Raw genomic sequence first — 57671 nt, 5'->3', positions numbered from 1 at the left:
CACGATCTCATACTCCGACGGATCGACGAGCTTGACCCGGTACGAAGACTGCATCTGCTCCGGATCCACCGTGTCCAGCCATGCTGAATCAGCAAGATACTCACGCAGTGATTCGTAGGCTTCTTCTTTGGTCTCGAAATAAACTTCGTCGACATACTCGGCCATGTCCTCAGATTCGAGGAAAGCACGCAGATCGTCGACCTGTTCTTGGGTGACCTCTCCACCAGCACACTGCGGGGTGTTCTGCTCCGGGGCACACAAGAACGCCGAGACTTCTACCCTGTCATACCATGCGTTCTTTGCACTATCGATCTGGGTTTGTAACAGAACGGCGGCACCGACGAACACGAGCGAAACGAAAGTGACGAGAGTGACCGAGGCTGACAGGGCAAAATTGGACCTGAGCCCTTTGAAGACCTGAGAGAAAATAAACCGTAACCTCATGCGTGGCTACCTCCGTACACTCCCTGAGCCTGATCTCGCACGACGGCGCCGTCAACCAGTTCAATCACGCGCTTACGTAGCTGGTTCACGATCTCCTGATCGTGGGTTGCCATGACCACGGTGGTTCCCTGCCGGTTGATTCGATCAAGCAGACGCATAATTCCCAAGGCCGTCTTGTGGTCAAGGTTTCCTGTGGGCTCGTCGGCCAACAGCAACTCGGGCCGGTTCACCATCGCACGTGCGATCGCCACCCGCTGCTTTTCGCCACCCGACAGTTCGTGCATCTGCCGCTTTTCCTTGCCGTCCAAACCAACGAGTTCAAGCACCTGCGGGACTTCTTTGAGGATCGCATGCCGAGGCTTGCCAATGACTTGCATGGCAAGCGCAACGTTGTCGAACACGTTCTTATCGGACAGTAGCCGGAAGTCCTGGAACACCGTGCCGATCTGCCGGCGCAGGTAAGGCACACGGCGAGAAGACACACCGGACAGGTCTTTGCCCAGCACGTGAACTTTTCCTTCGGTGGGCCGCTCCTCGGCAAGGATCAGCGCCAACATTGTGGACTTGCCAGACCCGGAGGCACCAACAAGGAAGACGAACTCTCCCCGTTTGATTTCCAAGGTGACTCCATCAAGCGCGGGCTTAGCACCGCGCTGATAAACTTTCGAAACATCTTCAAACGTGATCATAAATTGCGCACAATCGTTGTAACCATGGTCTTAAATAGCATAGGCGCGGCCTTTTTCGCCTATGGATAGGCACGCCGGAGGTGGGCGCTAAATCACGAAGGCCAAGCTGGTCGGGCAAGCAGCCTGTTATTCTTCTTTGCCGGATTGCCGCCAGCGGATACCGGCGTCGATAAAGCCGTCCAGATCGCCGTCGAACACAGAATCAGTGTTGCCTACCTCGTGGCCGGTGCGCAGGTCTTTGACCATCTGGTAGGGATGCAGTACGTAGGACCGCATCTGATCACCCCAGGAGGCTTTGACGTCGCCGGCCAGCTCCTTTTTCTTCGCTTGTTCTTCTTCGTGGCGAAGCTGCAAGAGCTTGGACTGCAACACGCGCAGAGCAGCGGCACGGTTTTGGATCTGCGACTTTTCGTCCTGCATGGATACAACAATCCCGGTGGGCAAATGAGTCATCCGCACGGCCGAATCGGTGGTGTTCACTGACTGCCCGCCAGGGCCAGAAGACCTGAACACGTCGATTTTGAGTTCACTATCTGGAATTTCAATCGAATCCGTGGTTTCGATCAGCGGAATAACCTCGACGGCAGCAAACGATGTTTGGCGGCGCCCCTGGTTGTCGAACGGCGAAATCCGTACAAGGCGATGCGTGCCAGCTTCGACGGACAGCGTGCCATACGCGTAGGGTGCGGAGACTTCGAACGTCGTCGACTTGATACCGGCCTCCTCAGCATAGGAGGTATCCATCACCTTCGTCTTGTAGCCGTGGCGTTCAGCCCAGCGCAAGTACATGCGTTGCAACATTTGAGCAAAGTCCGCCGCATCCACGCCGCCAGCTCCCGAACGAATAGTGACGACGGCGTCGCGCTCGTCATACTCACCCGACAGCAGCGTCTTAATCTCCAGATCCGACAGGTCCGTTTTGATCTTGCCGATTTCTTTGGCGAGTTCGCCAAGCAGTTCTGCCCCGGTGTCCGGATCGCTAGCGGCCTCTTCTTGCGCGATCTCGTACAGGGTTTCGAGGTCGTCAACCCGCGCGCCCATCTTTTCGATTCGCTCCAGCTCGGACTGGGCGTGCGACAGGCGCGACGTGACGGCCTGAGCCGCATCCGGGTCATCCCACAGGTCAGGGGCGGCCGATTTTTCCGTCAGGTCGGCGATAAGTTCCCGTAACGCGGGCAGATCTGACACCGCCTCCACCTGATTGTAGGTGTGGCGGATATCAGCAAGTTCTTGGGTGTATTCCATCGTCACGCTGGCATTCTACGGCATGCGAGCCAACTCAGCCGACGAGGCCACGGTAAGTTCCACACATCCCACGCTTTCCAGCAGGTCTGGAACGAACGGGAGGCGGGCACGCCCGTGCATCGTTACGACGACGACGTCGCCGCTCACCTGGGCCGTATAGGTCACGTTCTGTTCGCCCACCGTCACCTGTCCGCTGGTTGGCGGTGCGGGGCGCAAGTTGAGCGAATCAGCCGCATAATACGATTGTTCGCCAATGTGCTGGGCTAATTCCAAGGCAAGCACGTCAGCGTGGTTGAGCATGTCACGCCGGACCGTGTGAACGTGAACAAGGGAGGCGATGACCAAGATCAGTGAAATGACTACCACCCACACGCCGAGTCCAAACACGATGAGGTTGCCCTGTTCGGCATCTTTACGCGTCATGGGCGCACCGCCCGATAGTGGTCAACCACCAATGTTTGACTGGCATCCAGCGTCAGTTTCCCAATGATGGGCACCTCAACACGCGCTGTTACGGCAATCGTGACGTACTCCCCCGGGGTCAAACACGGAGTTGCTGTACATGACGCGTCCACGTCGAGTCGTTCACTAAAACCCCGATCGTCCCACGCCGTAACTGCCGCGGCCCGTGCCTGCTGCCACGCCGCCTGCCCGGAGGCTTGACGCACATACGCCCGCACTCCTTGGCGTGCCGCGTCATCAAGCGCGAGCTGAGCCCGCGTCGTCGTCGCAAACCCAATGAGCAACACGAGAGCTGGAATGATAATCACGGCCAGCACGCCAACGAACTCGACAACCGCGTTGCCGTCTTCCGGGCGCGGCTTTCCACCTAAGCCCGCCTTAGTCCCCCGCCGCATGTTATTCGGCCGCTGCATGGGCATGCACCTCGATCGCAGTTGGCCCTAAAAACCCCGCACCCGGGATGGGCGTGCGGACGACGACGTGCACCGTGCCAGCGTTCATGCTCGCAGTAATATTCGCGCCATAGCTCGGGTTCAACGTGCTCGTCATCAAATCCCGGGTGCGCGCCACGGCCACCTGTTCAGACTTGCTGATCGCGCCCGCACGAGCACCCTCAAGGGCGGAGTCTGTGGCGATCGCATGCACATACCAGGCTAGGCTCGCCACGATGATCGTGTACACCGTCATCAAAAGCAGACCAACGGTGGCCACGAAGCCAACCGTGGCGTTCCCCTGCTCAGATGCTGAGGATTCGGTTGATCGCATTGTTGAACAGGTCGGTGAGCGCCGGGCCGGCAATCGCCCAGATCAACACCACGAGCGCGGCCGTCATGAGTGTAATCATCACCCAGCCTGGAACGTCACCGGCCTCGGCGTTGTCAGTACATGGCCAGAAGAACTTGCGGATTGCTGCCCGCACGTAGTTGGTCATTGTGTTCCTTCCATCTGTTAGCGGTTTTCTAGGTCAAACGAAGAGCCTGCAGAGCCGGAAATACTGTAAAAACCACGGTGATCGGCATGATGATGAACACCACTGGCATCATCATCGCGATCTCAGCCTTGCCGCCTGCTTCCAGCAAGTCGCGGCGGGCCGCATCGCGTGCGTCCCGTGCCTGCGCATGCAACGAGCTCGCAAGCCCGCTGCCCTGTTCGAGCGCGGCCACCACGGCCTCGGTAAAACGAGCAACATTACGGTTATCGCACCGTTCACCCATGTCGGTCAGAGCGCGAACAAGCGAGGCCCCCGCATGCACGTCTGCCATCGTTCTGCGCAGCTCGGTGACCATCTCACCATCACCCACGTGGGTCACTCGTTCGATTGCTACCCGGATCGGCTCCCCTGCTGCCACCGCGAGCGCCAACATTTCGACGACGTCGGGCAGCTGGGCCGTGTAAGCCTTCTTGCGTTGTTCGCACTGTTTGCTCAGGTACCAGTCCGCTCCAAGCACGCCTGCGGCGGCACAGAGCACGACGGCGCCGATCGCGGCGATGGTGGGAAGGCCGCGCGTGACGAGGGAAAAGCCGGCCAGCGCCCCGCACACGAATCCTAGGCCTGCCCATTGCAGCTGGCGGATCCGGAAATCGCCGGGGGTTATTGTGCCGAGCAGATTAGTGCGCCGTTCTACTGACGACGTCGTTGACCCGATAGTCTCCAGCACGTTATTGAAAACGCGGCGCAGTTTCGGAATGCTACGCGGCTGCCTGCGTGTGGCTACGTGAGCAAGCACCCGATTGTGCAGCTGGGCGGGCCGGTAAATGACAGCAATCGCTACAAGGAGGATGCCGCAGGTGATGACCGCTCCGACCATAAACGAGCTAACCATGGCTACCTCCTGCGAAAATACGAGTTTCTTCGGGTAGGCGCCCGAGGCGAAGCATGAGCCAATAAGCAACCACAGTTGCCACAAAGCCGACGATGAGTACTGCTGTGCCGGCTCGCGTAGCAAACGCGTCGATCGCACCGGGGCGCGTGGAAAACAGCAGGAGCATGATCCACGGTGCTACCGCGGCCAGCCGGGCTCCGTTGACAGTCCACGATTGGCGGGCCAGTAGTTCTCCGCGAGCCCGGTTTTCTTCACGGACCATGGCCGCCAGACTGGTGAGCGTGTTGGCAATATCGCGTCCGCCCAGGCCGTGTGCCAGGCGTAGCGCTTCCAAAATCCGGTCGGTCATCGGATCAGCAAGAGTGGTCTTCAGTTCGTCCAATGCCGGATCAAGCCTGCCATCTGCTCGTAAATGGTGCGCGAATTGGGTGAAGGCCGGGCGGGTGAGCTCAGGCCCGCGCACAGCCAACAGCGCGAGAGATTCTCCAATCGGTAAACCGGCTCGCACATTCGCCACAATGTCATCAATAACTTCGGGCCACACGTTTCGCAGCTCTTCACGGCGCCTGCGCTCGCGGGCTCCGCGCCACACTCCGGGGATGAGCCCGCAAAGCAGACCGATCGCCACCGTGATTGGGATCGACTGCGAGATCGTAGCCGCAAGTGCTGCTCCGCCCGCTGCCGCCATCAAAAACTGCCCGACCCGCCGGCCGTTCGGCAGCCTGACCTCCCGTGGGTTGCGGTAGGCCACGACGATCAGGAATATACCGAGCCCGATCACAGCACCCGTGAGGAAAGCCATCTGCCACCTCCCGCAAGTTCGTGGACGTCGTAGCCGCGCTCAGCAAAAAGCTCCGGCTTTGGTACCTCACCAGTTCCGCGTTCCAAACCCGAGCCACGATCAGCAAAAATCTCTGACGTTTCCACCACGTCACCTTCCACCCGCCCGGTCAGGCCAACGATTTCACGCACGCGGCGTTCCCCGCTGCGATCACGGTGAACATGGACAACGAGGTCGACCGTGGAAGCCACTGTAGGGATAACAAAATCGGACGTGACGTTTTCACCAGCCAGCAGTGGCAGCAGGCAAAGTTTGGCCACGGCGTCGCGCGCCGAGTTCGCGTGGATCGTGCACGCCCCGGGGATTCCCGAGTTGAGTGCGATAAGCATGTCGAACGCTTCGGCTTGCCGGACTTCACCAATGATCAGCCTGTCCGGGCGCATCCGCAAAGATTCGCGCACCAGCCGGCGTAGTGTGATTTCTCCGCGCTCTTCAATGTTGGCTGGCCGGGTTTGCATGGCGACGACGTCACGGTGCGCCAAATTCAGTTCGAACACTTCCTCGGCCGTAATGATGCGCTGGCCCGGCGGAACTGCCCCGAGCAGGGCGCGAAGCAGCGTGGTTTTCCCAGCCTGGGTAGCACCTGACACAATAATGTTTAGCCCGGATTCGACAGCGGCGTCTAAAAACCTTGTGGCCGAGTGGGTAAGCATCCCCAGTTCAGCCAGATCGGCCAGCCGCCGCGAGCGCACAATATATTTGCGAATGTTGACCGCCCAGTGTTCGCGCGTAATATCCGGAATGGCCACGTGGAGCCGTTCGCCCGTGTGTAACGCGGCATCCACAAACGGTTGAGACAGATCGAGCCGCCGGCCAGAGCTGCGCAGCATTCGTTCCACCAGATCTTTAACTTGGTCTGGTTTGAGCACGATAGATGACAGTTGAGAAAGCCCGCCTTTGGCGAAGAACACTCGGCCAGGTTCGTTGATCCAGATTTCTTCGATCTCCGGATCGTCGATGAGCACTTGGAGCGGGCCGAAACCACCGACGTCGTCGCGTAACCGCTGCCGGGACGCCTCCACGTCCACGATCTTGGGAACAACACCGGCAACGGTGAGATCTTCATATTCGGCGAGCGCCTGATCGATGAAGTTATCGAGGCTGCGGATATCACGTTGCGGGTCAATATTCGCACGCCGAATCAGTTCGCGCACGCGCGCATCTAACCACGACGACGCAGTGTCCATGCTTACACCTCCGCATCGAAACTACGCCAGAGCCGCCGGTGCCCACGTGCACTACCCACAGCTGTGGAAAACAAATGCACGCGGGCAAAAAATGTGATTGCACCAAAAACGCAGGGCTGGGTGGCGTGTAGTTTGGCGAAAATAGGTCAAATCCGGATACCGTGGGAGGGTGAGTACGATTCCCTTCAAACTAGCGGGCCTCGCGGTGGCCGCTGTCGATGGTCTTGAGGCTGTGGGCGTGCGCGGACCTTACACTCGTACTGCCGACTTTCAATACGGCGGCGTGGTTGATGCGGGCGGGCGCAACTGGGTGGTCAAACAGCCACTCAACACGATCGCAGCCACGATGATCGAAGCAGAGGCCGCGATTGCTCCCGCACTGCTCGATCAGTTACGGGCAGGCCGCCTCCCCTTTGACGTCATGCGGCCAGCCGGATTCGCCCAAGTTAAAAGCGGCCGTGCCGTGGTGTACGTGCGCCCGCTCGGCGAGCACAAAGACTTCGATGAGATGACAGCAGGCGACGCCCACGAACTCGGCCGCACACTCGCCACCATTCACAAACTGCCCACCGATACCGTGGAAAGTGCTGGCCTGCCCTCCTACGATCCACAAACGTCCCGGCGGCGCCTCCTGGCAGACCTCCACGATGCCGACGCCATGGGCGCTCTACCGGGCGTGTTGCGCCGTCGCTGGGAAAACGCGCTCGAGCAAGACCACATGTGGGAATTCACGCCGCGCGTGGTCCACGGAGACGTGGCTGACGACCAATTCATGTGGTCTCACGGAACAATCTCTAGCGTGCTCGGCTTCGGATCAGCCCACGTTGGCGATCCGGCACACGACTTCGCCCCGCTGGTGTCTACTTTGGACGAGGATCTATTCGCTGCCGTGCTTGAATCGTATGAGAACGCGCTCGGCGAAGAAACGGACGACTACTTCTTTAACCGGACGATCCTCATCTCAGAACTAGCTCTTCCCGCATGGATGCTGTTTGGTGCTCGCCGCGGCGACGACGACATCGTAGCCGACGCGCGTGCCATGATGGACGACTTAGCAGCCGATGTTGACGCCGATCCAGACTTAGCGCCCGGGCCAACCTGGTCGGTCAGCTCCGCGGCGGCGACGCCCTCGCACACGGCCGCCGACGCCGGGTTTACAAGCTTTACCGAAGACGGCACGATCGAGGACATTCCCGCCGAACCAGAATCTGCAGCGCAAGCCGCACCAGAAGACACGGCTGAACCGGAGGCTACCCGTCCAGGTGATCAGCAATAATCTGACCGATCTGCTCTTCGGTGAGATCGCCGGCATGTAGTTCACGCCGCGCCGCTGATTTTTCTCCCAAATAGTAGAAGCATGCGCCGACGTCGGACAGCTCGGTTCCCGTAGCCGCACACCACGCCAGCCGGTAAAGCCCAAGCTGGAGTTCACGAGAGGCGACTTCGGATGCGCCAGGCCGCCGCCCCGTCTTCCAATCGACGATCGTGACGGGCGGATAACCGGGGAGGCTCGACGTGTCGAGTACCGCGTCGATCACACAACGGATCGGCCGCCCGGCCACAAACACGTCGATTGCCTCTTCAATAGCAATCGGCGGACAGCTCGCATACACGGATTCTTCGAAACGTTCGAGCAGTGTGGCTTGCTGCTTACTGGACAGCGCGGGCGCCGAGTCGAGCGGCATCTGCCCGGGGTGGGCCACCGAGTCGACGTCGAGTGTGGTCGGCGCCTGAAAATGGTGGGCAATCTGCTCGTGGACGATCGTTCCCATGCGCGCAGCCCGCGAGGGCTCGTGCGGGATGGGCCTGCGCTGGTCGGCAATGAAACCTTGCGGGTCGCGTGCAAGATTGACGACGTCGGAGGCCGTCAAATATTCGCGAAGTACCCGCTGATCTGTGGTGGGCTGGTGGTCTGCAACGACGACGGCGGCCATCTGGTTCCACCGCTGCACAAGCTGTGCCAGTTCGTCGGAAGTCGGCTCACGAGAGGCCACGGCCTGCGTGTCAAGCCGGCGGTCGACGTCGTCTGGCCAATACACCACATCCTGCTCGGCGTCCGAGCCGTCTTCCCCACGTTCGATCACGTCACGCAGCTGAGCGCCAGTCAGCGGCTCATCGTTTCCTGTTGCCGCGCTCAGGTGTGCGCCCATGTCCGCTACGAAGGTGTTGGACTCGAGCCGGGCCGTGTCAACATCGCCACTACCCGGGTTAGCCTCGACCTGCCGTTCGAGCCGCTTGTAGGCAAGCGCTGCTTTCGCGGCCTCGTCCAGATCGTAGGATGCGATGATAAGCATGGATTTCGCTCGAGTCACGGCCACGTAGGCCAACCGGCGTTCCTCATTCGCATGATATTTGTGCAGAGTCTCCTCGAGGTAGTCAGTGAAGTCGTCGAAAACTTCCCGCACGTCTTCTGGTGAATAATCCGGGTAGGCAAGGAGCTTGCGTTGCATTTGAAAATCGGGCAGGTGTGCGGCGTCTTCCCGGAGCGCATGGGGTAGCGCGCTACTCGACTTGTGCCACGTGGTCGTTTTCGCCTGATAGTCGAATCCGCCCGCGTTCATGTTGGGGATAGCAACCACGTCCCATTCCAAGCCCTTGGCTCCGTGGACGGTAAGGATTTGGACGACGCCGGAACGCGGTTCGGGTTTGTCCACATCGAAAAGCAGGACGTCGGCACCCGATTCGCTTTCGCCCACGTTTTCGTGTTCCTCAATCGCATCGATCCACGCTACGAAATCACGCAGACTGCCCTCGGGAACATTCGCCGTAAACTGGGCGCCCAAGCGAATAAACGCCCCCAGCGCAGCCTCAACTCGCGCTCCTCCGGCTGTGCGCGCCTGCGCATAGGTGCGCAAACCAAGTTCGGAGATGGCAGTCTCAATCACCTGTGGGAGGTCGAGGTGGCGGCGTTCTTCCACGCTCACAATGTTTGCTGACAGGCGTACCATGCGGCTCAGCCCCTGCGAAGACATCCCCTCCGGCAACTCGCCCTGGCCACTGCGAACCTGCTCGCGCAGGTCGTGTAGCGCTTCAACGAGGTTGATTCCCACCCGCGGGCCATCCTGCCGGGCAAGCCTTTCTTCGGCCCCCGCACTTAGCTTGGCAGCGTAATCAGCAAGAGCGCGCAAGTCCTTACTGCCGATCGCATAAAAGTTCATGAGCGGCATGAGTAAATCGCTGCGATCCGGGTTAACGACGACGCCGAGCAGGCTGCGGACAAGGCGCAGCTCCGGCCTGTCGATGAGCGCTTCACCGCCCACCACTTCGTAGTCCAACCCGAACTGTTCAAGAGCATCAATCGCCGGATCCATGTATCTGCGTGCACGCACGAGGATGGCCGCCGTGGGTGGCTCATGTGCACCACTTTCCTTGGCACGTTCGAAGAAGCTGGCAATCTCGCGGGCCATATCCAGGTAGGAATCCTCCCGCAGATGGCGGTGTACGTGTACAGCTTCACCTGGCTTGTCGCCGAATGCGGACAGCTTCTTCACCGTCATGTCCGGATAGGTGAGTTTACCTTCCGTGAGAGCGTTAGCCGCGGCAAGGATCGTTGGGCTGTTACGGAACGCGGTGGACAGCGTCAGATTCTGATAGGTGCCATCGGCGTTCTTATCCACGTTGAATCGTGCCATGAAGTCTGCCAACGCGGCAGCGGAAGCTCCACGCCAGGCATAAATCGCCTGATTCGGATCACCCACGGCACACACCGAGTCCGCTCCCACAAACGCCGCCTGCAAGAACGCAGCCTGGCCAACTGACGTGTCCTGATATTCGTCAAGCAAAATAAGTTTGTACCGCTCGCGCAGTTCTTCACCAACTGCAGGAACCGCATCCAAAATTTTCTTTGCGCGCACCACCTGGTCAGAAAACTCGATCAGAGAGTGTTCTTGCTTGTAGGCAATGTAGCGTTCAACAATGTAAGACAGCGCGATCCGGAAATCCAGCTTGTCAACCGCCGCCTTGGCTGTCTCAAAAGCCTTGTTGATGAATTTCTTTTGCCCGCGCGGCGGGTTGAGCGATGTGGCCTGTTCCATCGCGTCCCGTTCCAGTTCGGCGAATATCCGAAAATCCTCCGGTGCCACCGAATTGCCGACCAGTTCGTCGGTTAACGCGAGCGCGCTGGTGACGATGTGGCTGATTGCGGCCGTCTGCAACGGCACAAGGTGCGGCAGGGAGTCGTCAACGCCAGCCACGATGGTGCTCATGATTTGGAAGCGTTCGGCGTCGGTGATCAGGCGGGCTCGCGGGTCTTCCCCGATGAGCATCGCATACGCCGAGGCGATTTCTGAAGCAAACGAGTTGTAGGTGGCGATCGTCGGTTTGGCAAGGCTGCGGTGCGTGTGAGCCGCACGAGCATCATCGGATGCGGCGCTCTCGCCTAATACCCCACCCTGCTCGTCTGCGCCCTCATCATTGGTCAGCAGACCCCGCGCTGCTGCCACGCGCAGTTGTTCCGTGACCCGCTGGTCGAGTTCGCCGGCGGCTTTGTTCGTGAAGGTTAGCCCCAACACCTGGTCTGGGCGCACGTTGCCATTAACGATATGCCAGACGATGCGTTGGGACATCGTCTGAGTCTTACCCGAGCCGGCTCCCGCGATCACGGCAATGGCTGGGGCCTCGCTACGGATCACCGCTTCCTGTTCCGCGGTGGGCGGATGATCCAGCATGGCCATAAACTGTTCGTAGCTGGTCATGAGAACACCCTTTCGTTACCGATTGCCGGGCAGATCTTACTGTAGGCGCACGTGCGGCAGTTCTGGTTCGGGATCGCGGCGAATCCGGGCCCGCGTTGAGCTTGGTCGGCTGCAATGATCATGTTTTCCACTTCGCCCATCGCCTCCTCGCTGAGCGCTGCTTGCGAGCGTTCTTCTGCGTTATCGCGTTTCGTGCCAACGAACACGAGTTTCGCGCCTTTCGCACCATCTAAGCCGGCAATAGCGCCCTTGTTGACGAGCCACTGGTAGACCTTGAGCTGAGCATGATCGGCTGCTTGGGCTTTGGTCACCGGGTTCTTCCCAGTTTTAAAATCGACGACGAGCGCCTGCCCGTCTCTCATCTCAAGCCGGTCAAGCCGCGCGTTCGTTGTTACCTGTTGCCCGGCGTCGTTGGTCAGCTGCTCGCTCGCGTACTGTTCTGCAACGACGACGCAGTCCGTGGCCTCCAGATAGTCGCCAAGTTTGCGGGCCATGCCTTCAGCGCGTTGCCGGGCTCGATGCCCATCCAAGCCCGTGCCCAGATCTAGGGCGGCGACCTTGTGGTGGAATGCTTTCATGACTGCGGTGCGCGGCCCGCTTGGGAACTCTTCGGCCAGCGAATGGATGAGCGTGCCCAAGTCGAGCAGGCGCGTGTCGTCTGTTGACCGGGCGCCCGCCGAATCCAAGAATGCTCGCAGCGGACATTCAAGCATGCCTTCCACCTTGGACGGCGACATGGTGGTGTTCCCCGTATAAACCGGCTCGCGTGAACTGGGCTCGAGCTGATCGGCCCACGTGGCAGGATCGGCGTCGGCAATACCGGCCGCTACAAGCGCGTCGAGCACCTGGCTAGCCGCAAGGGCGGCACGCTCGTGGCCGCTTGCCATGGCCTGGCGCAGTTCACCGATCAGTCCATTGGCATCAAAAGTAGCCGCGTTTGCGCTCGATAATTCGAGCTCCGGATCCAGCCACGTCATGAAACGCGAGGGCCGCACGGTATCCGACATTTGGCACGTCAGCCAGACTTCCCGTTCTGCCCGCGTGACCGCCTGCAGGAACATCCGTAGCTCATCATCGAGCACGTCGCTCACCGACTGATCTGGTTCCACGTCTCGTCCAGCCATCGCCGAACGCACAACGATATTGACTAACTTGGGAACTTTCGTCAGAGGGTTGCGCAGGCGCGTGTTCGGCCACGAGCCTTCATTAATCCCGACCACAGCCACGTAGTCCCACGTGCGCCCAATCGACGACGACGGCGTACACAGCGTGACCTCATCTCCGCCCGCTCCAAAGCGCGCGATCGTATCTTCTGCCACGTCTTGGCTTTCCAACACGCTGAGTAGCGCATGAATGGAAGCATTGGCAGGGTTGCGATCGGCTTGGCGTTGAGCGATCCGGAACAGTGAGATCACCGTGTCAAGATCCTCGTTGGCTCCATCCCCTGCAATCCCGCCGGCAAGCGCTTGAGCGCGCCACCTATCGGCTACCCCTGCGCCCTGCCAGGCTGTCCACATGACCTCCTCACCCAAAGCTCCGGCCTCGGCTTTCGCTTTAATCGCGGTCAACAGTTCATGTAACCGGGCGAATTCGGGCACGTTCATTGCCACCTCGCCGCCGGTGAGGATGTCTGCGAGCAGTTCGGCGTCCGTGCGCACCCCGCCAGCATCGATTTCCCAGCCGCGTAGCTCGCGTTGCAGTCTGCGAAGCTCGAGCGGGGTGATCCCAATCAACGGGCCGGTGAGTACATCTGCCACGCGCTGAGAATCCACGTGTGCAGGATCGGCAAGCGCGATGTTCACCAGCTCAATCAGCGCTGCCACAGCGCGTTGTTCCCGTAGCGGCTGGTCAGTGAAAATTGCCTGAACGGGCACGCCGTACCTGATGAGCGAGCGCCGGATGTCCGCATGCGCCCATGACGATCGGCTGATCAGTGCCATACGCGAATATGGCACGCCCTCCAGCAAGTGGAGCCTACGCATCTTGGTAGCAACATAAGCGATTTCTTCATCTTCGTTGGCAAACGCACGTAGATACACGCCAAACTCGGCGACGGCGGCACTCTGGGCAGCATCCCTGCGCTCGGCACCTTTATTGCGCCCGGTACCTTTATCTGCCCGCTCGCGGGTAGGTTTCCCAGGCTCGTCGGCAGCGAAAAGCCCGGCTCGGTGCTTTCCTGCCCCGCCCGTGCGAATCGCCCCGGTTATTTTCTTGACGAGTTCGCCCAGCTGCCCGCCGCCACGGTAGCGCGTGCTCAACTGGAGCGGTGCCGCACCGATACCGCCAGAGTTCTTATCCCTGCGTAAAAGTGCGGGCAGTTGCGCGATCCCGCCGCGAAAACCATGCACGGCAACATCCGGATCACCAAACGTGACGATCGAGGAGCCAGCTTCCTGGGTTGCGGCCAGCAACTCGCGTACGGCCAATGTGGCGTTGTGGACGTCGTCAACAATTACCCAATCCCAGTGGGGCCGCGCCATGTTTAACGCGCCTTCCGCGCTCACTTGTGCCCCCTCCCATCCGCGCAGATGCGAGGCCGCCAGTGCGATCAGCCGTGAGTGGTCGATCACGTCAGGGTTTTGGTGCCCCGAGCCGGCGAGCAAGGCAAGAGTCTTCTCATACCCATCCAAAAGCTGAGCCCCGGCTTCCCACACAGGTTCGCCGTGACGTGCGCCCATGGCAGCCAAATCATCGCCGCCTAGACCAAGTTCAGCTGCCCGCGTGAGCAGATCGCGAAACTCTGCACGATACGCAGGAAGCTGGACGACGGCGTCGTCATCACCCCACGTTGGTAACGTGCCGGGTACCTGCCCAGCGATGATCAGATCGAAGTATTCTTTGAGCGCCGCGTCCTGATCCGGACCGCTGAGCAATTCCGGCGGCCGCCTGCCCACGTATTGCGCGTATGCGGACACGATCGCGAAAGCAAAACCTGTAATCGACTGCACCTGCACGTTACCGGGCAGATACCCCAATAGCTGCGATAGCGAATTACGCAGATCAGCCGCCGCCCTTCGATCCGGCGACAGCAACGCCACTGAGTGTTCCGGATTCTCACTGATAATCCGCTCAACCGCGGCAAGTGCCAGCGCCGTTTTACCGCTGCCTGGAGCGCCCGTCACTGACGCAGCAACGGGCACCGCACCCCGGCCCGTGACCACATCCAGCACGGCCTGCTGCTGCGGGTTCCACTCAAAGGTTTGCATTCGCATAGCACTGAGCCTAAACCACCAGACCGACAAACTTTCGGCCGGCGATGAAATGGACACGGACCAGTCTTTTTACGCGCTATGATTGGCACAGTTCAATACCCGATAGAAGGAACCACCGAAGGCTATGGAAGTAAACATCGGAATCCGCAACGTCCAGCGCGAACTCACACTGGACGTGAACCTCAGCGCAGAAGAGATCTCCAACAAGGTCCAAGCCGCACTCGATTCCAACAGTGCGCTCACGCTGGAAGATTCGGAAGGCAAAGTTGTGATCGTCCCCTCCGGTGCGATCGGGTACGTTGAATACAACGAGGCGCAGACCCGCCGGGTTGGCTTCGGTTTCTAAAAGCCTCGCGCTACGCTTAGCGATAAACCCAACAATTGTAGTGGCTGACCGGTCGTCACGGTTTATAGACAAGAATTTTCACGATCGGCTGCCCGGGCGCTCTTCAACTCTGGCGCGCCCTTGACCGAAAGTGAATGAAGTGAATAACGACACGCAGTCCGGAATCGTCAATACCTCCGGAGCACACGTCCGTGAAGCCAATGAGCCCGCAGCAGACATTCAAGGCTCTGCCGCAGACTTACAGCTCGAAGGTAAGACCTTCGCCGATTACGGGGTGAGCGAGGAGATCGTTGCCGCCCTGGATGCCAAAGGCATCACCCACCCTTTCCCGATTCAGGCGCTCACCTTGCCAGTGGCACTGAAAGGTTCCGATATTATCGGCCAGGCCAAAACCGGCACGGGCAAGACGCTCGGTTTTGCTATCCCCATGGTGGAAAAGGTCTACGGGCCAGATGATGAGGGCTGGAAGTCGCTGGCTGCGCCTGGCAAGCCGCAGGGCCTTGTGGTCGTGCCAACCCGCGAACTTGCCAAACAGGTAGCCGGTGACATCCGGGATATCGCGGGAAGCCGCCGAGTGGTAGAAGTCTACGGCGGAAAAGCTTACGAGCCGCAGGTCAAACAGCTGACCAAGGGCGCCGAGATCGTGGTGGGCACTCCCGGGCGGATCATCGATCTGAACAAGCAGGGCACACTCGACCTGTCGCATGCACACACCGTGGTGCTTGACGAGGCGGACGAGATGCTCGACCTCGGTTTCCTCGACGACGTCGAACGCATCCTCGCCTCCACCCCTGCCAATCGGCACACGATGCTGTTTTCTGCCACGATGCCCGGCCCGGTGATCACGATGGCCCGGCGTTACATGTCGCAGCCCACCCATATTCGTGCCCAGGCACACGACGACGATTCGGCTACCGTCAAGCAGGTCAAGCAGGTGGTCTACCGTGCACACGCGCTCAACAAGTCGGAGGTGCTCGCCCGTATCTTGCAGGCGAAGGATCGCGGGCTGACCATCGTGTTTACCCGCACGAAGCGCACTGCCGCCCGGCTTGCCGACGAGCTCGAAGACCGCGGTTTTGCTACCGGTTCGCTCCACGGTGATCTGGGGCAGGCCGCCCGCGAACAAGCCATGCGCGCATTCCGTAACGGGAAGATTGACGTGCTGGTAGCGACCGACGTGGCAGCCCGCGGTATCGACGTCGACGACGTCACGCACGTGGTCAACTACCAGTGCCCCGAAGACGAGAAAACTTATCTGCATCGGATCGGCCGCACCGGCCGCGCCGGTAACAAGGGAACGGCGATCACGTTTGTGGACTGGGAGGATTTGCCCCGCTGGTCCGTCATCAATAACGCCTTGAACTTGGGGTTCCCCGATCCTGTCGAGACGTATCACACCTCCGACCACCTTTATACCGATCTTGATATCGACCCGGAGGTCACCGGCCGGCTGCCACGTTCCCAGCGCACGCGTGCCGGGCTCGACGCCGAAAAAATTGAGGACATCGGGGAAACCGGTAGGCGCTCCGATCGGCGTCGTGGCCGTGGTGGGCGCCGGGGTGGGCGCGGCGGCAACCGCAGGCGTGACGCTGATGGCAAGCCGCGCAGTCAAGAGCGCAGAAAGCGCACTCGCAAGCGGATTCGTAAGTAAACCGGGCGCCGGGCGAGGTAGATGACAAACTTCTAACCTTCCGGCAATCTCCCCTTTCATTTGGCTTTCTACGATCGGTGATAGCACAACTTGCTAGTCCGATTGAAAAGGAGCCATGATGACAACCCTGTCTTACGATCTTGCCCGCCGTATTGCGAACGTGCTCGAACGCGAGCACCGCCACCTGTCTGATGAACCGTCTGAAGGCCATAGTGTTCATGGCATCGAGAAGGTGGATCTGACGGCGAAGCGGATGCGCCGCGCGAAGAAGTCTTACAATGCGCGTTTCCTTAACCGTTTGGTGCGTTCGCGTGACTACGAGGGTTTCCACCTTATCCGTGGCAAGGACGTGGAGCCGCAGATGGGCGACTTCGTGTTGGCTCGCGTGGTCTCAATCGGACAGCACAAGCGCCTCGAGTCGCAAAACTCGCGCAGGCGTTCACTGTTTGCTGGCGATGAGATCATCGTCGCCTACGGGGATCGGTACGCGCCCGATCAGTTCCTGGCCGAAGTGCCGCGCAACTTGAACTATACGAATCTTGTTGCGGCCGGCGGAGTTGCGGCTCGCGTGATTGAAAAGCACACGGCGATCAATCCGGCCACGGTTATCGAACCGCTCGGTTTGATTTGTGACGACGAAGGTGTGCTCACCACACACCGTGTGAGCCCCGAAAAGGTGCGCCCGTGGCAGGAAGCTGCCACCCAGATGCAGGCCATGGACAACAAGCCGCAGGTGATCGTCGTCTTCGGATCGTCGATGAACTCTGGAAAGTCGACCACGGTCGGATGCCTGATTAACGGGCTGTCCGCAGCCGGGTTCACCGTGCATTCCGGTAAGGCTACGGGAACGGGTGCGGGTAACGACGCGGGTCTGTTTAACGACGCCGGAGCCGATCGGGTTGTCGATTTCACCGACTACGGATATCCCACCACTTACAAGCTAGATTTCGAGCAGGTCAAGTCGATCTTCTTCACGATGGTCGCCGACCTGGCAGCAGACAACCCGGATTACGTCATCATCGAGATTGCTGACGGCATCTATCAAGGGGAAACGAACGCGCTCATCAACGACGCCGATTTCCACGGCCTGGTCGATAGCGTGCTATTTGCGTGCGGTGAGGCGCTTTCGGCCGCCGCCGGCGTCAAGCTGCTGCAGGAAGCTAACATGCCGCTCGTTGCAGTTTCCGGTGTGCTCACGCGTGCTCCGCTGATCGTGCAGGAGGCCCGCGCAGTCATCGACGTCGATATTATTCCCACGTACGATCTGTGTTTGCCGGATGTCGTCCAGGACGTCGTTGGAGCTAAGTAATGCCAGACTTGTTCGTCGGCCGCCGGCGATTCCTCCTCGTAGGGCTCGCCGGTATCGGCCTGTTTCAATCAGTATTAACCGTGGTGGTGGCACTGCTGACGCCGAACGTTTTACGAAACCCAAGCCCCACCTTGGCGTTGGGGCTGATCGCCGCCGCTCTGCTCATTGGCCTTGCTCGTATCGGCGAGCGGGTGTTTGCTGAGGAGCTCGGGCAGGACTACGTGCGCGAAGTGCGCCGCCTACTGGTCACCTCCGCGCTCGTACCGGATAAGGCGATCAATCTCGGAACGACGATCGCGCGCACCACGAACGATTTGACCGCGGTGAAAAACTGGGTCTCGCTCGGAATTTCGCCGATTATCGTTGGCGTGCCGCTCATTGGCGGGGTGCTCGTGGCAATGCTGTTGCTCGAGCCAGCAATCGGAATCATTATCGCGCTCGTGTTGCTCGTGTTCGCCGCGATATTACGCGGGCTGGCCAAACCTTTCCTGTCGTCTGCGTCGAACTTGCGTAAAGTGCGCGGCCGGATGTCCGGCGTCGTCGCAGACACCGTGACTGCGGGCGCTACCATCCGCCAAACCGGCGGCGTAGAACGCGAAGTGCAGCGCATTGATAAGCATTCGGCCAAGGTACAAAAAGCAGCTCGTGGGCGTGCACTCGTGTCTGGCACAATGCGAGGCCTATCTGCATCCGTGACGACTGTGCTGTCCGTGCTCGTCGCTATCGTGGGCACCAATTTTGGTGCCACAGCCGCAGCGATCACCACGGCTATTTTCCTTGCCGGCATTCTTTCCGCGCCGATCACCGATCTGGGCCGCGTGCTCGAATACAGGCAGAGTTACAACGCGGCGCTACGCATTTTGGAACCGCTCATGGATACGGCCCGCACGTATTCTGACCGCTCGAAGCGCCTCGAAAAAGAAAACCTGCGGATCCGGCATCGCGCCAATCCTCCAGGGATGTCCCACAGTGCGGTTCACGCGGCAGATCTCTACGACGACGCCGGGCCGATCCCCAGTCTCATCGCAGCCCCCGGTTCACATATCGTGCTTGCCGGCCAGTCCGAAGAACGGGTCACGCACGTGCTCAACGAACTGACCGGGCTTGCCGAGTCAAGCGCATGGGTCACCATCGCTGGCGCCCACGTCGGGCTGATGACACCGCGGCAAAACAGACACCTGGTCGGGGTAGCAGATCGCGATGTTGCCCTACCACGCGGCACGATCACACGCCTTATCCGCTACCGTGTGCCAAACACTGATCTTGACCCGGTTGACCTGCTACGCGCGGTGAACCTTGACGGCGTCGTTCAAGCGCTACCACACGGAGTGAACACTACGCTGCGGCGCGGCGGTGATCCGCTCACCCAGTCGCAACGCGGCCTACTCAAAGTTGGGCAGGCGATGGCGGGCACTCCCCCGCTGCTCATTTTGAAAAACATTGATGACCAGCTTGACCCGGACGGACGTGCCGTGCTCAAGGAGATTATTCGCGACTACCCGGGAACTGTTGTGGTTCGTTCCTCTTCCCCGGAAACCATTCTCGATCACTACGACGTGTGGAACGTTGACGAGCTCGCTCCTCGCGAAGTGATTTCTACTGGCCGGGCGAGCGCGTCGACCCGGCGTTGGTCGGTCGCACACGACACCCATCCCGATGGCCCCTTTGGCCCACCCGTATCCATCTCGGTGCTTGACCGTACCGAAACTGAACTATTAGACGAGACCTTGCCCACTGGACGTGATGATGACGATGAGTAAAACAAAGCCGAAGAACTATTCCCGTATTAGGCTGATTGGCTACATTACAGGGATTATTGCCGTTGCGCTGATCTTATTGGTGGTGATGACGTCGTTCGTGCAGCGCCGTGCCATCCAAAACGAGATCCACCACGCTCTTGATCAAGAGGCCAGTGAAATCAACCAGTTTGCCGCAAGCGGGATTGACCCGGCCACCGGCGAAGCTTTCACTAGCCCGCAGCGATTCCTCGAGGTGTATCTGGAGCGCCAGGTGACCGAGCCCTCCGAACTGATCGTGGGCGGGGTGCCCGGGCAGGGCATCGTCAACCAGCAGGTGGGTGCCGAGGCTCAACCTTTTGAGACGCTCAGCCCCGACGTCCAAGAATTGCTCAAAGTTCCCGGATCGTCCGGCACAATCACTGATCCGCAGGCCGGCACACTTTCGTGGCTGGCAATCTCCGTAGACGCACACGGCGGGCAGGGCGTGTTCTCAGTCGTCGTCTTCCACAAGAGTGCAGAAGAACAGCTCTCCGAACAGATCCTGTGGATGGCGCTACTTGCGCTTGCCACGTTGATTGTGACGGCGCTCGTCACCTGGCAGCTGTCAGACTTCCTCGTCGCTCACGTGGGCAAGTTCGAACGGGAAGCCGACCGGGCAATCACGGCCACCGGCGTCGCACCGCTACCAACGTCGGGCGGGCAGGAATACTCCCGCCTGGCCACTGCCGCCAACCGGTTGCTGGAATCAGCTGAAGCCGACGTTGATCGCGAGCGCCAATTCGCCGAAGACCTGTCCTATGCGCTGCGCACCCCGCTTGCGCTCGTGGACGAAAACCTGTCCGAAGTGCGGTCCGATCCCACGCTGGCCGGTGAGAAGATGCCTGCGATCTCGGCGGAGATCAGCCGGCTGCGCGGCGCCGTTGATACGGTGAGCGAGCTGGGAACGCTTGCTCGTCAGCGTTACCTCATCACCGAGGGAGATGTGGATGTGGCGCGCTTCGTGCAAGCCTACGTGACGAACCGACTCGAAGAAGGCGATGTGATCGCCATGGATGATTCACCAACCGGTCTGCTGGCCGCCGTTGATGTGGGTGCGCTGCGCCGCGCCCTCGACGAGGTGGTCGACAACGCCTATCGTGCCTCCGAACCCGGTTCCCTGGTGAATCTCGCTGTGACTCCGGAGCGGGACAGCTCGGGCAGGTGGGCGCGGATTACCGTCAGTGATGAGGGGCGCGGAATTCCCGCGGGCGAAGAAGAGCACGTGCTGTTGCGTTTCGCGGTGGCCTCGAATGATCCCCAGCCGGGTCACGGCCTTGGGCTCGCATTAGCGCAAGGGCTCGTGGCCGGGCTCAAGGGCCGGATTGCGATTGCGAACAATGCTGGGCGTGGCGCGCGAGTGGATATTGACATCCCGCTGGCGGCCTCGGCTAACCGCTGACCCTAAAGCTTTTCGATCACTCCGATCACGCCAGCGATCATCAGCTGGGTAGCAATAGCGGCGAGCAGCATACCGGAGAGGCGGGTGAGCAACATGACGCCCGCCTCTCCGAGCACCCGCATGATTGCACCGGAAAAGTGCATGGCGATCCACGAAATGATGAGCACGAGGGTCATCGCGGCAATCACGGTGAGCGTGTCAATAATGCTCCCGTTAGCATCACGCATGAGCAGCATGAACGCGACGATCGCACCGGGCCCGGCAAGCAGCGGCATGCCGAGCGGAACCATGGCTACGTGAATGGAGCCTCCGGCGTCGCCCGGATCCTGTTCCTTACCCGTCAGCAATTGCAAGGCAACGAGCAGCAAAATTAAGCCACCGGAAAGTTGGAGTGCGGAGGCGGAGATTCCCATCCAGTTAAACAGGTGGAATCCGAAGAAGCCGAAAACCAGTAGCAGGATCAGCGCGATGAAATTCGCTTGGAAGGCGACCTTCTTGCGGTTCTGTTTGCTCATCGAGCGGGTGAGGGCCATGAAGACGGGCACGTTGCCCGGCGGGTCGATAATGACGAGCAGAGTGGTAAAAGCCGAAGCGAAAATCGCGCCGTCGATCGTCACGGTGTTAGAACCTCCAAGAATGCTCCGTGTGCAAGAGCCGTAAGAGTCTCCGGTGCGGTGGTATGTTCACCGAGCCGGTTGGGTTTTCCTCGCCCATGGTAATCGCTCGCGCCGAATGGGAAAAGTTCGAGACGGCGAGCTACAGCACATAATTCTTCGCGGCGCTCGTCAGGGTTGTCGCGGTGCCAGATTTCCACGCCGAACAGCCCGGCTTCTTTCATGGCGTCAAGTGCGCTCAGCGGCACGACCTTGCCGCGGGAACGCGCAAGCGGGTGGGCGACGACGGCGCGCCCGCCGGCGTCGTTGATCCAGCCGATTGCTTCGAGCGTGTCCGGGGCGTAGGTGGGCACGTAATACTTGTGCCGCGGATGCAGCAGGGCGTCAAAAGCTTGGTTTCGATCTGCGACGACGCCGCGGGCCACGAGAGCGTCGGCAATGTGCGGACGGCCGATCACGCCTTCTGAGCCAGCCGCAGCGACGACGTCGTCCCAACTAATTGGAACGTCACGGGCGAGCCTACGCACGATCTCGCGAGCCCGTTCTTCGCGAGCGCCGAGCATGTTCTCCCGGTGCTGAGTAAGCGTGAGGTTGTCGGGGTCGAAGAGGTAGGCGAGCATGTGGACTGAGATCGCGGTATCGCCGTCGTGGTAGCGGGTGGTCATTTCCATCCCGCGCACAAGGCTCACCCCAACACGTGACACCTGGGCGGCGGCTTCCTGCCAGCCAGCAATCGTGTCGTGGTCGGTGATTCCCACCGTGGTTAGCCCTACGCGGGCGGCCGCTTCCATAAGTTCGCGCGGCGTGTCGGTGCCGTCGGAACAGGTAGTGTGGGCGTGCAAATCAATGGCGCTGAAAGTCATAGTGTCACCGTAAAACAGGCGCTATCTACGGGCAAGCCCGTGGCCGGGCCCTGAGTCTCGATATGGGCAGGCATAACGTGGGATAATGAACCCATGAGTAAAGATCTTCCCAAGAACAACCGCCAAGCCGATCACCTCGAACAGACCCTTGAAGAAAAGGCGCACAACCGTACCCAGCGTCCGCAGGGCAAAGTGTTCCGCAAGTTCATCGGTGAAGATTGGGGCGAGCGCCCACCTGGTCCGCAGCGCCTTTCGGTGGCTGACTACACTCCGGCGCGCCACAAGAAGCTGTCCGAACTGTTCCCTGGGGAGCGCCTGGTGATTCCCGCCGGCGATCTGAAGGTCCGCTCTAATGACACCGACTACCGCTTCCGCGCCCATTCAGCGTTTTCGCACCTGAGTGGGCTTGGCGGGGAAGATGAGCCGGGAGCCGTGCTCGTGTTTAATCCGGTAGGCGATGGCCACGAGGTCACGTTGTATTTCCATCCGCGTGCCCCGCGTTCGTCCGAAGAGTTCTATGCCGATTCACGCCACGGTGAGTTCTGGGTGGGAGCGCGCCTATCTGCCGCGGAGATGGAGACGGCCACCGGTATTAAAGTCGCGCATATTGACACGATGAAGGACGCGCTCGCCAAGGATCTTGGGCACGTGCAGATCCGGGTGATACCCCAATCGGATGCCTCCGTGGAAGCCCTTGTTGCTGAGTTGCGTCAGCAAAACGGCATCACGGAAGGTGCCGCGAGCGCGGACGCGCGCCTTGCCGAGGCGACGTCGGAGATGCGGCTCACGAAAGACGAGTGGGAGATCGCTGAAATGCAAAAGGCGATCGACGTGACCGCGGCTGGTTTTGACGAGATGATCCGCGCAATCCCGCGGGCCAAGAAGCACTGGCGTGGTGAACGCGTCATTGAAGGCGTCTTCCAAGCCAAGGCCCGCGAAGAGGGCAATGGGCTGGGCTACGAAACCATTGCGGCTGCGGGTAACAACGCGAACACGCTGCACTGGATTACGAACGACGGCCAGCTTCGCGACGGCGAGCTCATCCTTATCGACGCCGGCGCCGAAGTTGATTCCCTGTATACGGCCGACATCACGCGCACGCTACCGATTTCTGGAAAGTTCACGCCCACTCAGCGCGAGGTGTACAACGCTGTGCTCGAAGCGTGCGAACGTTGCGTCGAGGTCGCCCAGTCGAAAGTCCAGTTCAAAGACATTCATGCGGCCGCGATGGAAGTGATCGCCCATCACTTGGAACGCTGGGGAATCCTGCCTGTATCCGCTGAGGAATCCCTCAAGCCAGAAAACCAGTATCATCGCAGGTGGATGCCGCACGGCACGTCCCACCACTTAGGTATCGATGTCCACGACTGCGCTCAGGCTAAACGCGAGCTCTACCAGGATTCCTATCTTGAGCCGGGCATGATCTTCACGATCGAGCCGGGTCTGTACTTCCGCGCGGATGACCTCAAAGTGCCCGAACGTTTCCGCGGCATCGGAGTACGTATTGAAGACGACATCCTCGTCACCGACGACGGCGCCATCCGCATGTCGGAGTCCATCCCGCGCACAGCCGACGCCGTCGAAGAGTGGATGGCCAACATTTGGGCCGCAGATCGTAACGCCGCAGATCGTAACTAGGAGAAACCATGGCAGTAACAACCGGAACCCGTGTGTTCGTCGGGCGGCTAGCCGGGGCGCCCGTTTTCGACCCGCTCGGTGATCGAGTGGGTAAAGTGCACGACGTCGTCGTCGTGTTTCGCCTGCGCGGGGATCCGTCTGCCGTGGGGCTCGTCGTCGACGTCACAGGAAAACGCCGCGTGTTCCTCCCGCTTACCCGCGTGACGGCGATATCGAACGGGCAGGTCATCACCACGGGTTTGCTTAACATTCGTCGTTTTGAACAGCGCCCGTCTGAGACCATGGTGCTCGGTGAGCTACTCGACCGCGAGGTCGCGTTCGTTGACGGTAGCGGTAAGGCGACGGTCGAGGACGTCGCCATTGAGCAGCTACACAACCGGCAGTGGATGCTCACCACGCTCTACGTGCGTATGGCCAAGGGTAGCCCGGAAGCCGGAAACACGAAGATCGTGGCAGGCAACGCCGTGACCGGCCTACGCACCCGAGTGGCTAACCAGGCAGCAACAGCGCTGCTGGCCCAGATCAACGAACTTAAAGCACCGGACATCGCAGACCTACTTTCTGACCTGCCCGACGACCGCGCGCTCGCTGTCGCCAGGCAAATGCGCGATAACCTGCTCGCCGACGTGCTGGAAGAAATGTCTGACGCGGACAGGGTGACGATCATGAGCGGCTTGGAAGTTGAGCGCGCAGCCGACCTGCTGGAGGAAATGGCTCCCGACGACGCGGCCGATCTGGTCAACGATCTGCCCACAGCCCAAGCCGAAATCCTGCTGGCTCGCATGGAACCTGACGAAGCTCAGGACGTGCGGCGCCTCATGTCCTACGGGGAGCGCACTGCCGGCGGTCTGATGACCACCGAGCCACTGATCCTCTCCCCCGATGCCCCCGTGGCCATGTTGCTCGCCGCTGCGCGGCGCGAGGACATCCCGCCCGCGATCGCGTCGATGTGTTTTATCGTGCGCCCGCCCACCGAAACGCCCACCGGGCAATACCTCGGTGTTGTGCATCTGCAGCGCGCGCTACGCGAACCGCCGTCGGAGATGGTCGGCTCGCTCATCGACCAGGTGGAGCCGCTCTCCCCTGACGACGGCATCGGAACGATCACGCGTCTACTTGCGACCTACAATCTCACCGCACTGCCGGTCGTCGATAACGGTCTACTTGTGGGCGCAGTTTCAGTGGATGACGTGCTCGACCACCTGATGCCGACCGACTGGCGATCCGCCGACGAAGACGCCGTCGATTCGCACATCGATGACCAGCATATTGATGACAAAGACGCCGCCGTCGCTGAGAGCGCCGCCGAGTCAAAGGAGGACGACGATGCCTGAATCATTCGACCAGCCACTCGACAAGCGCCGCCGGAAGATACGCCGCGCCAGCCTCGATTCGGAGGCAGCCGGCGTTATCGCTGAACGGATCGCACGGTTTACCGGAACGCCCAAGTTCATCATCTGGCTGACCCTGTTCGTGGCCGTGTGGATTGCGTGGAATTCGCTTGCTCCCACACATTTGCGTTTCGATTCGGCCGCTCTCGGGTTCACGGCGTTGACGCTCATGCTCTCGCTACAGGCTTCGTATGCCTCGCCGCTCATTCTGCTCGCTCAAAACCGGCAGGATGCCCGCGACCGGGTGAGCGCCGAACAGGATCGCCAGCAGGCCGAACGCAATCTTGCCGATACCGAGTTCCTCACGCGTGAGATCGCCTCGCTGCGTATGTCAATGCAAGAGCTTGCCACGCGTGATTTTGTGCGCTCCGAGCTGCGTGATCAGCTTGATGAACGTGGCGCTACGAGCGAAAATGATCGCGATCTGGGCGCCGAATTAGAACGGCGCGAACGCACGATTGCCGCACAACGTCAACAGATCGAGGATTTCCAGCAAAAGATCGCAAAGCTTGAGGAGCGCATCGCCACACTCGAGGAATAACAGCGGTATGGCTAGGATGAAAGCCATGAGTCTACCGAGCATTGAAGAGATCACCGAGGCCCTAGGCGACGTCATCGATCCTGAGATCAAGCGCCCAATTACAGAGCTGGGCATGCTGCGCTCAGTTGATATTGACGACGACGGCGTGGTCACGGTTGGGATTGACCTGACGACGGCGGGCTGCCCGCTTCGCGACACGATTACCCAAGACGCCCAGGAAGTCGTGGGCGCGCTGGATGGCGTGACGCGCGTGGACGTGCAGATGGGCGTGATGAACGAGGAGCAGAAGGCTGAACTGCGCAAGACTCTGCGTGGCGGCCAGGCCGAACGTGTGATTCCTTTTGCCCAGCCCGGTAATTTGACGCGCGTGTACGCGGTGACCTCCGGTAAGGGCGGGGTCGGTAAATCGTCAATGACAGTCAATCTTGCGGCCTCGCTCGCCCAGCAAGGACTGAGCGTAGGAATCGTGGACGCCGACATCTACGGCTTTTCGATTCCGCAAATGATGGGCGTGGACACCCCGCCACAGGCCGTGGATAACATGATCATTCCGCCGATTTCGCACGGTGTGAAGACGATTTCGATCGGCATGTTCATGCAGGAAAACGGCCCGGTCGTCTGGCGCGGCCCAATGTTGCACCGGGCGCTCGAACAGTTCTTCGCGGACGTGTTCTGGGGCGATCTCGACGTCCTCCTCATCGACCTGCCACCGGGCACTGGCGACGTCGCACTCTCGGTCGCACAGCTCATCCCCACATCCGAAATCGTGCTCGTAACTACCCCACAGGTGGCTGCCGCCGATGTGGCTGAACGAGCCGGCATGATGGCCGGGCAAACCAACCAGCGAGTCGTGGGCGTGATCGAAAACATGTCCTACCTCGAAATGCCGGACGGCACGAAGATGGACATCTTCGGCTCCGGCGGAGGCGAAACCGTAGCCGCACAGCTGTCTGGCATCCTCGGCTACAAGGTGCCCCTACTCGGGCAGGTACCGCTCGAACAAGATCTCCGTGAAGGCGGCGACTCCGGGATCCCCTTCTCCGGCCAAGAAGGCAATTCGCCAGCCCAAGAAGCGATCCGAGATATTGCCAAACAGCTGGGCACGCGCGCTCGCGGGCTCGCCGGTATGTCGCTCGGCGTGGCACCCGTCAACTAGATCAGCCCTGCCCGAGGCGCGGCCACGAACTGGGCCGAGCTTGCCAGCAAACTAGCTCGTCGCACAGTAATATTGGGCGTAGATCGCAAAGTGGCACACAGGGGAGAAGATGGCACTCGACAAGGCACAATCGTGGACGTACGCGGAACAAATCGTTGCAGATTTGCCGCTGGCTCGGCAGGCTCGCAGCCAGGCTCTCGAACTCGGCATCGATCCCCTCTCCCCCGCAACTGGCCATTTCTTGCGTGCCCTCGCATCCATCGACGGGGTTAAGCACATTGCCGAAGTGGGCACGGGCACGGGTCTTTCCGGGTTTTACCTGCTTTCAGGTTCATCTGAATCGGTGCTCACGAGTATCGACGTCGATTCAGAAGCGCAAAACTATGCGCGTAGCATGTTCAACACGGCGGGTATCAGGCCGAGCCGTTTCCGGCTCATCAACGGCCGTAGTGCAGACCTGCTCCCCCGGCTGGCAAATAACGCCTACGATCTGGTGTTGATCGACGCCGATCCGGCCGAAGCGGCCGGTGACGTGTCCGAAGCTCTACGGATGCTCCGCCCGGGCGGCACACTGGTTCTCGCACATGCGCTCAACTCTGACCGGGTGGCAGATCCCGCACGGCGTGACGAAGCCACGGTCACGCTGCGTAATTTGGGGCGTGAATTAATTGAGGCTGAAGACGTGGTCTCCAGCCTCATTCCCCTCGGGGATGGTTTGTTGATCAGCGTAAAGCTCTAAAGCTTCAGCAGCTTGTCCAGAACTTCGTGAAGGGACTTCACTTCATCATCGCTCAGCTCGAGGACGAGACGGCCCCCGCCTTCCAACGGCATCCTTAGAGTCGTGCCGTGGATGTCGCGTTCTGCTTCAAGCGGTCCATCTCCGGTGCGCGGTTTCATGGCTGCCATGGACTATTTCTCCTTCCGAGGCGCTCTATTCGCCTTCTCCTAATCCCTAATTCTACGCGAATTTGCCAGCCATGACAGGGCAAGAGCGCAACAGATCACAAAATACTGCCGCGCTTCGCCCGCGCAGGTCGGGTTAGGACGCGTCTGTGTTGCCGTTGCGGATCTCGTCGGCAAGCCGGTGTACGCCGTCGACAACCGCCTGTACGGCGTCCTCAGCCGTGTCTACGATCGTGAAGATGTCTTCGTGGCCCGGGCTAATGAACCCGCCCTCCAGCAGGGTTCCCTTGATCCAGTCAACGAGCCCGCTCCAGTATTCGCTGCCCACGAGCACCACGGGGAACGAGGAGACCTTGTGGGTTTGCACGAGGGTGAGCGCCTCAAACAGTTCGTCCATCGTGCCGTAACCGCCTGGTAGCACAATGAAGCCGAGCGAGTATTTGACGAACATCATCTTGCGCACGAAGAAGTAACGGAAGTTAATTCCCAAGTCGACGTATTCGTTAATGCCCTGTTCGAAAGGCAACTCGATGCCAAGGCCCACCGATACGCCGCCGGCTTCGAGCGCGCCCTTGTTTCCAGCCTCCATAATCCCCGGGCCGCCGCCGGTGATGACAGCGTAGTCTTCTGCCACTAAGCGCTTAGCGATGTCTACCGTCAGCTCGTAATACGGGTCGTCTTTCGGCGTGCGCGCCGAACCAAAAATAGAAATCGCCGGCCCGATATCGGCCAGGGCGCCAAAACCTTCCACGAACTCTGCCTGGATGCGCATGATCCGCCACGGATCGCCGTGGATAAACGACGAATCCTGCAACGGCTGCAACAGCCGCGCGTCCGTCGTCGTCTCCGGAATCTGCGTGCGCCGCAGCATGACCGGGCCCTTGTGATATTTCCTCATACTTTTCACCATGTGCACAAGAGTACTAGGACTGCGGTTAACATTCTGGAAACCTTCCACAGTTTCGGTTCGGCCGCGATGCGCTCAGCCTCGCTCACCCCATATGCTTGACCGTGATGGATATTGTGGTGGCCGCGATCGCGGGGCTGGGAATCGGCGTCGTCGTTGGCATGTTGGGTGCCGGCGGCGGAATCCTCTCCGTACCCGCACTCGTGTATTTTCTTGGGTTTAGCCCGCACGAAGCCGCGGCCGGGTCGCTCGTCATCGTAGCCCTGTCAGCCGTCACGGCACTGTGGTCGCACGCGCGGGCGGGCAACGTCAACTGGCGTGGCGGCGTACTTGTGGCGGCAGCCAGCTCGCTGGGCGCAATTGGAGGGGCACGCCTAGCTCCTCTTCTTAGCGGGCGCGCGCTCATGATCACTTTTTCAATCCTGCTGTGCGCGGTGGGTATTGCCATGGTGCGCAGCGGATTCAAGGCGCGGACCAACGACGCCGAAACGCGCGATTCCAGGCCCGCTCGGCATAATTCTCCACGGCCGTGGGCAATCATTGCCGGAGGGCTTGGTGTGGGACTCTTGGCCGGCGTGTTCGGCGTGGGTGGTGGCTTCGCCGTCGTGCCCATGCTCGTGTACGTATTCGGATTTTCCATGAGGGAAGCTGCCGGCACGAGCGTGCTCGTCATGGCCATCACGGCCGTCTTCGGGCTGCTGGGCCGGATCGGAACAGACGTGACGATCAACTGGCCGGTGATCGCAGTATTCGCTGCTGCGTCCGCACTTGGCGGGCTGGTCGGCGCGCCGATCAGCCGCAAGGTCAGCGCAGCTACATTAACGATCGCTTTCGGCGCACTCCTGCTCGCCATAGCTGCTATCACCGCTATCCAGAATGTATGCTAATCAGACCCGCAAAAACTGAGAGGGACTCTATGACTGACATGAGTGCACTGGCCGAATACGTTCGTTCGTGGATCAACGCCGATCCATCGCCGTCGGACCGGGAAGAACTTGAAAACTTATTGGAGCGCGCTACCAGCGACGACGCCGCGCGCACCGAACTCGCTGATCGTTTCGCCGGCACGCTGCAGTTCGGCACTGCCGGCCTGCGTGGCCAGATGGCTGCCGGTCCAAACCGGATGAACACCGCGGTGGTACGCCGGGCGGCGGCCGGGCTCACGGCCTGGCTGGTCGATACGGTAGCGGCCGATCCGCTCGTCGTTATCGGATTCGACGCCCGCTATAATTCCCAGCAGTTCGCCGAAGACACGGCGGCGATCGTGACCGCGGCCGGCGGGCGTGCCCTCCTCATGCCGAGCCCCCTACCCACCCCGCTGCTGGCTTACGCTGTGCGCAAGCTTGGGGCGGATGCGGGCGTCATGGTCACGGCCTCGCATAACCCTCCGCAAGATAACGGCTACAAGGTCTACCTTGGCGGACGCGCGGCTGGTAAAGACGGCCAGGGCGTGCAGATCATCCCACCTGTTGACGGCCAGATCGCCGAGAAAATCGCGGCGGCACCTCCCGCAAACAAGGTGCCGATGGCGAGCGGGTGGCAGGTACTCGATAACTCGATCGTCACCGACTATATCTCTGACACGCTTGCCGCGTTCGCGCCGAACGCTCCCGATTCGGCCACTGCGCAGAATCTTAAGATTGTCTACACGCCGATGCACGGTGTAGGCAATGCCCTCGTTGGCCCGCTGCTCGAGCAGGCCGGGTTTACCGACGTCGTGCCCGTGGACTCGCAGATCAATCCCGATCCGGATTTTCCCACGGTTGCCTTCCCCAACCCGGAAGAAGCCGGCGCACTCGACGAAGCGATTGCCACCGCCACCCGCGTGGGTGCAGACATCATCATCGCTTCTGACCCGGATGCGGACAGGTGCTCGGTAGCCATCCCCGCCGATGCCGGATGGCGCCAGCTCAGCGGCGACGAGATCGGCTCGATCCTGGGTGAACACGTGGCGGCCTCCGGCGCGGCCGGAACACTGGCCTCGTCCATCGTGTCCTCCCAGCTGCTCGAACAGATCGCGCGCCACCACGGCATGAACTATGAAGCCACGCTCACCGGGTTCAAGTGGATTGCCCGCGCTGCTGAGATCGCCTTCGGATATGAGGAAGCGATCGGCTTTTGCGTGCTGCCCGAGCTGGTTAAAGACAAGGACGGCGTATCCGCAGCGCTTGCTCTTGCCACAATCGCGGCGAAGGCCAAGGCTGCGGGCGGCTCACTACAGGATGTGCTCGACCAGCTAGCGATCCGCCACGGCGTCTACCACACTGCACCAGTGACGGTACGCGTGGCTGACCTCGCGGTGATCCCAGCGACCATGGCAAAGATTCGCACTGCACCGCCCACCGAGCTCATCGGCTCGCCTGTGGCATCGGTGGAAGATCTCGCGAACGGAAGCGGAGATCTACCGCCCACCGACGCGATTCGGATCCGCACTCAGGCTGGCGATCGGGTGATTATTCGCCCGTCCGGCACCGAACCGAAAGTCAAGTGCTACCTCGAAGTGATCGAGCCGGTTGCCGGGCCAGATGCGCTCGCTGACGCCCGCAGCGCAGCGGCCGAGCGTATGGAACGGTTCAAGGCCGACGTCGCCAAGCTGCTAGAACTTTAGCTCGCCGGCTAACGGTCTAAAAACCTTCGATCACGGCACGCGAGGAAGAAAGGCCAAGGCGGGTCGCACCTGCGGCGATCATTTCTTTCGCAGTCGCAGCATCGCGAATCCCGCCCGAGGCCTTCACCTCGAGCTCCTCGCCCACCGTCTGCTTCATGAGGCGCACGGCGTGAGTGCTCGCTCCGCCTGCCGGGTGGAAGCCCGTGGAGGTCTTCACGAAATCCGCGCCGGAGGCCTTCGCAGCTTTGCAGGCGCCCACGATCTCCTCATCTGTGAGGACGGCCGATTCGATGATCACTTTGAGCACCGCGTAGGGAGCGGCGTCGCGAACTACCGAGATGTCGTATTCGAGGGCGTCCCAGTCGTGTTCCTTGACGTATCCAAGGTTGACCACCATGTCGATCTCGTCAGCGCCCGCCGCCACCGCACGTGCTGATTCGGCGGCTTTGATCTCGGAGACCACGGCACCGGATGGGAAGCCGACCACCACGCACAGTTTCAGATCGCCCAAATCAACTTCGTCTGGAAGTGGCAGCATCGACGGCGATACGCACACCGAATACGTGCCCAGTTCTTTCGCTTCGTTGATGAGGTCCACGACGTCGTCGATCGTGGCCTCCGGTTTCAGCAACGTGTGGTCTATCATGCCAGCTACGTTATTCATCATCACTCCTTTTTCGAGGGCGCCATCACCCACGTTAAAAACGGGAACACGTTAAACATATCCTGTTCTCCGTGTGTAAACCGCGGATTGGCGGAAATCGTTCGGCGCGCAGGCGGGTTAGTCCACGCGATCCAGCACCACGGACTCACGCGGCGTGTACTGACCGCCAATCTCTACTCCCCCGGCTAAAGCTTCGAGGGCGCGTTCGATCCGGTACTCGTCGTCAGTGTGGAAACGCATGAGCACGTCGCCCTTGCGTACCGTGTCGCCAGGCTTGGCGAACAGCTCGATACCTGCGGCAGCCTGGACGGGCTCGTTCTTGGTCGGCCGGCCCGATCCCAGCCGCCAGGAGGCCACGCCTACGGCCAGCGCGTCAAGCTTTGAGACCGTGCCAGAAGCCTCGGCTACAATCTCGTGCGTGTGCTTGGCCACCGGCATTGGCGCATCCGGATCTCCACCCTGTTCGCGGATCATTGCCCGCCACACGTCCATCGCCCGGCCATCTTTGAGTGCGCGGTCGACGTCGGCATCCGGCTGCCCAGCCGCCGCCAACATCACCCGTGCAAGTTCGAGGGTGAGTTCGACGACGTCGGACGGCCCGCCACCGGCCAACACCTCCACGGACTCTTCCACTTCGAGTCCGTTGCCTACCTTGCGGCCAAGCGGGGTAGACATGTCCGTCAGCAGCGCGGTGGTTTTCACTCCGGCATCCGTGCCCAGATCGACCATCGTGCGTGCCAATTCGCGAGCCTGCTCGAGGTTCTTCATGAACGCTCCCGATCCGACCTTGACGTCGAGCACGAGCGAATCGGTGCCTTCTGCGATCTTCTTCGACATGATCGACGAGGCGATGAGCGGAATGCAGTCAACCGTGGCGGTCACGTCGCGCAGCGCGTAGAGCTTCTTATCGGCAGGTGCGAGCCCGGCACCGGCTGCGCAGATGACTGCGCCGCAGCCTTCACCCAGCTGAGTCATGATCTCATCGTTCGACAGGTCTGCCCGCCATCCTGGGATGGCTTCGAGTTTGTCGAGCGTGCCGCCCGTATGGCCAAGCCCGCGGCCAGACAGCTGCGGAACCGCAACCCCGTAAACCGCAACAAGCGGTGCCAGCGGGAGGGTAATCTTATCCCCCACCCCGCCGGTGGAATGCTTGTCAGCAGTCGGCTTACCGAGCGAACCAAAGTCCATTCGCTCGCCCGAATCGATGATGGCGCCCGTCCACTGCGAAATCTCCTCCCGGTCCATCCCGTTCAAGAAGATCGCCATCGCGAGCGCAGCCATCTGCTCATCGCCCATCACGCCGGTCGTGTAGGCGTTGATCGTCCAGTCGATCTGCTCGCGGGAAAGCTTCGCGCCGTCCCGTTTGGCCCGAATGATGTCTACCGCGTCGAACTGTGTCATCGTCGCTCCTTATGTTGTGTGCCTTGCCGCGGCGTCGTTAATCGAAAATGGTCTGAGTCAGGTCAACGCTCGTAGCGCCGCTGTATTCGCCCAGCGACGTCGGCCCAAAAGCGTATGGCAGCACCGTGGTCATCGGTACCGGGCCGTCGCCTGGCATGTTGACCAAAAGCTCCGGGCCGCCGTGTTCGTAAAGAATCTGCCGGCACCGCCCGCACGGGCCCACGGCCTCTTCGTTGCCGTTGACACAGGAGACGGCGACAAGCCGCCCTCCACCCGAGCGGATGAGCGCCGAGACCAGACCGTTTTCCGCGCACGTGCCCAGCCCGGTGGACGCGTTTTCTACGTTGCACCCCGAGATGAGCCGCCCGTCGTCAACCAGTGCCGCGGCGCCCACCGGATACCCAGAGTAGGGCGCATAGGCGGTACGCATCGCTTCAATCGCCAGCTCTTTCAGCTGTTGCCAATCGACATCAACCATGTGCGCCTACTTCAGGTAGGGAACGTTTTCCGCAGCCGGCGGGCGCGACTTACCGACGAAGCCGGCCACCGCGATGATCGTAATAATGTACGGGATCATGTTGACCAGATCCGACGGAATACCCGCGTGCAACGACGGGATCAACTGTGCGACAGCCTGTGCGAAGCCGAACATGACGGCGGCGCCCATCGCGCCCACCGGATGCCACTTTCCGAGGATCATGGCCGCCAGTGCAATATAGCCGTTGCCAGCGGAGATGTTGTTCGTGAACGCCAGGCCGGAGCCGATCGTGAAGAACGCACCACCCAAGCCGGCCAGGCTGGAGGCGAAGATCGTATTGATCGTGCGGGTACGGTTGACGTTAATGCCTACCGTGTCCGCAGCCTTCGGGTGCTCACCACAGGCGCGTAGGCGCAGGCCCCAGCGGGAGCGGAAAATGAAGATCGCAAGCAAGATCACGGCAGCGTACATGATGTAGACGAGGATCGACTGGTTGAACAGCATCGGCCCGATCACCGGGATCTCGGACAGGCCGGGAATCTTGATCGGTTTGAGCGAATACTTGTTCGTGTTCAGCAGCGGCTGGTTTTGGGTCATGAGCGTTCCGAAGAAGAACGTCGTCAAACCGAGTGCCAGCACGTTGAGCACTACACCGACGATGATCTGGTCCACGCCGTAGCGCACCGAGAACAGAGCGAGCAGTGCTCCGAGGAAGGCGCCTGCGAGCGGGGCAAACAGCAGGCCCACGTAGGCGTTTTGGAAGAACGACGCCGCCATCACACCGGCGAACGCGCCGGCGAGCAGTTCGCCTTCAATGCTGATGTTGATCACGCCAACTCGTTCAGAGACGACGCCGGACAGCGCGCCGAAAATCAGCGGGGTGGAGATCGCCACGGTAGACACGAGTGTCGATGTCACGGTGACCGCGCCGCTCGAGCCCGCGCCAGCGAAGATGAGGAACGCGAACACTGTTAACAGCCCGACGACGATCATGGCGACGACGTCGATGATCCGGCCCACTCGGCCGTACTTTCCGCGCGAGAACGTGGAGAAGAACGACCAGGCCGTACCAATGAGAGCGATCACTGCGAATGCCCAGAGTACGTTTGGCGCGTTGATCGTGATGTCGTCAATGTTGATGGACTGGCTGCGGTCATTCAGGCGCAGCCGGGTGTCGCCGTCGGCGCTGATGGCGAAGAAGATCAGCAGGATGCTTGCAAGCGCGAACGTGATCGGGATCTTGAACGATAAGCGCTTTTGCACGTTGTCCTGATCAACGATCTGCGCGTTAGTTTTGGTCTGAGCACTCACTAGCGTTCGCCTCCTTCGGAGCCGGCCACGGCGTCAACTTTCGGTTCTTCATCACCGCGTTCTTCGGCAAGCGCCTTCACGTTGGCTGGCGTGATCTCGAGGCCGCGCTCTTGTAGCGTGACGAACTGACGCAGCGTCACGTTGTTTGCTGCCGGAAGGCGGAAGAGCCAACGAACGAGCGCCGGGGCTGCGATCAGCAACACGATGGTGGACTGCAGGATAAGAATCATGTCGATGGGTACGCCTGCATTTTGCATGATGTAACCACCGGCTTTGAACGCGCCGAACAGCAAACCGGCAAAGAACGTGCCGATCGGCTTGTTCCGGCCGAGCAGTGCCACGGTGATCGCGTCGAAACCGACGTTGCCGGCCACGTTTCCAGACACGTAGCCGATCGTGCCGAGCGCCTCGTTAGCCCCGGCAAGGCCGAGGAAGGAACCAGAGACGATCATCGTCAGCGCAGTGACCTTACCAACCGAAATGCCGGCCGTACGTGCCGCATCCGGGTTTGCGCCCACCGCACGAACTTCGAAACCGAACGTGGACCGTTCGAGCAGCCACCAGAACACGATCGTCGCCAAGATCGCGATGATGATTCCAGCGTGCAACTTAAACGGCGGCGGAAGGAGCGGTGTGAGCGCTGCGCTGTCTGCAACGTTCGGGGTCTTCGGGAAGTTCGTGCCGGGAACCTGCCACGCTGGCTGCAAGAGGATGTAGCTCAAAGCCAGCCCGGCGATCGAGTTGAGCATGATCGTCACGATCACTTCGTTCGCCCCGGTACGCGCTTTCAAAATGCCCGCAATCGAGGCATATAGGGCGCCGGCAACAATGCCGGCAAGCAGTGCCACGAGCGTGTGAACCACGGGCGGCATGTTGTAGTTGAATCCCACCCAGGCCGCAGCCAGCGCACCGAAAATAAGCTGGCCGGCACCACCAATGTTAAATAGCCCGGCACGGAAGCCGAACGCCAAGCCCAAGCCGCCCAAGATGAGCGGGATCGCATAGAACAGCGAATCGGTCAGCGGCTTGATCTGGTAGGCGAAAGTGCGCCCGTCAGGGTTAAAGATCGCCCCGCGGAACATGTTGTAATACGCTTCCGTGACGGATGCGCCCGTCATGGCGATGAGCACCGCGCCGATAAGGAAGGCGATAACGACGGCGAGCACGGACACGAGCCAACCTGAGCGTAGCCCGGTGTAGACCATGCCTTTTAGCCACGTGCCAATCCCGGCTTTGCCGGTGTTTTCTTGCTTAGCCATTGACGACCTCCTTCGATGCCAACGCTTCATCTTGCGGTACGCCAGCCATCATGAGGCCGAGCGCTCCTCGCGGAGTGTCTGCCGGCACGATGCCGTTCACCCGGCCGCGGTACATGACCACGATCCGGTCCGCGAGCGCCACCACTTCGTCGAGTTCCGAGGAGACGAGCAACACCGGCGTTCCGGAATCGCGCACGTCAACGATCCGCTTGTGAATGAATTCGATTGAGCCGACGTCGACGCCGCGGGTCGGCTGGTTCGCAATGAGTAGCTGCAGGTCTCGTGATAGTTCGCGGGCGACGACGACCTTTTGCTGGTTGCCACCGGACAGAGTGGAGACCGGATCGGTGACGGAGGTGAGGCGGACGTCGTATTCGGCCACCTTTTCGTGTGCGTTGTCCATGATCGCCTTCGGGCGCAGTGCCGGCCCTTTCGAGAAGGGCTCGTAGCGGTACTGATCTAGGATCAGATTTTCTGCTACGGAGAACGTGGCAATGATGCCGTCGGCAGAGCGGTCTTCGGGGATGAGCCCGATCCCGGCGTCGATCGCCTTACGTACGCTCGCTCCGGTGATGTCAGTGCCACCGAGCGTGATTTCTCCAGCTGCAGGCTCTTGCAGGCCCATGATGACTTCGGCGAGTTCCGTCTGCCCGTTGCCCTGCACGCCGGCCACGGCCACGATCTCGCCCTGGGCGACATCGAACGTGATGTCGTCAAGCGTGCGGCTTCCGGCGTCGTTGAATGCGGACAGGTTGCGTATCGATAGGCCCTCGCCACGTACGCGAGCCGGTTCCTTATCAACTTTCATCATGACTGGCCTGCCCACCATCATCGTGGCAAGCTCGGCTTCGGTGCTGGACGGATCGGCGTGGCCGACCACTTTGCCGCGGCGGATAACTGTGATGTCATCGGCTACGGCGCGCACTTCGCGCAGTTTATGGGTGATGAACACGATCGACGTGCCGTTGTCTGCCAGTTGGCGCATGATCGCCATGAGGTCGTCTGTTTCTTGCGGGGTGAGCACGGCAGTCGGCTCGTCCAAAATAAGAACTTTCGCGTCTCGGGAGAGCGCTTTAACAATTTCGACGCGCTGCTGGGCACCCACCGGAAGGTCTTCGATGAGCGCATCCGGATCAAGGTCAAAACCGAAGCGTGCCGAGACGTCGCGTACGATCTCGCGTGCCTTAGCGATGTCGATAAGGCCGCCAGCCTTCGTGGGCTCATAGCCGAGGGCGATCGACTCTGCCACGGTGAACACGGGAATGAGCATGAAATGTTGGTGAACCATGCCGATACCGGCTGCGACGGCGTCGCCCGGCCCGGAAAAAGAAACCGGTTTCCCATCCAGAAGGATCTCGCCCTCGTCGGCATCATACAAGCCGTACAGGACGTTCATGAGCGTGGACTTGCCAGCACCATTTTCACCTAGCAGGGCATGAATATGCCCTTCCTCAACAACGAGGTCAATATGATCGTTAGCTACGAGCGAGCCAAATCTTTTTGTGATGCCTCTTAGTTCGAGTTTCACTCGTTTTACCTTTCGCGTGTGGTTACGCCAGGAATATCCTGTGGCGGCGTAGCTGCCGGCTCACGAGGCCTAACGCCACCGGGAGGCTCGCCCACATTGGCGAGCCTCCCCCATGGCTGTCTACTATGCCGACGGCGAGTTCGGCGATTCTACCTTGATCTCACCGGACTTGATCTTCTCGGTGAGGTCATCGATTTCAGCCTTCAGCTCGTCCGGAACCTGGCTGTCAAGCTCGTGGTAGGGAGCCAAGCCCACGCCACCGTTCTCGAGCGTGCCAATGTAGGATTCGGGCGAGAAGTTGCCCTCTGCACCGGCCTTGACCGTGTCTTGGACCGCGGCCGAGATTTCCTTCATGACCGAGGTCAAAATCAGATCGGCGTAGTCCGGAGCCGTCTCGTGCCAATCGGAGTCAACACCGATGAAGTAGGCGTTGCCGGTTTCTTGGATCGCTGCTGCCGCGCCAAGACCAACCGGGCCAGCAACCGGCATGATCACGTCAGCACCCTGATCGAGGAACTGCTGTGCCTGCTGCTTGCCGAGCGTCTGATCGTCGAAGGAATTCGTGAACGCGCCAACCTGCTTGTCCTTGTCCCAGCCGAGCACCTTGACGTCCGTGCCCTTGGTCTCGTTGTAGTGCTTGACGCCGTCGACAAAGCCGTCCATGAAGATCGACACGGACGGAATCTGCATGCCGCCGAACGTGGCCACCGTGCCAGTCTTGCTCATTCCCGCAGCGAGGTAGCCGGCCAGGAAGGCTGCCTCTGCCGTGTTGAACACGAGCGGACGCGCATTATCAATGGTCACTGGCTGGTTGTCAGCATCGGTGAACGCCGAATCAACCAGACCGAAGTGCAGATCCGGGTTCGCCCTAGCCGCATCTTCGAGCGGTTGCTCCAGGAGGTAGCCGACGCCGATGATCATGTTACAGCCGTCGGCAACCATCGCTTCAACGTTCGGCGCGAAGTCGGCATCCGACTGCGATTCTGCCGTGCCCGTGGCAATGCCGAGCTCTTCTTTTGCTGCCATGAGCCCGTTGTATGCGGACTCGTTGAACGAGCGGTCGTCCCAGCCGCCAGCGTCGGAGACGATGCATGCCTTGTAGTCGGATGCGCCGTCTTCCTTCGTGCCGCCGGAGCACGCGCTCAGTGCGAGAGCGCCAGCTGCTGCCAGTGCGGCCAGCTTCTTGAATTTATTCACGTGATTACCCCTTCGTAAACCTCACGGTCACTGCCCGTGCAGTGAGCTCCACCAAGCTTAGCGGGTGCCTCACAGCATTTGCCTGTAATGATTCCATTGTGGAATGTGCCCGCCAGCGTGCCTACACTATCGCAGATGTTTTATTTTTTCACGATCTCATCTCAGGTGATGTAATCCCAGTTGCGGTAACTGGGAGACAGCATCCTTGACACCTTGCGCTTTATCGCGGGTGGTGACGAGAATCGCATCTTCTGTTTCAACGACGACGACACCCGGCACTCCGACGATGGCGATCGGTTTGGAGTGCGTCACGATAAGGCTGCCCGCAGAGTCGACGGGGATCACCGGTTGGCTGGTCCCACCCGGGGCCGTGAGCACGTCACCGCCCGTCACCTCAAAGAGTGAGGCGAAGTCGCCGACGTCGGACCATCCCATCTCAGCTGGGACTACGGCTACTCCGCCGTCGTCGGCTAACGGTTCGGCGATCGCGTGGTCGATGGCGATCTTCTTCAAGGTAGGCCACACGCGTTCAAGAACCTCCGCACGCTCGTCCGTGTCGTAGGCGCGGGCGATCTCCATGACTCCGTGGTGGAGTTCCGGTTCGAATCGTTCAAGTGCGCCCAGGAGCACGCTCGCTTTGGCGACGAACATGCCAGCATTCCACCGATACTGACCCGTGTCCAGATAGCGCTGGGCCGTCGAGGCATCGGGCTTTTCCACAAACTGCCTGACGGCACGGGCGCGCTGCGTGCCGTCGATCGGCTCGCCTTCCCAGATGTAGCCAAAGCCCGTGGCCGGATGGTCAGGGGTGATCCCGATCGTCACCAGGTAGCCGAGCTCGGCGGCCGTCTGTGCATCACGTACGGCCGCGTGAAACGCCGCCTCGTCACGAATCAGGTGGTCAGCTGCGAACGAGCCGACGACGACGTCGCCGTGCCGCTGAGAAATCACTGCCACTGCGAGCGCGATAGCCGCCATCGAATCGCGCGGTGAAGGCTCAGCAATAATGTTGTGCTGCGCGATTTCTGGCAGCTGCATAGCCACCGCCTGCTTGTGGCCCGCCCCCGTGACCACGGTGATGTCGGTGCTGATCAGGGTGAGCCGGTCCACGGTTTGCTGGATGAGCGTACGGCCAGCGCCCGTGAGATCAGTGAGGAACTTGGGATGGTCTTGGCGCGAAAGCGGCCACAGGCGAGTGCCAGCCCCACCTGCTGGGATGATTGCGTGGATCATGAGCGGTCCTCCTTGATCGCTGTCACGTCGCCTGGTTCAACCTTGGCGAGTTTGCGGTTTGTGGTGCGCCGAGTGTTGGTGTGGAAGGCTGCCCATGCGCCGTCGCGGTAGTTCTGCTCGGCCACGGCCAGCTCTTGGGTGGCCACCTCGGCGGCCTGGCGAGCCTTGTCCACTTTCGCGCGTGCTCGGCGCGCTTTCCAGCCGGTCCACTCCGGTACAGGTTCGGGTTCGGACTCCGGCGGATCGGGAGCGATGACGCCCGAAATGGGATCGTAGTTCCACTGTTTGGTGCGCGGATCGGATTCGGTCACGTAGTTCGGGGTTTCTTCCAGGTGTTCGATCTGGCTCGGGGTCGGCTCCCCCGGAGCTGGCGGATTGGCCGTCACACAGGCGGAAATGAGCAACAGGCGGGCCAGGAAGTTGACCAGCAGGAGGAGCGTTCCGGCAGTTGCCAGACCTGCCATGATCGCATTGTTCGATGCCGAGCCAACCACCGACGTTCCCAGGTAACGCAACGCGGCCGACCCAAGTGCGCCCACCATTGCGCCGATGACGAGATCTTTGAGCGGCGCGCGCACGCCTGCCATCACTCGGATGAGGAACATGACCACGGCCGCGTCAACAACAAAAGAGATCACGAAGGTCGTGGCGCTCAATAAGAACGAGGAAGCACCCGCCGTGAAATGAAGGAATTCCAGAATCGGTTCGGCGAAGAACCGCGCGGCCATGGCAGCAGCCGTGGTCACGAGTACCGACGCGCTAATGACGATGAAGCCGCTGAAATCTGCGAGTTTAGCAAGCACCGGATTACGCGTCACGCGGGCGAGCCCAAACATGGACAGCACGGAATTGCGGATACCCGTCATTAATCCGATGGCCGACCAGATGAGCACAATCGAGCTGATCACAGTGGCAGGGTTCAGCGGATCGTCAATAATGAGGACCTCGGGTTCAACAATTCCTTCACTATCTGGGCCGTTCATTTTCAACACGCCCGGCAGCGCAGAATCGATTGCGGCGAAAAGGTTTTCCCGCAGCTCGTCGTTACCACCCAACGTGTACGAAAATGCGGTCAGTAGCAACGTAAGCGTACTGGCCAGCGCAAACAGTGCCGAATAGGCGATCCCGCCCGATAGTTGCGGACCGCGGGCCTGCCCGTAGCGTTGAAACGCGCGCACAATACGCAGGTTCATCACCCAACCAGCGATCCTCGTACCTGCGGCCACGATCGCGGGCGGCTTATCCGTGGTCGTTATTTCGTATCGCACGCTCACCCTCCTGCCTAAACGTCGTAGCGCATGACCAGCGGGGCGTGGTCAGACCAGCGCTCCGCATAGCTTGGCGCCCGGTCAACACGCGCGGATACGGCACGCTCGGCGAGCTCCGGCGTCGTCATCTGATAGTCGATCCGCCACCCGGCGTCGTTATCGAAAGCCTTGCCGCGCTGCGACCACCACGTGTACGGGCCTTGCGCCTCGCCCGAAAGCTGACGGTGTGTATCCACCCACTGCCCGGCAAACCAGCGGTCCAAATAGTCGATTTCGGGTTGGAGCACGCCGGAAGTCTTGTTGTAGTTCGGCTTCCAGTTCTTGATGTCGCGTTCGGTGTGAACGATGTTGAAATCCCCGCCTACCAGCGCGTGCGGCACGTCGGCGCTCCGCTCAGCCAGTAACTCGCCAAGCCGGGCCTCCACGCGGTCCAGATGCGCGTACTTGGCCGCCATTTTCTCCGGATTATCCGCCACCCCAGAATGCAAGTAGGCAGAAACAAAGGTGGTGCCCAGCTCGGGAATTGTGGCCTCGACCCACCTGCCGGTATCCACGTCCGGCTCATTTTCGCCGATCCCGATCACCGCACTGGTGACCTCGAGTCCCTTGCGAACGGCGATGGCGACGCCCGCCCGCCCTTTAAGCGTAGAAGCCCGCTGGATGAGCGTGTAGTCCTCGCCCACGATGTCTGCCACGAGGTCTTCCGGGGCGCGCACCTCCTGCAGGAGGATGACGTCGGCTCCCGTTTCCTCTACCCAGTCGCGCATCCCTTTGCGCACCGCGGCGCGGATCCCGTTGACGTTGACAGTTGCTACCAGCACAGACTCTCCTCTTTCAGTTACGTGTAGGCCAAGTCGAGGCGTTCGGCCACCTCAACCACGTTGACCAAGAGCATCGCGCGGGTCATCGGGCCCACTCCCCCAGGATTTGGAGAAAAGTAGCCCGCCACCTCGCGGACAGCCAGGTCGATATCACCCACGAGCTTCGACTTGCCGTCCGCGCCGACTTCGCGGCTGACACCGACGTCGAACACCGCGGCTCCCGGCTTGATCATGTCAGGTTTTATCAGCCGCGGCGACCCGGCGGCAGCAACCACAATATCGGCTTGGCGGGTGTGTGCGGCCAGATCGCGGGTGCCGATATGGCAGGAGATGACGGTGGCGTTGATCTTTTCGTGTGTGAGCAGGAGCGAAAGCGGGCGGCCGGCGGTTTTCCCTTGGCCGACGACGCACACGACGGCGCCGTCCCAGTCCACGCCGTGGCGCTGGCCGAGTTCCACAATCCCGCGCGGAGTGCACGCAATCGGAGCCGGCAGCTCGCCTGTCGAGGTGCCGGCGAGGCGACCGACGTTGACCGGGTGCAAACCATCCACGTCCTTTTCCGGCAAGATCGCCTCCACGATCGCATCCGTGTCGCACTGCTTCGGCAGTGGAAGCTGCACGATGAAACCGGTGACCGACGGCGCTTCATTAAAGTGTTCGACGGCCGCAAGCACGTCGGCGGTCGATGCGTCCGCGGGCAGTTCGATACGTAGCGAGCGGATACCGACGTCGGCACAGTCACGGTGTTTGGCATCCACGTAGACCCGGGACGGGCGGTCGTCGCCGACGAGGATCGTCCCCAAGCCGGGCACGATACCCCGCTCGCGCAGCTCGGCAACACGCTCGCCCACTTCGGCTTTAATCGCGGCCGCCGTGGCCTTGCCGTCCATGACGATCATGCGAGCTGATCCAGCCCTTCGTAGAGCGGGAAATCCGCGGCGAGCTTAGCCGTGCGGGCGCGCAACCCGGCAATATCAGCCTGGTCGCCATCGCGAAGCGCCTGCGCGATCACGTCGGCCACTTCGCGGAACTGCTCCGCGCCGAAACCGCGGGTAGCAAGAGCCGGGGTGCCAATGCGCAGGCCCGAGGACACGGAGGCAGGCCGCGGATCGAACGGCACCGAATTACGGTTGATCGTGATTCCGACCTTCTCCAGCAGATCCTCGCCTTCCTGGCCGTTCATCTCGGCATTGCGCAGGTCCACGAGTACCAGGTGCACGTCCGTGCCACCCGAGACCACGGAGATTCCCTTGTCAGCAACGTCTGGCTGCAGCAGGCGTTCAGCCAGGATTTTCGCGCCTTCCAGCGTGCGCTTCTGGCGGTCCTTAAACTCGTCAGTTGCAGCCACCTTGAGTGCCACCGCCTTCGCAGCCACCACATGCATGAGCGGCCCGCCCTGCTGGCCGGGGAACACGGCCGAATCCAGCTTGCGGCCGAACTTTTCGGCGTCGCGGGAAAGAATCATGCCCGAGCGCGGCCCGCCGAGCGTCTTGTGGATTGTGGTGGTGACGACGTCGGCGTGCGGCACCGGGCTCGGATGCAAGCCGGCAGCAACGAGACCGGCGAAATGTGCCATGTCCACCCACAGGTAGGCGCCCACCTCGTCAGCGATCTCGCGGAACTTCGCAAAATCAAGGTGCCGCGGGTAGGCCGACCAGCCAGCAATGATCATCTTCGGCTTGTGCTCGAGCGCCTTCGCCCGCACGTCGTCCATGTGGATGAGGTGGTCCTCTTCGCTCACGCCGTAGGACACCACGTTGTAGTTCTTACCGGAGAAATTGATCTTCATCCCGTGCGTCAAGTGCCCGCCATGCGAGAGCTCCAGGCCCATAATGGTGTCACCCGGCTTGAGCAACGCGTGATAAATTGCGGCGTTCGCCTGCGCACCCGAATGCGGCTGCACATTCACGTATTCGGCACCAAACAGTGCCTTCGCCCGCTCGATGGCAAGGCTTTCAGCAACGTCAACGTGCTCGCAACCGCCGTAGTAACGCCGGCCCGGATAGCCTTCCGCATACTTGTTCGTGAGCACCGAACCCTGTGCCTGCAACACTGCGCGCGGCACGAAATTCTCCGACGCGATCATCTCGAGTGTGGTTTGTTGGCGAGATAGCTCATCGGTGAGCACCTGCGCGATCTCAGGATCAAGTTCGTCAATGGACATGGTAAAAAGGTCAGACATTCTGGCAATCTCCTCGTCTTCCTCAGCGTTAACCCAGGCGAACGGCCAACGCTTCCGTGTGCTCCCCGGTGGTAACCACCTACGCCAGTCGCATCGGCGCCAGTTTACCCCACGGCCCGAAAATTCCCACGTTCTGAGACGTGCGATCGCGCTGATTTGTTGCAAATGCGGGCGGCTGAAATGATCACTATATGGATACTGTTGCTGCCACTGATACTCCCGTTACGCTCATCGAGCTCCCTGTTGCGGATTCTGCCTGTGCGCAGGTGATCGGACCGGCGTGGCAGCGCGTCTACGATTTGGCCCGTGCCGAGCAGATTGAAGTGCGCGGGCATGCCGATTATTTGGCGCCCACGACGGCCGATTACCGGGATAACGTGATCCAGCCGCGCCACCTTGAGTTTCCGTTCTACCAGTTCGCTATCACCACCGTGACCGAACCGGTGTCGTTTAACGATCTCGAACCAGACGACGTCGTCGGAACAGCCTCCGCAGTATTACCGCAGAAGGAAAACACGTTCACATCTCATATCGGCATGTACATCGATCCGGACAGGCGCCGGCGCGGGTTCGGGCGGGCCGGGCTTGGCGAGCTACGTGGGTTCCTTCGCGAACACGGGCGTACCCAGGCCGAGAGCCGGCCGAATACGAGTATTTCTGACGACGGCGAGGCCATCACTCCCCGCATTGGAATCGGCACACTACCGGCTGGAGACCCTACGGTGGCTTTCCTGCAGTCAGCAGGTTTCGGTTTGGAGATGGTAGAAAAGGTTTCCGAACTCGACTTGGAGACGTTTTCTGGCCGGCTCGTTTCCGGGGCGATCGAGCCTCCGCCGCTTGCTGATTCGCTTGAGATCCTCATCTACTGCAACGACATCATTGGCAAGATCACGCCCGAGTTCGTGGCAGCCGTCAACGCGTTTAACGCTGACCACCCGCAATCGGATTCAGCAGCGGCCTTCACGACGACGGTCGAGGACTACACTCGCAACCTGCAAGCGTCCGCGGATCGCGGTAATGACCGGCGGATAGTCATCATCCGCGAACGCGACACACAGCAGGTGGTGGCAACCACGCACGCGTTCTTCCGCTCCAAAGGCTCGGTGGCCCAGCAGGTTGATACGTGGGTGCGCTCCGATTACCGTGAGCGCGGCCTGGCCACACTGGCCAAAATTGAGCTCTACCGCGAGCTGCTTATTCACCAGCCGCGTATCAAACGCATCCAGACCGAGAATGCCGAATCGAACGTGGGTATGTGCAAGGTCAACGACCGCCTCGGCTTTGAGGTGACGGCCGCGAATTCACACTGGGTGAGCGTTTACGACGGCGAACAGTGGGTGCCCGGCGGCAGCCGGTAACCCGCCCGTCGCTAGCTGAAGATGACCGTGCGCTGGCCGTTCATCATCACGCGGTGTTCGGCGTGCCAGCGGACTGCACGCGAGAGCACTTGGCGTTCTACTTCGGCGCCTTTGGCCATGAGTTCACGTTCGTCTTCGTCGTGTGCCACGCGGACGACATCCTGTTCGATGATCGGGCCTTCATCAAGGTCTGCGGTCACGTAGTGTGCGGTGGCGCCAATGAGTTTGACTCCCCGGTTGTGTGCCTGCTGGTAGGGGCGTGCTCCCTTAAATGAAGGCAGGAACGAGTGGTGAATGTTGATCGCCCGCCCAGCGAGTTTGGTGCACATGTCTTCGGACAGGATTTGCATGTAGCGGGCAAGAACCACGAGTTCCACATCGCGCTCGGTGATCAGCTCCCACAGGCGAGCTTCCGCCTCGGGTTTCGTGTCTTTCGTGATCGGAATGTGGATGAAGTCCTGGCCGTAAAACTCCGCAAGCGGGCGCAGCGTTTCGTGATTACCAACGACGCCGACGACGTCGATCGGCAACCGGCCCTCGTGTTGCTTAGACAGCAGGTCGGCTAGGCAGTGCGAGTCTTTGGTCACCATGATGAGCGTGCGCATGGGCCTGTTTGCCTGTGAAATCTGGTAGGTCATGCCATGGTTGGCTGCTAGGGCCGCGAACGCGTTTTCGATCGTTGGCAGCCCGCCGGGCACTTCCGCTTCGATTCGGACGAAGAAGTATCCCGACTCGCGATCATTGAACTGTTGGGATTCGAGGATGTTTCCGCCCACGGAGGCCAGCAGGCCGGTGATCGCGTAGGTGATCCCCGGCCTGTCCGGGCACTTGACTGTTAGGACCAGATTGTCATTACTCACGGTTGTCACAATAGGCGATATTACCCCTGCTTCGCCCGTGATGCCCATGCCGACGCAATCGCGGTGGCGAGTGCGAGCTTGACGAGGTCGCCTGGGATGAATGGGACGACTCCGACGCCGAGCACAGCGGCCGACAGCGGACCGCCCATCCCGGTTGCTGCTGCGAGCCAGATCAGGCCGGGCACGTACGGAATGGCAAGGCCTGCGGCGAACACGCCCATGGCGCGCCAGCCGGTCAGCGGCTTGCGGGAGGACATGTGGCCAACGAAGGCCGCGGCAAGTGCGAAGCCAATAATGAATCCGGCGGAGGCGCCGGCACCCGACGTTCCGGCCGCGAAGATGGGCAGGCCGGCCGCACCGAGCGCACCATACAGCCCGAGCGAAGCGAACGCGCGGCCTGCGCCAAGGCGCCAGGCCACGAGCACGACGGCCAGGGTCTGCATGGTGATCGGGACGGGGTAGAACGGGATCGCAATCTGAGCGGCAAGGGCCACAATCGCCGTGCCGGTGAGAACTGCTGCGATCTGACGTGCGAGAGTTGCCGCGGTGTGCGGCTGGTGTGCAACGCCGATCTGGCGGGAGGACATGCGCAAGGAAGAAAGGATATTGGTTAGATTCATTGGTGTTCTTTCGATGATTATCCAGCAGGTTAGTGGGGACTATCCACGCTAGGGATGACTAGGGACGAGCTGGCAGACGGCGATCGCGTAGTCGGCGTCGTGACTGAGCGAGATCACCGGGCGCATCCCGGGAACGGATGTGGCAAACGCGCTTGCCACGTCGCCGTCGAGTTCCACGTAGGGGCGGTCCCACGCGTCGGCCATGATGCGCACCTCGCTCATGTTGACCGATTCGGGCGGGAGCACAGGCGGCTGGCCAACCAGTGCGGCCGACCAGGCTTTGATGAAAGCTTCTTTTCCGGCCCAACGGGCGGCCAAATGGTGGCCTTGGTGGTTGCCGGTTGCTGCGGCTCGGCGCCGGGCAGCGCGGCGCTCCGCGGAGGCAAAAACCTCCGCGAACCGCGTGCCCGGCGCATCCAGCTGGTCGATGAAGCCGGGGATGTGGACGAGGTCCACTCCCAGCCCCACCGTGCCACGAGCCTCGTTAGGCATAGAATCCGTCCGCGCCCAGGCGCGCATCGGCGTCGAGCAGCATGGCTGCTTCTACTTCGTGCGCGTCGTAGTCCGGCGAATCGGCCTTGAAGCGGCGTCCGTCAATCGGAGCGTAGAGCTCGCGCCTTCCGATCATGCCCTGTTCGATGTGACGGGCACCGGCACGCAGGCGTGCTTCAGCGCGTGTACGCCACTGGTCTGCGGCCTCGCGGCCGTGAGCGCGCACAATCGCCGCTTCGAAAGCGCCCGGGTGCACGATCGCCATGAGCGAGGACACGTGGCCGAAGCCGAGCGAGGTGGCGAGCGCCGCCTTGATCGGTCCGCGCTTGCCCAGGTTGAGCGGGTCGCGCAGCCACACGAAGTAGTCGCGCTCGTAGAACACCGGATCCAGATTGTCGAGCGAACGGTTCGCCGGAACGATGCCCGTCTCAAACACCTGGGTCAGGCCCGCGATCTGGAACAGTGCCGCGCCGCCCTTCGAGTGGCCGGTCAGCGTCTTTTGCGAGATCACGTGCAGCGGATTGCCAGCCGTACGGCCAAGTGCCTTGGCCAGCCGGTCGTGCAACTCGGCTTCGTTCGGATCGTTCGCGTTCGTTGACGTGTCGTGCTTGGACAGCACCGAGATATCGTCGGGGCTCACGCCGAGCTTGGCAAGGTTGCGTGCCAGACGCGAGTCCTTTCCACCTAGGCCGGCTGCGAGTGCACCGAGTCCCGGAGCTGGGATCGAGGTGTGCGCGCCGTCGGCGAAGGTTTGCACGTAGCCGACCACGCCGTAGACCGGCAGGCCGAGTTCGAGTGCGAGGTCACCGCGCGCGATGAGCACGGTTCCGCCGCCTTGACCCTCCACGAAGCCGCCGCGGCGCAGGTCGCCTGCGCGGGAGAAGAAGCGGTCGTTAATCCCCTGCTCTTCCAGCGACTTCGAGTCGGCGGTGGCGTTCATGAAGCCGAACCCTTCGAGTGATTCCACCGAGATGTCGTCGCAGGCGCCGGTCACCACGAAGGTGGCCTTGCCTGTGGCGATCTTATCTACGCCCTCTTCGAGCGACACGGCCGCAGACGCGCATGCCGCCACCGGCTGCACCATCGCTCCGTAGCCGCCCACGTACGACTGCATCGTGTGTGCAGCAATCACGTTGGGCAGGGTCTCTTGCAGGATGTCCTGCGGAACGTCTTCGCCCAGGAAGCGCTCCACGAACAGTCTGCGCATCGAGCTCATGCCACCGAAACCGGTGCCCTGAGTGGAGGCGATCTGCGTGGGGTGGATCGCCTGCAACAGTTCGGCTGGTTCGAAGCCTGCCGAAATGAAGGCATCCACCGTGGTCACGAGGTTCCACACGGCCATCTTGTCCGCCGATTCGATCATCGACGCCGGGATACCCCAGCGGCTCGGATCGAAACCTTCCGGAAGCTGACCGGCCACGTAGCGTGACAGGGTCGTCTTGCGCGGAACCACAGCGGTGGCGCCCTTCTTGCGGGTGACCACCCAGTCCGGGTTGTCCGGGTTCGGCGCGCTGACCTCAGTAAACTGCGGGTCGGCAGCCTCGTAGGCGCGAGCTTCGGCCTCGGAGTCGACGGCAAAGGAGACCGGCCGGTCAAGGAACACCGTGACCATGTCAACCGTTCCGCCGTCCTGGATCGGGCCGTCGTCGGAAAGCCGGCGCACGCCGGCGCGTGCTACGACCTCGTCGCGGTAACGCGCGAAGATCTCGGATTCCTCGACGTAGTTGTCCTCGGCGTCGTACCAGCCAGCCTTCGGCGCTTCGTGCCAGGTCAAAAGACCCATCATCCATGCCAGTTCAAGCACGCCTGCCGCGGTGAGTTCGACCTCGCCGTCGGCCTGGATACCCAGTTCGGCGGACAGGCGGGTACGCGACGAGCCCCACGGGCCGGCTTCGCCCACGCCCACGATGACGATCGTGTCTTCGGGGCGTGCACTGCCGCCATCCCACACGTCGGCATACTCGGGCAAGCCCACCACCTGCGGGCTCGGGAGCGCCGAGATGGTTTCGCCTTCCGGTTCGCTGGCCGCTTCTGGTTCTTCCACGCGTGCGTTCTTTGCGAGCGCCGGGAAGTCCAGTTCGGCCAGCCCGCCGGTCAGATCGGCGTCGATCGGCTCACTAGCAGCCCGCTCGCGGGCCTCGGAGTTTGCCAGCTGCAGCAGCTGGTCGGCCATCTCGTCAGTCGACCACGTGCGTACACCGGCAGCTTCCGCGGCTTCGACGAGCGGATCGTTTCCACCCATGAGTCCGGTTCCGCGCACCCAGCCGATGCGGGCGTGCGCGATGGAGGCGCGCTCGGCCCACGGTTCGACCTTCCACTTGTTGACAATCGCGTCGAACGCGGCCTTGACCTCGCCGTAGGCGCCGTCGCCACCGAACAGTCCGCGGTTGGGTGATCCGGGCAGCACGGCGTGCATGCGGTGGCCGACCATCGTATCCGAGCCGATCTTCGCCAGGCCGGTGAGCAGACGCTCCAGACCCCACAGCATGAGGCGTGCCTGGCTTTCCGTGTCGGCCCCGGCGTCGTCCATCATGCCGTGTACGCGCGGCGCGGCGAACGGGAAGAGCAGATCCGGGATCATCGCCGGCTTCTTCTCCTGCGTCTTGCCGCCCACCGTTTCGCGAACCGGGTTTTCTACCCAGTCCACGAACGCGTCGATGTCACGGTACGACGACAGGTTTGCCGGTACCAGCCACAGCGCAGCATCCCCGCGTGCGTTCTCACGGTAGAGCTTGCGCCCAGCCAGCAGACGCTTCTGATCAACCCGCGACGCGGTCGCAACAACCGTGGCTCCCCCTGCGAGCAGACGCTTAGTCACGGCTCCGCCAATCGAATCCGGAGTCATACCGGTCACGACGGCGATCTGGCCACTAAACTCGCCCTTCGAGGTGTCGAGGGCCCGGCTAGCGATCTGCCGCAGCAGGTCGCGCACCTCGTCAGACACGTCCGCGTTATCCGCATAGTACTCCGCCTGGCGTGCTACCTCCGGGCCGGTACCCGTGAAGCTGTTCAGCGTACAGCCACCCGCATCAACGGTCAGTTCGCCGTTGACGATGCGAGCCAAATCCTCGCGGGCGCTCGCCCAACGATCATTGAGCAGCACGGCCTTACTTCGCCGAGAACGTCGGGGAAACCAGCTTCGGCCAGTTCGAGCCCAGTTCGGCAGAGACCGCCTCCACCAGCTCGGTGTCGTCCATCTTGGCGACGGCGGCCGGGCTCGTCTTACCCAGACGCTCCAGCAGATCGCGCGCGTTATCGGCAAGCACCGAGGTGATTTCCTCGCTAAAGGCATCCAGAGCAGCAGAATCGACGACGCCGCCACCGGCCGCTCCGCCAGCGCTCGGCTTAGCAACCGCCACGCCCTTGATCGCGCCCACGCGCTCCACGGCCGCATCCACGAGTGCGTCCACCTCAGCCACAGAGGTCGGAGCAGTCGGCAAACCAGCCAGCTCAGAACCGCGGGCAGACTTACCTTCACGGGTCTCCAGCAGGATGACCGCCGTCGTCCACGCGATCCAGCCCTCGCCCAGAGCCCAGGTTCCGGACACGCGCTCGCGAATGTGATCAAGGCGAAGGCCGGCCGCTCCGAACAGCTTGCGGATACGATCTGCCACGGCTTCGGAGAGCACCGGGCCGAACGGCTTGTAGTTGTGTGCGAGCTTGTTGACAGTCTTCGACAGTTCGGCGACCGACGCTTCAGCAGCGCCGTCGATAGACGACAGGTTGAGCTCGGAGCTCATGTCCATGAGCACCTGGTTGCGCTTGGACGACACGCCGTTGGTTAAGGTCTCGACGTTGTCGGCGTCCCCGATGTCATCGAGCGTCAGCTTGTTGGACTCGGCCAGTAGCACGCGGATCGCGTCCGCGGCATCGAACGTAATATCGGCAACCGGGCCGGACGCCGCTGGGGCAGCCGGAGCTGCCGGTGCCGCAGGCTCGGGCGCCGGCGCTGGAGCAGCTTCCGCAGCTGGAGTCTGCTCGGCCGGAGCCGGCTGTGCAGCGGCTGCTTCTGCCGACGCATCTGCCGGTGCCTCGTCGTCCACAGGCAGCTGCGCGCTCGCCTGATCTTGGTGGTAGACGATCTTCTCGTCACGCTGAACGTTGTAAACGTTGACGCGCCGGGCCGCGAACTGCGGCTGAGCCAACGTCTTTGCTGCAAGGTTCGCGAGCGTGGGAGCCGCACCCAAACCAATCTCAACGAGCGTCTCCACGCAGGCTCCGCCGTCGGCGGTTGCGCGGAACAGGAAGTCCTGGGTTTCAATCCAGCGCACCGGCGAGGCGAACTGCCAGGCCAGAAGCTCGATCAGCAGGGCGCGCGTCACCTTGCCAGCGTTCGCGTCCACGTCGATCTCGTTCCACCGCGAGCGCAGGTCGGCCACCGTCTCGGATGGCACGACCTCGAGGATGGAATCCAGGAAGTCCGTGGTCAGCTCGAACGGGCGTGCCACCAGGTTCGGGATGTAGCGGCCCACGAGGATCTGCGGATCGATCTCTTCCGGTAGCAAGCTTTCGAGTAGCTCGCGGAAGTCGGGTACGCCGCCGCGCAGAACCGTCGAGTGGAACGGCACGTCAATGCCGGGAACCAGCATGAACGGGCTCTTACCGCCGGCAGCCTTGGCACGTGCCGCCGAATCGGCCGCGAGCGCCTCAATGCCTGCCACCGTGCCAGCAATCGAATACTGTTCGCCGGCCAGGTTGTAGTTGACGATCTCGATAAACTCACCGGATGCTTCAGCAACCGAAGCAACGTAGTCGGCTACCTCGTCGTCGCCCACCCCGAACTGGTTCGGGCGCAGCGCACCCATCTGGTAGTTCGAACGCCCCTCAGCATCGCGTGGCACAAGGTTGTGCATCGTCGAACCGCGGTGGAACACGATCTCGATCACGGTCTCGAGCGGGAAGATCTGCCCGTAAGCCGACAGCGCGTTGTATTCACCAAGCGAATGGCCAGCCAAGTACGAGCCTTCCACCAGAGCGCCAGCTTCACGCAGGCGTTCAGTCTGTGCAAAGGCCACGGTAGCCAGTGCCACCTGGGTGAACTGGGTCAGGTTGAGCACGCCCTGCGGATGGCGGTACGTAACTCCCTTAGCCGTGAGTTCTTGCGGGTTATCCCGCACGATGGCAAGGATCGAGAAGTCGAGTGCCTTGCGGGTGTGCGCGTCGGCGCGTTCCCACACCTCGCGTGCGGCAGGCGAGACTCCACGTTCGGACAGGGCCATGCCCTGAGCCTGCACGCCCTGACCCGGGTACACGTAGGCCGTCTTCGCCGGGGTCACTGTGGCAGTCGCCTGCGAGACGACGTTCTTGTTTACCCGGCAGTTGACCTCAAGGATGAGGCCGCCACCGGCAACAGAACCGATGCGTTCGACCGAGATGTCCACCTCGTCGTTCAGATCCACCGTGCCGTACATGCGGTACGTCCAGCCTTGGATGTGCCAACGGTGGCCGTCCTCATCCGTGGCAGACACGGCGTGTTGCGCAGCTGCACACAGCCACATGCCGTGCACGAGCGGAGCGTGCATACCCGCCACCTTGGCGGCGCGGTAAGACGTGTGGATCGGGTTGTAGTCGCCCGAGACCATCGCGAACGGAGTCATGTCTGACGGCGCGGTCACCTGCACTCGGCGCAGCACCGAGCGCGGGGTATCGCGGATTTCTTGTTCGATACCACCCGCGTACGGAGGATCAGCCGGCAGTTCCTTGCCGAACACGCGCCCGCGGATCGCGAAGCGCTCAATGAACGAGCCGACGAACTGCCCCTCGTGGGTCAGCTCGGTTTCCACGACGACGACGCGCCCGGAGCTCGACTCAGAATAAGACGTACACCGCGAGCGAGCATCGAGGTGATCGAGGCCTGCCAACCTATCGGTGTCCAGGTTTTCGGTGTGATCGAGGTGAACAGCGTTCAGCAGACCTTCGATCACCGGGTAGTCGTCCACGATCGCCGAGCCGAGTGCCGCGTAGATCGCCGGCCAGCACATGCCAAGCACGGCCGAGGGCACGATCGGAGCAAGCTTGAGCGATGACGGCAAGGAATCGGCCGACACTCCCGCGTGCAAGGTGCCCAGTTCGGGGCGCAACGAGAAGCGGTAGTGCGCTTCACCGAATTCGGAATCCGGCGAATCCGGGTGAATCTTCGGCAGTTCGGTGATGTGGTCGCCCATCGGGTTCGGGGCGCCCACGCCCGCCGTCGCCGCGAGCAGGCCGTACATCGCTTCCGGCAGCCGCTCGTCGTCGACAACCGGCACCGCGCCCGTCGTCGCACCCTCCGGGATGAGGAGCGGAACGCGCAGCTCGCGCACAGCATGCTGGTTTGCGTCAGTGCCGTCCCACATCGTGTCAAGATTGACGACGATGTCGTAGCCCTTGTCCGTCTTGACCAGATCGTAGTCGTCGACGACGGTGGCCGGGTTCGTCATGAGATGGCCGTGCCACTGAATGTGCGGGCTGGTGCGGATGTAGTCCTCCACCGAATTACAAGCGCGCGAGTAGCGCTCGCCGATCTCGGCCGCGCCTGCCCCGCCCAGCGCGGTGATCGTGGCGTCTTCGTAGCGGGCGAGAATATCTGCCACCGGCTCGTTGACTTTGGTAATGCCTGCCACGGAGACCGGGCCGGGGATAATACGCACCTGGTCGGCCGTGTAGCGCGGATCGTGCGACTGCCACAGACCATCGGTACCCCACGAGCGCAGCAGCGAGCCGTCGATCGTCGGAACGAACGGCACCGGCTTGGCATACTTGCGGCACAGATCCACGAACCACGCCGAATCGAAAGTGGTGAGGTTGATCTGCTCTGCCTGCGGGTAAGCCGCAAGCAACTGGTCGATCACAGCCTGCGGCTCTTCCACCGACGCGGTATCAGGGAACATCGAGACGATCTCGCCGCTCTCCACCGGCGCCAGGCGAGCCTCAACGCGCTGAGCCAGTTCGTGGAAACGCTGAATCCACGAAATGTCATTCCACGGGTGGCACAGCTCAACATAGCGGCGCAGCACGTCCGCGTACGTCATCTTCTCCAGATCACCGAAGTACGGCTTGGCCGTCTTGTTGATCGTCTCAATGATCTCGTCGCGGCGCTCTTCGAGCGCCTCCGGATCGTTATGCACCTCGATGATGAGGCGAGCTGCCTGAGAGGCCGAGTTTTCGATCTCGTACATGTCAGCGAGCAGGTGCGACAGGCCCGAGGTCACTCCCCCGTTGACTTCACCTTGGCCAACCCAGCCGGCGTTATCTTCCGGAGCCACGCCCGGCGTGTCAACGAGGAGCTGCTTGACGTCGTCGTTCGTCTTAGCTTCCTTCGCCGTCATCGCAGCCGTGCCGATCATGATCGCGTCCACCGGCATCTTGACGTTGCTGTGCGCGAGCGCCCACTCACCCGTCAAGAACGCTGCGGCGCGTTCGGGCACGCCCAGGCCGCCGCCGGCCACGAGGATCGTGTTCGGTTCGCGGCGAATATCTTCATAGGTGGCTAGCAGCAGCTGGTCGAGGTCCTCCCACGAATGGTGGCCGCCCGCATGGCCGTCTTCGACCATGATCAACACGGGAACGTCGTCGTCCACGCCGCGAGCGATGTCGAGCACTTGGCGGATCTGCTCCACCGTGCCCGGCTTGAAGGCCACGTAGGTGAAGCCCTTCGCACGCAACTCGGTGACGAGCTCGATGCCTTCTTCCAGTTCCGGAATACCGGCGGACACGACGACGCCGTCAAACGGCGCGCCCGATTCGCGGTCCCGCGTCACAATGTGCTGGGTGCCGAACTGGAGGTTCCACAGGTAGCGATCCATGTACATGGCGTTGAACTGGGCGGTACGGCCCGGCTCAAGCTGGTCAACCAGCCCGGCCAGGTTATTTTCGAAGACCTGCTCGGTCACCTGACCGCCACCGGCCATTTCTACCCAGTAGCCGGCGTTCGCGGCGGCTGCCACGATGTCGGGCTCCACGGTGGTTGGCGTCATTCCCGCAAGCAGGACTGGCGCGCGGCCAGTGAGACGGGTGAACTTCGTGTCGACGACGAGCTGGCCGTCATCCAGGCGAGCCAGCTTCGGTGCGAACTGCGACCAGTCTTCGCCCGGCGTCCAGTTATTGCCTGGGATCATGATCTGATCGCGCGCGTTCGAGCTCGCTGCGTTGACGTAGCCGATGCCCATACCGCGAATGTTTTCCTCAGTGATGCGGCTCAGCCCTGCGCCCGGGCCAAGGTCGATGACCCACTGCGCTCCGGCCATAGCATCTGCGAACACCGCATTCCAGTCCAGCGGCTCGGTGAGGACGGCAGCCGCGAGCGCATCGACGTCGTAGTCGCCGCCGAAATCGCACTGCGCCACCCAGTCGTGTACCTGAGCGAGAGCCGGGGCGAGCAGCGGGGAATGGAACGGGGCGGACACGTCAAGGAAGTCGGTGATCGGCTGGATTGCGGCTCCGCCGATCGTCTTATCCTCGCGCGCCTTTTCTTCAGCTGCCGCCAGGTCGGCCAAGTCGCGGCGCACCGCGTCGAGTTCGGCGGGAATGCCGGAAATCGTGAACGACGTGCGCGTGTTGCGGATCGCAAGGGACACGCCGTTGTGGCGCTCCACGATCTTTGCCAGGGCTTCCTGAGAGATCCCGCGCACGGCCATCATCGGGGTGAGCTCACCGTGGCGGGCTGCCCCCTCAGCGCGGGTGACCTTGGTGGCCGCCGCGCCAATCAGGCGAGCCAGAGCGAAAACGCGGGCCGCGTGTTCGGCGTCATCGACCTTCTGCGCAAGTGCAACGCCAAGCACGCCTTGCGAATAGCCGATCGTCTGCTGCGGTTTTGCCATCACCTGGAAGTCGAGCAACGCGCCGTATTGGGCGAGCAAGATTCCCGGCACGGAGGCGAACGCGTCAGTGGACGGGTTGCCAAATAGGTCGAGCTTACCCGCGCTAATCCGCGTGATCTCCGGCAACACCGGAGCAAGCAGCTCATCGGAACGCGCGATCGCGGCCTCCAGCGTGGAACGCAACGCGCTATCTTCAGCCAGATCCTTCAAGGCTGTACGCCACGGGGTGGCCTGACCGCCAAACTGCAGCACGTAGGGCGTGCCATCTTCAAGTTTACGAGCAAGTGTCATGAAATTTTCTCCTAGTGAGTTGGTTTGGCGGGCGCTACATCGGCATGTTGCCGTGGCGTGAAGGCCCGTGGTATCGAACGTTCTTGGTTTGGAGCGCCTCAAGTGAGGCAGCGATGGTGGCGCGGGTGTCGGCCGGTGCGATAATGCCGTCGAGCTCTCCGCGAGCCACCGAAAGATAAGGATTGACGTTTTTGCGTGTGTACTCATCG

General features: G+C 61.5%; 48 protein-coding genes and 1 riboswitch (2 of these 49 running past the window's edge). Of the genes, 14 read left to right on the top strand and 34 right to left on the bottom strand.

Features of this window, described 5'->3' with window-relative positions; translation table 11 throughout:
* From ftsX to EL234_RS08260, 10 genes are all read right to left on the bottom strand, one after another.
* Positions 1-444: the start of a permease-like cell division protein FtsX gene (ftsX, locus tag EL234_RS08305; RefSeq protein WP_126417009.1), read on the bottom strand. 465 nt of this gene lie to the left of the window's left edge; the window shows 444 of its 909 coding nt (coding positions 1-444); its start codon is at positions 442-444; its stop codon lies beyond the left edge, outside the window.
* Positions 441-1133 carry a cell division ATP-binding protein FtsE gene (ftsE, locus tag EL234_RS08300; RefSeq protein WP_126417008.1) on the bottom strand — a complete coding sequence of 231 codons (693 nt, stop codon included), beginning with the start codon at positions 1131-1133 and terminating at the stop codon, positions 441-443. Before ftsE ends, ftsX begins: the two co-directional genes overlap by 4 nt.
* A 126-nt stretch (positions 1134-1259) precedes the next feature.
* A complete protein-coding gene (gene prfB / locus EL234_RS08295) occupies positions 1260-2384 on the bottom strand; it encodes a peptide chain release factor 2 (RefSeq protein WP_126417007.1) in 1125 nt (374 codons plus the stop codon).
* 9 nt (positions 2385-2393) lie between these two features.
* Entirely contained in the window at positions 2394-2801 is a 408-nt protein-coding gene (locus EL234_RS08290; protein ID WP_126417006.1) for a hypothetical protein, read from the bottom strand.
* A complete protein-coding gene (locus tag EL234_RS08285; RefSeq protein ID WP_126417005.1) occupies positions 2798-3253 on the bottom strand; it encodes a TadE family protein in 456 nt (151 codons plus the stop codon). The genes EL234_RS08290 and EL234_RS08285 overlap by 4 nt, the downstream gene beginning before the upstream one ends.
* Complete coding sequence (locus EL234_RS08280; RefSeq protein WP_126417004.1) at positions 3237-3605, bottom strand: hypothetical protein; 369 nt, start codon at positions 3603-3605, stop codon at positions 3237-3239. Before EL234_RS08280 ends, EL234_RS08285 begins: the two co-directional genes overlap by 17 nt.
* A complete protein-coding gene (locus tag EL234_RS08275) occupies positions 3577-3771 on the bottom strand; it encodes a hypothetical protein (protein WP_126417003.1) in 195 nt (64 codons plus the stop codon). Before EL234_RS08275 ends, EL234_RS08280 begins: the two co-directional genes overlap by 29 nt.
* Before the next feature lie 28 nt (positions 3772-3799).
* Positions 3800-4663, bottom strand: a complete 864-nt coding sequence (locus EL234_RS08270) for a type II secretion system F family protein (protein WP_126417002.1) — start codon at positions 4661-4663, stop codon at positions 3800-3802.
* The gene (locus EL234_RS08265) at positions 4656-5465 is read right to left on the bottom strand and encodes a type II secretion system F family protein (RefSeq protein WP_126417001.1); all 810 of its coding nucleotides are present in this window, start codon (positions 5463-5465) and stop codon (positions 4656-4658) included. The genes EL234_RS08270 and EL234_RS08265 overlap by 8 nt, the downstream gene beginning before the upstream one ends.
* Positions 5441-6691 (bottom strand): CpaF family protein, encoded by a 1251-nt coding sequence (locus EL234_RS08260; protein WP_126417000.1) that lies wholly within the window; start codon positions 6689-6691, stop codon positions 5441-5443. Before EL234_RS08260 ends, EL234_RS08265 begins: the two co-directional genes overlap by 25 nt.
* 169 nt (positions 6692-6860) lie before the next feature.
* Here EL234_RS08260 and EL234_RS08255 point away from each other — a divergent pair, with 169 nt between their 5' ends.
* Positions 6861-7967, top strand: coding sequence for a phosphotransferase (locus EL234_RS08255; RefSeq protein WP_241969000.1), 1107 nt, complete (start codon positions 6861-6863; stop codon positions 7965-7967).
* On the opposite strand, the gene EL234_RS08250 is transcribed toward EL234_RS08255, so the two are convergent.
* Complete coding sequence (locus EL234_RS08250; RefSeq protein WP_126416999.1) at positions 7942-11385, bottom strand: ATP-dependent DNA helicase; 3444 nt, start codon at positions 11383-11385, stop codon at positions 7942-7944. The genes EL234_RS08255 and EL234_RS08250 overlap by 26 nt on opposite strands.
* A complete protein-coding gene (locus tag EL234_RS08245; RefSeq protein ID WP_126416998.1) occupies positions 11382-14597 on the bottom strand; it encodes a UrvD/REP family ATP-dependent DNA helicase in 3216 nt (1071 codons plus the stop codon). The genes EL234_RS08250 and EL234_RS08245 overlap by 4 nt, the downstream gene beginning before the upstream one ends.
* Before the next feature lie 124 nt (positions 14598-14721).
* Between EL234_RS08245 and EL234_RS08240 the strand changes: the two genes are divergently transcribed.
* The 5 genes from EL234_RS08240 (at position 14722) to EL234_RS08220 (ending at position 21080) form a co-directional block, all read left to right on the top strand.
* Entirely contained in the window at positions 14722-14943 is a 222-nt protein-coding gene (locus EL234_RS08240) for a DUF3107 domain-containing protein (RefSeq protein ID WP_126416997.1), read from the top strand.
* Positions 14944-15082: 139 nt separating this feature from the next.
* Complete coding sequence (locus tag EL234_RS08235) at positions 15083-16594, top strand: DEAD/DEAH box helicase (protein ID WP_241968998.1); 1512 nt, start codon at positions 15083-15085, stop codon at positions 16592-16594.
* 115 nt (positions 16595-16709) lie between these two features.
* Positions 16710-17903: a hypothetical protein gene (locus tag EL234_RS08230; protein ID WP_197718436.1), complete on the top strand. Its 1194-nt coding sequence runs from the start codon at positions 16710-16712 to the stop codon at positions 17901-17903.
* On the top strand, positions 17903-19663 hold the full coding sequence (locus EL234_RS08225) for an ABC transporter transmembrane domain-containing protein (RefSeq protein ID WP_126416995.1): 1761 nt from the start codon (positions 17903-17905) through the stop codon (positions 19661-19663). Before EL234_RS08230 ends, EL234_RS08225 begins: the two co-directional genes overlap by 1 nt.
* Positions 19656-21080 (top strand): sensor histidine kinase, encoded by a 1425-nt coding sequence (locus EL234_RS08220; RefSeq protein WP_164712445.1) that lies wholly within the window; start codon positions 19656-19658, stop codon positions 21078-21080. The genes EL234_RS08225 and EL234_RS08220 overlap by 8 nt, the downstream gene beginning before the upstream one ends.
* A gap of 2 nt (positions 21081-21082) precedes the next feature.
* Here EL234_RS08220 and EL234_RS08215 read toward each other — a convergent pair whose 3' ends face one another.
* Positions 21083-21697 carry a MarC family protein gene (locus EL234_RS08215; protein WP_126416993.1) on the bottom strand — a complete coding sequence of 205 codons (615 nt, stop codon included), beginning with the start codon at positions 21695-21697 and terminating at the stop codon, positions 21083-21085.
* Positions 21694-22557, bottom strand: a complete 864-nt coding sequence (locus EL234_RS08210) for a PHP domain-containing protein (RefSeq protein WP_126416992.1) — start codon at positions 22555-22557, stop codon at positions 21694-21696. The genes EL234_RS08215 and EL234_RS08210 overlap by 4 nt, the downstream gene beginning before the upstream one ends.
* Before the next feature lie 93 nt (positions 22558-22650).
* Here EL234_RS08210 and EL234_RS08205 point away from each other — a divergent pair, with 93 nt between their 5' ends.
* The 5 genes from EL234_RS08205 to EL234_RS08185 all read left to right on the top strand — a co-directional run bounded on the left by EL234_RS08205 (position 22651) and on the right by EL234_RS08185 (position 28022).
* Entirely contained in the window at positions 22651-24195 is a 1545-nt protein-coding gene (locus EL234_RS08205) for an aminopeptidase P family protein (RefSeq protein ID WP_126416991.1), read from the top strand.
* A gap of 8 nt (positions 24196-24203) precedes the next feature.
* Complete coding sequence (locus EL234_RS08200; RefSeq protein WP_126416990.1) at positions 24204-25529, top strand: magnesium transporter MgtE N-terminal domain-containing protein; 1326 nt, start codon at positions 24204-24206, stop codon at positions 25527-25529.
* Positions 25522-26127: a DUF1003 domain-containing protein gene (locus tag EL234_RS08195; RefSeq protein ID WP_126416989.1), complete on the top strand. Its 606-nt coding sequence runs from the start codon at positions 25522-25524 to the stop codon at positions 26125-26127. The genes EL234_RS08200 and EL234_RS08195 overlap by 8 nt, the downstream gene beginning before the upstream one ends.
* 25 nt (positions 26128-26152) lie before the next feature.
* Positions 26153-27283: an Mrp/NBP35 family ATP-binding protein gene (locus tag EL234_RS08190; protein WP_126416988.1), complete on the top strand. Its 1131-nt coding sequence runs from the start codon at positions 26153-26155 to the stop codon at positions 27281-27283.
* Positions 27284-27392: 109 nt separating this feature from the next.
* Positions 27393-28022 carry an O-methyltransferase gene (locus EL234_RS08185; protein WP_126416987.1) on the top strand — a complete coding sequence of 210 codons (630 nt, stop codon included), beginning with the start codon at positions 27393-27395 and terminating at the stop codon, positions 28020-28022.
* Here EL234_RS08185 and EL234_RS08180 read toward each other — a convergent pair.
* Both EL234_RS08180 and EL234_RS08175 read right to left on the bottom strand, forming a co-directional pair.
* Complete coding sequence (locus EL234_RS08180) at positions 28019-28189, bottom strand: DUF3117 domain-containing protein (protein ID WP_126416986.1); 171 nt, start codon at positions 28187-28189, stop codon at positions 28019-28021. The genes EL234_RS08185 and EL234_RS08180 overlap by 4 nt on opposite strands.
* 133 nt (positions 28190-28322) lie before the next feature.
* Positions 28323-29084, bottom strand: coding sequence for an LOG family protein (locus tag EL234_RS08175; RefSeq protein ID WP_241968996.1), 762 nt, complete (start codon positions 29082-29084; stop codon positions 28323-28325).
* A gap of 116 nt (positions 29085-29200) precedes the next feature.
* On the opposite strand from EL234_RS08175, the gene EL234_RS08170 reads away from it, so the two are divergent.
* A complete protein-coding gene (locus EL234_RS08170) occupies positions 29201-29980 on the top strand; it encodes a sulfite exporter TauE/SafE family protein (protein WP_241968994.1) in 780 nt (259 codons plus the stop codon).
* 29 nt (positions 29981-30009) lie between these two features.
* Positions 30010-31701, top strand: coding sequence for a phospho-sugar mutase (locus EL234_RS08165; protein ID WP_126416983.1), 1692 nt, complete (start codon positions 30010-30012; stop codon positions 31699-31701).
* Between the two features lie 16 nt (positions 31702-31717).
* Here EL234_RS08165 and deoC read toward each other — a convergent pair whose 3' ends face one another.
* From deoC to glyA, 12 genes are all read right to left on the bottom strand, one after another.
* Positions 31718-32368 (bottom strand): deoxyribose-phosphate aldolase, encoded by a 651-nt coding sequence (deoC, locus tag EL234_RS08160; protein ID WP_407701389.1) that lies wholly within the window; start codon positions 32366-32368, stop codon positions 31718-31720.
* A gap of 114 nt (positions 32369-32482) precedes the next feature.
* A complete protein-coding gene (locus tag EL234_RS08155) occupies positions 32483-33766 on the bottom strand; it encodes a thymidine phosphorylase (RefSeq protein ID WP_126416982.1) in 1284 nt (427 codons plus the stop codon).
* Between the two features lie 37 nt (positions 33767-33803).
* Positions 33804-34244 carry a cytidine deaminase gene (locus tag EL234_RS08150; protein WP_126416981.1) on the bottom strand — a complete coding sequence of 147 codons (441 nt, stop codon included), beginning with the start codon at positions 34242-34244 and terminating at the stop codon, positions 33804-33806.
* Positions 34245-34250: 6 nt separating this feature from the next.
* Entirely contained in the window at positions 34251-35555 is a 1305-nt protein-coding gene (locus tag EL234_RS08145; RefSeq protein ID WP_407701388.1) for an ABC transporter permease, read from the bottom strand.
* Entirely contained in the window at positions 35555-36760 is a 1206-nt protein-coding gene (locus EL234_RS08140) for an ABC transporter permease (RefSeq protein WP_407701395.1), read from the bottom strand. Before EL234_RS08140 ends, EL234_RS08145 begins: the two co-directional genes overlap by 1 nt.
* 46 nt (positions 36761-36806) lie before the next feature.
* A complete protein-coding gene (locus EL234_RS08135; protein WP_126416979.1) occupies positions 36807-38342 on the bottom strand; it encodes an ABC transporter ATP-binding protein in 1536 nt (511 codons plus the stop codon).
* A 123-nt stretch (positions 38343-38465) separates the two neighbouring features.
* Complete coding sequence (locus EL234_RS08130) at positions 38466-39539, bottom strand: BMP family lipoprotein (protein ID WP_126416978.1); 1074 nt, start codon at positions 39537-39539, stop codon at positions 38466-38468.
* 156 nt (positions 39540-39695) lie between these two features.
* Positions 39696-40772 carry a mannose-1-phosphate guanylyltransferase gene (locus tag EL234_RS08125; RefSeq protein WP_126416977.1) on the bottom strand — a complete coding sequence of 359 codons (1077 nt, stop codon included), beginning with the start codon at positions 40770-40772 and terminating at the stop codon, positions 39696-39698.
* Positions 40769-42040, bottom strand: a complete 1272-nt coding sequence (locus EL234_RS08120; RefSeq protein ID WP_126416976.1) for a YihY/virulence factor BrkB family protein — start codon at positions 42038-42040, stop codon at positions 40769-40771. Before EL234_RS08120 ends, EL234_RS08125 begins: the two co-directional genes overlap by 4 nt.
* Before the next feature lie 14 nt (positions 42041-42054).
* Positions 42055-42861 carry an exodeoxyribonuclease III gene (locus EL234_RS08115; RefSeq protein ID WP_126416975.1) on the bottom strand — a complete coding sequence of 269 codons (807 nt, stop codon included), beginning with the start codon at positions 42859-42861 and terminating at the stop codon, positions 42055-42057.
* Between the two features lie 17 nt (positions 42862-42878).
* On the bottom strand, positions 42879-43760 hold the full coding sequence (locus EL234_RS08110; RefSeq protein ID WP_241968993.1) for a tetrahydrofolate dehydrogenase/cyclohydrolase catalytic domain-containing protein: 882 nt from the start codon (positions 43758-43760) through the stop codon (positions 42879-42881).
* Positions 43757-45043: a serine hydroxymethyltransferase gene (gene glyA / locus EL234_RS08105; protein WP_126416974.1), complete on the bottom strand. Its 1287-nt coding sequence runs from the start codon at positions 45041-45043 to the stop codon at positions 43757-43759. Before glyA ends, EL234_RS08110 begins: the two co-directional genes overlap by 4 nt.
* A gap of 24 nt (positions 45044-45067) precedes the next feature.
* Positions 45068-45145: riboswitch (ZMP/ZTP riboswitch) on the bottom strand.
* A gap of 89 nt (positions 45146-45234) precedes the next feature.
* On the opposite strand from glyA, the gene EL234_RS08100 reads away from it, so the two are divergent.
* The gene (locus EL234_RS08100; protein ID WP_126416973.1) at positions 45235-46401 is read left to right on the top strand and encodes a GNAT family N-acetyltransferase; all 1167 of its coding nucleotides are present in this window, start codon (positions 45235-45237) and stop codon (positions 46399-46401) included.
* An 11-nt stretch (positions 46402-46412) separates the two neighbouring features.
* On the opposite strand, the gene purU is transcribed toward EL234_RS08100, so the two are convergent.
* The 6 genes in view from purU to EL234_RS08075 are tightly spaced (at most 48 nt apart) and all read right to left on the bottom strand, a layout consistent with a single transcriptional unit that may run on beyond the window.
* The gene (purU, locus tag EL234_RS08095; RefSeq protein WP_126416972.1) at positions 46413-47309 is read right to left on the bottom strand and encodes a formyltetrahydrofolate deformylase; all 897 of its coding nucleotides are present in this window, start codon (positions 47307-47309) and stop codon (positions 46413-46415) included.
* Positions 47282-47881: a biotin transporter BioY gene (locus EL234_RS08090; RefSeq protein WP_126416971.1), complete on the bottom strand. Its 600-nt coding sequence runs from the start codon at positions 47879-47881 to the stop codon at positions 47282-47284. Before EL234_RS08090 ends, purU begins: the two co-directional genes overlap by 28 nt.
* Before the next feature lie 48 nt (positions 47882-47929).
* Complete coding sequence (acpS, locus tag EL234_RS08085) at positions 47930-48373, bottom strand: holo-ACP synthase AcpS (protein WP_126416970.1); 444 nt, start codon at positions 48371-48373, stop codon at positions 47930-47932.
* Positions 48366-51476: a beta-ketoacyl synthase N-terminal-like domain-containing protein gene (locus EL234_RS09525; RefSeq protein ID WP_322787197.1), complete on the bottom strand. Its 3111-nt coding sequence runs from the start codon at positions 51474-51476 to the stop codon at positions 48366-48368. The genes acpS and EL234_RS09525 overlap by 8 nt, the downstream gene beginning before the upstream one ends.
* A 4-nt stretch (positions 51477-51480) precedes the next feature.
* Positions 51481-57462, bottom strand: a complete 5982-nt coding sequence (locus EL234_RS08080; protein ID WP_322787196.1) for a fatty acid synthase subunit beta domain-containing protein — start codon at positions 57460-57462, stop codon at positions 51481-51483.
* 34 nt (positions 57463-57496) lie between these two features.
* A protein-coding gene (locus tag EL234_RS08075) for an acyl-CoA carboxylase subunit beta (protein WP_126416969.1) crosses the window boundary here: on the bottom strand, positions 57497-57671 show its 3' end. Its footprint extends 1418 nt past the window's final position; 175 of the gene's 1593 nt are visible here — the last part of the coding sequence; its start codon lies beyond the right edge, outside the window; the stop codon is at positions 57497-57499.

The organism is Trueperella bialowiezensis (assembly GCF_900637955.1).
GTDB lineage: Bacteria > Actinomycetota > Actinomycetes > Actinomycetales > Actinomycetaceae > Trueperella > Trueperella bialowiezensis.
Note: the sequence above shows the minus strand (reverse complement) of the source record. Positions and strands in the feature narration are given on the sequence as shown.

Coding starts and splice junctions, on each gene's coding strand:
- ftsE (WP_126417008.1), bottom strand. CDS start 1,133: ATGATCACGTTTGAAGATGTTTCGAAAGTTTATCAGCGCGGTGCTAAG.
- EL234_RS08290 (WP_126417006.1), bottom strand. CDS start 2,801: ATGACGCGTAAAGATGCCGAACAGGGCAACCTCATCGTGTTTGGACTC.
- EL234_RS08285 (WP_126417005.1), bottom strand. CDS start 3,253: ATGCAGCGGCCGAATAACATGCGGCGGGGGACTAAGGCGGGCTTAGGT.
- EL234_RS08280 (WP_126417004.1), bottom strand. CDS start 3,605: ATGCGATCAACCGAATCCTCAGCATCTGAGCAGGGGAACGCCACGGTT.
- EL234_RS08275 (WP_126417003.1), bottom strand. CDS start 3,771: ATGACCAACTACGTGCGGGCAGCAATCCGCAAGTTCTTCTGGCCATGT.
- EL234_RS08270 (WP_126417002.1), bottom strand. CDS start 4,663: ATGGTTAGCTCGTTTATGGTCGGAGCGGTCATCACCTGCGGCATCCTC.
- EL234_RS08265 (WP_126417001.1), bottom strand. CDS start 5,465: ATGGCTTTCCTCACGGGTGCTGTGATCGGGCTCGGTATATTCCTGATC.
- EL234_RS08260 (WP_126417000.1), bottom strand. CDS start 6,691: ATGGACACTGCGTCGTCGTGGTTAGATGCGCGCGTGCGCGAACTGATT.
- EL234_RS08250 (WP_126416999.1), bottom strand. CDS start 11,385: ATGACCAGCTACGAACAGTTTATGGCCATGCTGGATCATCCGCCCACC.
- EL234_RS08245 (WP_126416998.1), bottom strand. CDS start 14,597: ATGCGAATGCAAACCTTTGAGTGGAACCCGCAGCAGCAGGCCGTGCTG.
- EL234_RS08240 (WP_126416997.1), top strand. CDS start 14,722: ATGGAAGTAAACATCGGAATCCGCAACGTCCAGCGCGAACTCACACTG.
- EL234_RS08230 (WP_197718436.1), top strand. CDS start 16,710: ATGATGACAACCCTGTCTTACGATCTTGCCCGCCGTATTGCGAACGTG.
- EL234_RS08225 (WP_126416995.1), top strand. CDS start 17,903: ATGCCAGACTTGTTCGTCGGCCGCCGGCGATTCCTCCTCGTAGGGCTC.
- EL234_RS08220 (WP_164712445.1), top strand. CDS start 19,656: ATGAGTAAAACAAAGCCGAAGAACTATTCCCGTATTAGGCTGATTGGC.
- EL234_RS08210 (WP_126416992.1), bottom strand. CDS start 22,557: ATGACTTTCAGCGCCATTGATTTGCACGCCCACACTACCTGTTCCGAC.
- EL234_RS08205 (WP_126416991.1), top strand. CDS start 22,651: ATGAGTAAAGATCTTCCCAAGAACAACCGCCAAGCCGATCACCTCGAA.
- EL234_RS08200 (WP_126416990.1), top strand. CDS start 24,204: ATGGCAGTAACAACCGGAACCCGTGTGTTCGTCGGGCGGCTAGCCGGG.
- EL234_RS08195 (WP_126416989.1), top strand. CDS start 25,522: ATGCCTGAATCATTCGACCAGCCACTCGACAAGCGCCGCCGGAAGATA.
- EL234_RS08190 (WP_126416988.1), top strand. CDS start 26,153: ATGAGTCTACCGAGCATTGAAGAGATCACCGAGGCCCTAGGCGACGTC.
- EL234_RS08185 (WP_126416987.1), top strand. CDS start 27,393: ATGGCACTCGACAAGGCACAATCGTGGACGTACGCGGAACAAATCGTT.
- EL234_RS08180 (WP_126416986.1), bottom strand. CDS start 28,189: ATGGCAGCCATGAAACCGCGCACCGGAGATGGACCGCTTGAAGCAGAA.
- EL234_RS08175 (WP_241968996.1), bottom strand. CDS start 29,084: ATGAGGAAATATCACAAGGGCCCGGTCATGCTGCGGCGCACGCAGATT.
- EL234_RS08170 (WP_241968994.1), top strand. CDS start 29,201: ATGGATATTGTGGTGGCCGCGATCGCGGGGCTGGGAATCGGCGTCGTC.
- EL234_RS08165 (WP_126416983.1), top strand. CDS start 30,010: ATGACTGACATGAGTGCACTGGCCGAATACGTTCGTTCGTGGATCAAC.
- deoC (WP_407701389.1), bottom strand. CDS start 32,368: ATGATGAATAACGTAGCTGGCATGATAGACCACACGTTGCTGAAACCG.
- EL234_RS08155 (WP_126416982.1), bottom strand. CDS start 33,766: ATGACACAGTTCGACGCGGTAGACATCATTCGGGCCAAACGGGACGGC.
- EL234_RS08150 (WP_126416981.1), bottom strand. CDS start 34,244: ATGGTTGATGTCGATTGGCAACAGCTGAAAGAGCTGGCGATTGAAGCG.
- EL234_RS08140 (WP_407701395.1), bottom strand. CDS start 36,760: ATGGTCTACACCGGGCTACGCTCAGGTTGGCTCGTGTCCGTGCTCGCC.
- EL234_RS08125 (WP_126416977.1), bottom strand. CDS start 40,772: ATGATCCACGCAATCATCCCAGCAGGTGGGGCTGGCACTCGCCTGTGG.
- EL234_RS08110 (WP_241968993.1), bottom strand. CDS start 43,760: ATGATCGTCATGGACGGCAAGGCCACGGCGGCCGCGATTAAAGCCGAA.
- glyA (WP_126416974.1), bottom strand. CDS start 45,043: ATGTCTGACCTTTTTACCATGTCCATTGACGAACTTGATCCTGAGATC.
- EL234_RS08100 (WP_126416973.1), top strand. CDS start 45,235: ATGGATACTGTTGCTGCCACTGATACTCCCGTTACGCTCATCGAGCTC.
- purU (WP_126416972.1), bottom strand. CDS start 47,309: ATGGGCATCACGGGCGAAGCAGGGGTAATATCGCCTATTGTGACAACC.
- EL234_RS08090 (WP_126416971.1), bottom strand. CDS start 47,881: ATGAATCTAACCAATATCCTTTCTTCCTTGCGCATGTCCTCCCGCCAG.
- acpS (WP_126416970.1), bottom strand. CDS start 48,373: ATGCCTAACGAGGCTCGTGGCACGGTGGGGCTGGGAGTGGACCTCGTC.
- EL234_RS08080 (WP_322787196.1), bottom strand. CDS start 57,462: ATGACACTTGCTCGTAAACTTGAAGATGGCACGCCCTACGTGCTGCAG.